This window comes from Veillonella ratti, from assembly GCF_003992115.1.
GTDB classification, from domain to species: domain Bacteria; phylum Bacillota; class Negativicutes; order Veillonellales; family Veillonellaceae; genus Veillonella_A; species Veillonella_A ratti.
In genome coordinates this window covers 57,672-115,342 of the sequence record NZ_RQUX01000004.1, presented here as the reverse complement: position 1 = coordinate 115,342, position 57,671 = coordinate 57,672, and the positions used below count along the sequence as shown (strand labels likewise).

53 protein-coding genes (2 of these 53 cut by a window edge) are annotated in these 57,671 nt (G+C 44.1%); 2 read left to right on the top strand and 51 right to left on the bottom strand.

Annotated features, from left to right (window positions below; translation table 11 throughout):
* The 12 genes from upp to nth form a co-directional block, all read right to left on the bottom strand.
* Nucleotides 1-272, bottom strand: the 5' portion of a protein-coding gene (gene upp / locus EO124_RS03025) for a uracil phosphoribosyltransferase (RefSeq protein WP_021841502.1). 355 nt of this gene lie to the left of the window's left edge; 272 of the gene's 627 nt are visible here — the first part of the coding sequence; it begins with the start codon at nt 270-272; the stop codon falls past the left edge of the window.
* A gap of 77 nt (nt 273-349) precedes the next feature.
* On the bottom strand, nt 350-1,591 hold the full coding sequence (gene glyA, locus EO124_RS03020) for a serine hydroxymethyltransferase (protein WP_127058273.1): 1,242 nt from the start codon (nt 1,589-1,591) through the stop codon (nt 350-352).
* A 68-nt stretch (nt 1,592-1,659) separates the two neighbouring features.
* On the bottom strand, nt 1,660-2,097 hold the full coding sequence (gene rpiB / locus EO124_RS03015) for a ribose 5-phosphate isomerase B (protein ID WP_127058272.1): 438 nt from the start codon (nt 2,095-2,097) through the stop codon (nt 1,660-1,662).
* A 198-nt stretch (nt 2,098-2,295) separates the two neighbouring features.
* Nucleotides 2,296-2,733: a low molecular weight protein arginine phosphatase gene (locus EO124_RS03010; RefSeq protein ID WP_127058271.1), complete on the bottom strand. Its 438-nt coding sequence runs from the start codon at nt 2,731-2,733 to the stop codon at nt 2,296-2,298.
* A 74-nt stretch (nt 2,734-2,807) separates the two neighbouring features.
* Nucleotides 2,808-3,893, bottom strand: coding sequence for an L-threonylcarbamoyladenylate synthase (locus tag EO124_RS03005; RefSeq protein ID WP_127058270.1), 1,086 nt, complete (start codon nt 3,891-3,893; stop codon nt 2,808-2,810).
* Nucleotides 3,877-4,770, bottom strand: coding sequence for a peptide chain release factor N(5)-glutamine methyltransferase (gene prmC, locus EO124_RS03000; protein ID WP_127058269.1), 894 nt, complete (start codon nt 4,768-4,770; stop codon nt 3,877-3,879). Before prmC ends, EO124_RS03005 begins: the two co-directional genes overlap by 17 nt.
* The gene (gene prfA, locus EO124_RS02995; protein ID WP_127058268.1) at nt 4,763-5,848 is read right to left on the bottom strand and encodes a peptide chain release factor 1; all 1,086 of its coding nucleotides are present in this window, start codon (nt 5,846-5,848) and stop codon (nt 4,763-4,765) included. Before prfA ends, prmC begins: the two co-directional genes overlap by 8 nt.
* A gap of 79 nt (nt 5,849-5,927) precedes the next feature.
* Nucleotides 5,928-6,758, bottom strand: a complete 831-nt coding sequence (locus EO124_RS02990; protein WP_438873612.1) for a DUF1385 domain-containing protein — start codon at nt 6,756-6,758, stop codon at nt 5,928-5,930.
* 132 nt (nt 6,759-6,890) lie between these two features.
* Nucleotides 6,891-7,088, bottom strand: a complete 198-nt coding sequence (gene rpmE / locus EO124_RS02985) for a 50S ribosomal protein L31 (protein ID WP_021841494.1) — start codon at nt 7,086-7,088, stop codon at nt 6,891-6,893.
* Nucleotides 7,089-7,176: 88 nt separating this feature from the next.
* The gene (locus EO124_RS02980; protein ID WP_021841493.1) at nt 7,177-7,482 is read right to left on the bottom strand and encodes a YdbC family protein; all 306 of its coding nucleotides are present in this window, start codon (nt 7,480-7,482) and stop codon (nt 7,177-7,179) included.
* A gap of 50 nt (nt 7,483-7,532) precedes the next feature.
* A complete protein-coding gene (locus EO124_RS02975) occupies nt 7,533-9,014 on the bottom strand; it encodes a hypothetical protein (RefSeq protein WP_127058266.1) in 1,482 nt (493 codons plus the stop codon).
* 1 nt (nt 9,015) lies between these two features.
* Nucleotides 9,016-9,654, bottom strand: a complete 639-nt coding sequence (nth, locus tag EO124_RS02970; protein ID WP_021841491.1) for an endonuclease III — start codon at nt 9,652-9,654, stop codon at nt 9,016-9,018.
* Between the two features lie 254 nt (nt 9,655-9,908).
* Here nth and EO124_RS02965 point away from each other — a divergent pair, with 254 nt between their 5' ends.
* Nucleotides 9,909-10,151 (top strand): DUF896 domain-containing protein, encoded by a 243-nt coding sequence (locus EO124_RS02965; protein WP_127058265.1) that lies wholly within the window; start codon nt 9,909-9,911, stop codon nt 10,149-10,151.
* Nucleotides 10,152-10,222: 71 nt separating this feature from the next.
* Here the strand turns inward: EO124_RS02965 and EO124_RS02960 are convergent, their stop codons facing one another.
* The 16 genes from EO124_RS02960 to mraZ form a co-directional block, all read right to left on the bottom strand.
* Nucleotides 10,223-11,467, bottom strand: coding sequence for a pyridoxal phosphate-dependent aminotransferase (locus EO124_RS02960; protein ID WP_438873611.1), 1,245 nt, complete (start codon nt 11,465-11,467; stop codon nt 10,223-10,225).
* Nucleotides 11,468-11,820: 353 nt separating this feature from the next.
* Complete coding sequence (locus EO124_RS02955; protein WP_021841488.1) at nt 11,821-12,399, bottom strand: putative outer membrane beta-barrel protein; 579 nt, start codon at nt 12,397-12,399, stop codon at nt 11,821-11,823.
* A gap of 43 nt (nt 12,400-12,442) precedes the next feature.
* Entirely contained in the window at nt 12,443-13,444 is a 1,002-nt protein-coding gene (gene ftsZ / locus EO124_RS02950; protein WP_021841487.1) for a cell division protein FtsZ, read from the bottom strand.
* Between the two features lie 144 nt (nt 13,445-13,588).
* Nucleotides 13,589-13,933, bottom strand: a complete 345-nt coding sequence (locus EO124_RS02945) for a small basic family protein (RefSeq protein ID WP_127058263.1) — start codon at nt 13,931-13,933, stop codon at nt 13,589-13,591.
* Nucleotides 13,933-14,628, bottom strand: coding sequence for a DUF881 domain-containing protein (locus EO124_RS02940; protein ID WP_127058262.1), 696 nt, complete (start codon nt 14,626-14,628; stop codon nt 13,933-13,935). The genes EO124_RS02945 and EO124_RS02940 overlap by 1 nt, the downstream gene beginning before the upstream one ends.
* A gap of 21 nt (nt 14,629-14,649) precedes the next feature.
* On the bottom strand, nt 14,650-15,621 hold the full coding sequence (locus EO124_RS02935; protein ID WP_127058261.1) for a cell division protein FtsQ/DivIB: 972 nt from the start codon (nt 15,619-15,621) through the stop codon (nt 14,650-14,652).
* A gap of 19 nt (nt 15,622-15,640) precedes the next feature.
* The gene (locus EO124_RS02930; RefSeq protein ID WP_127058260.1) at nt 15,641-16,573 is read right to left on the bottom strand and encodes a D-alanine--D-alanine ligase; all 933 of its coding nucleotides are present in this window, start codon (nt 16,571-16,573) and stop codon (nt 15,641-15,643) included.
* 2 nt (nt 16,574-16,575) lie between these two features.
* Nucleotides 16,576-17,949: a UDP-N-acetylmuramate--L-alanine ligase gene (gene murC / locus EO124_RS02925; RefSeq protein ID WP_127058259.1), complete on the bottom strand. Its 1,374-nt coding sequence runs from the start codon at nt 17,947-17,949 to the stop codon at nt 16,576-16,578.
* 21 nt (nt 17,950-17,970) lie between these two features.
* Nucleotides 17,971-19,077, bottom strand: a complete 1,107-nt coding sequence (gene murG, locus EO124_RS02920) for an undecaprenyldiphospho-muramoylpentapeptide beta-N-acetylglucosaminyltransferase (RefSeq protein ID WP_127058258.1) — start codon at nt 19,075-19,077, stop codon at nt 17,971-17,973.
* A 2-nt stretch (nt 19,078-19,079) separates the two neighbouring features.
* The gene (gene murD / locus EO124_RS02915) at nt 19,080-20,462 is read right to left on the bottom strand and encodes a UDP-N-acetylmuramoyl-L-alanine--D-glutamate ligase (RefSeq protein WP_127058257.1); all 1,383 of its coding nucleotides are present in this window, start codon (nt 20,460-20,462) and stop codon (nt 19,080-19,082) included.
* A 12-nt stretch (nt 20,463-20,474) separates the two neighbouring features.
* Nucleotides 20,475-21,437 carry a phospho-N-acetylmuramoyl-pentapeptide-transferase gene (gene mraY / locus EO124_RS02910; RefSeq protein WP_127058256.1) on the bottom strand — a complete coding sequence of 321 codons (963 nt, stop codon included), beginning with the start codon at nt 21,435-21,437 and terminating at the stop codon, nt 20,475-20,477.
* 285 nt (nt 21,438-21,722) lie between these two features.
* Nucleotides 21,723-23,099, bottom strand: coding sequence for a UDP-N-acetylmuramoyl-tripeptide--D-alanyl-D-alanine ligase (locus EO124_RS02905; RefSeq protein ID WP_127058255.1), 1,377 nt, complete (start codon nt 23,097-23,099; stop codon nt 21,723-21,725).
* A 2-nt stretch (nt 23,100-23,101) separates the two neighbouring features.
* Nucleotides 23,102-24,586: a UDP-N-acetylmuramoyl-L-alanyl-D-glutamate--2,6-diaminopimelate ligase gene (locus tag EO124_RS02900; protein WP_127058254.1), complete on the bottom strand. Its 1,485-nt coding sequence runs from the start codon at nt 24,584-24,586 to the stop codon at nt 23,102-23,104.
* A 62-nt stretch (nt 24,587-24,648) separates the two neighbouring features.
* Nucleotides 24,649-25,065 carry a septum formation initiator family protein gene (locus tag EO124_RS02895; RefSeq protein ID WP_021841476.1) on the bottom strand — a complete coding sequence of 139 codons (417 nt, stop codon included), beginning with the start codon at nt 25,063-25,065 and terminating at the stop codon, nt 24,649-24,651.
* Between the two features lie 19 nt (nt 25,066-25,084).
* Complete coding sequence (gene rsmH, locus EO124_RS02890) at nt 25,085-26,017, bottom strand: 16S rRNA (cytosine(1402)-N(4))-methyltransferase RsmH (RefSeq protein ID WP_021841475.1); 933 nt, start codon at nt 26,015-26,017, stop codon at nt 25,085-25,087.
* 154 nt (nt 26,018-26,171) lie between these two features.
* The gene (mraZ, locus tag EO124_RS02885) at nt 26,172-26,603 is read right to left on the bottom strand and encodes a division/cell wall cluster transcriptional repressor MraZ (protein WP_127058291.1); all 432 of its coding nucleotides are present in this window, start codon (nt 26,601-26,603) and stop codon (nt 26,172-26,174) included.
* Between the two features lie 770 nt (nt 26,604-27,373).
* On the opposite strand from mraZ, the gene EO124_RS02880 reads away from it, so the two are divergent.
* The gene (locus EO124_RS02880; protein ID WP_206512525.1) at nt 27,374-28,681 is read left to right on the top strand and encodes a threonine/serine exporter family protein; all 1,308 of its coding nucleotides are present in this window, start codon (nt 27,374-27,376) and stop codon (nt 28,679-28,681) included.
* Between the two features lie 378 nt (nt 28,682-29,059).
* Here EO124_RS02880 and trxA read toward each other — a convergent pair whose 3' ends face one another.
* The 23 genes from trxA to fabF all read right to left on the bottom strand — a co-directional run.
* Entirely contained in the window at nt 29,060-29,380 is a 321-nt protein-coding gene (gene trxA / locus EO124_RS02875) for a thioredoxin (RefSeq protein WP_127058252.1), read from the bottom strand.
* Between the two features lie 96 nt (nt 29,381-29,476).
* Entirely contained in the window at nt 29,477-29,848 is a 372-nt protein-coding gene (locus tag EO124_RS02870) for a CoA-binding protein (protein WP_127058251.1), read from the bottom strand.
* A gap of 26 nt (nt 29,849-29,874) precedes the next feature.
* Complete coding sequence (gene gluQRS, locus EO124_RS02865; protein ID WP_241230654.1) at nt 29,875-30,936, bottom strand: tRNA glutamyl-Q(34) synthetase GluQRS; 1,062 nt, start codon at nt 30,934-30,936, stop codon at nt 29,875-29,877.
* Nucleotides 30,933-32,903, bottom strand: coding sequence for an ABC-F family ATP-binding cassette domain-containing protein (locus tag EO124_RS02860; RefSeq protein WP_127058250.1), 1,971 nt, complete (start codon nt 32,901-32,903; stop codon nt 30,933-30,935). The genes gluQRS and EO124_RS02860 overlap by 4 nt, the downstream gene beginning before the upstream one ends.
* Nucleotides 32,904-32,942: 39 nt before the next feature.
* Nucleotides 32,943-34,133 (bottom strand): type II secretion system protein GspD, encoded by a 1,191-nt coding sequence (locus EO124_RS02855; protein WP_127058249.1) that lies wholly within the window; start codon nt 34,131-34,133, stop codon nt 32,943-32,945.
* 25 nt (nt 34,134-34,158) lie between these two features.
* Nucleotides 34,159-34,914, bottom strand: coding sequence for a hypothetical protein (locus EO124_RS02850; protein ID WP_127058248.1), 756 nt, complete (start codon nt 34,912-34,914; stop codon nt 34,159-34,161).
* A gap of 16 nt (nt 34,915-34,930) precedes the next feature.
* Entirely contained in the window at nt 34,931-35,917 is a 987-nt protein-coding gene (galE, locus tag EO124_RS02845) for a UDP-glucose 4-epimerase GalE (protein ID WP_127058247.1), read from the bottom strand.
* 94 nt (nt 35,918-36,011) lie between these two features.
* Nucleotides 36,012-37,451, bottom strand: coding sequence for a phosphoglucose isomerase-related protein (locus tag EO124_RS02840; RefSeq protein ID WP_127058246.1), 1,440 nt, complete (start codon nt 37,449-37,451; stop codon nt 36,012-36,014).
* Between the two features lie 223 nt (nt 37,452-37,674).
* The gene (locus EO124_RS02835; protein ID WP_127058245.1) at nt 37,675-38,415 is read right to left on the bottom strand and encodes a ribonuclease H1 domain-containing protein; all 741 of its coding nucleotides are present in this window, start codon (nt 38,413-38,415) and stop codon (nt 37,675-37,677) included.
* 29 nt (nt 38,416-38,444) lie between these two features.
* Nucleotides 38,445-38,933 (bottom strand): Cys-tRNA(Pro) deacylase, encoded by a 489-nt coding sequence (ybaK, locus tag EO124_RS02830; RefSeq protein WP_021841463.1) that lies wholly within the window; start codon nt 38,931-38,933, stop codon nt 38,445-38,447.
* Nucleotides 38,934-39,083: 150 nt separating this feature from the next.
* Entirely contained in the window at nt 39,084-40,082 is a 999-nt protein-coding gene (locus EO124_RS02825) for a nucleoid-associated protein (protein WP_127058244.1), read from the bottom strand.
* A gap of 105 nt (nt 40,083-40,187) precedes the next feature.
* The gene (locus EO124_RS02820; RefSeq protein ID WP_127058243.1) at nt 40,188-40,787 is read right to left on the bottom strand and encodes a rubredoxin-like domain-containing protein; all 600 of its coding nucleotides are present in this window, start codon (nt 40,785-40,787) and stop codon (nt 40,188-40,190) included.
* 87 nt (nt 40,788-40,874) lie between these two features.
* Complete coding sequence (locus tag EO124_RS02815; protein WP_127058242.1) at nt 40,875-41,795, bottom strand: NAD-dependent epimerase/dehydratase family protein; 921 nt, start codon at nt 41,793-41,795, stop codon at nt 40,875-40,877.
* A gap of 10 nt (nt 41,796-41,805) precedes the next feature.
* Complete coding sequence (brnQ, locus tag EO124_RS02810; RefSeq protein WP_127058241.1) at nt 41,806-43,149, bottom strand: branched-chain amino acid transport system II carrier protein; 1,344 nt, start codon at nt 43,147-43,149, stop codon at nt 41,806-41,808.
* Nucleotides 43,150-43,304: 155 nt separating this feature from the next.
* Nucleotides 43,305-45,140, bottom strand: coding sequence for an excinuclease ABC subunit UvrC (gene uvrC, locus EO124_RS02805; protein ID WP_127058240.1), 1,836 nt, complete (start codon nt 45,138-45,140; stop codon nt 43,305-43,307).
* Complete coding sequence (gene uvrA / locus EO124_RS02800) at nt 45,140-47,995, bottom strand: excinuclease ABC subunit UvrA (RefSeq protein ID WP_127058239.1); 2,856 nt, start codon at nt 47,993-47,995, stop codon at nt 45,140-45,142. The genes uvrC and uvrA overlap by 1 nt, the downstream gene beginning before the upstream one ends.
* 65 nt (nt 47,996-48,060) lie before the next feature.
* Nucleotides 48,061-50,286 carry an excinuclease ABC subunit UvrB gene (gene uvrB, locus EO124_RS02795; protein WP_127058238.1) on the bottom strand — a complete coding sequence of 742 codons (2,226 nt, stop codon included), beginning with the start codon at nt 50,284-50,286 and terminating at the stop codon, nt 48,061-48,063.
* A 1-nt stretch (nt 50,287) separates the two neighbouring features.
* Nucleotides 50,288-50,734 (bottom strand): hypothetical protein, encoded by a 447-nt coding sequence (locus EO124_RS02790; RefSeq protein ID WP_127058237.1) that lies wholly within the window; start codon nt 50,732-50,734, stop codon nt 50,288-50,290.
* The gene (gene ftsY / locus EO124_RS02785; protein WP_127058236.1) at nt 50,727-51,671 is read right to left on the bottom strand and encodes a signal recognition particle-docking protein FtsY; all 945 of its coding nucleotides are present in this window, start codon (nt 51,669-51,671) and stop codon (nt 50,727-50,729) included. The genes EO124_RS02790 and ftsY overlap by 8 nt, the downstream gene beginning before the upstream one ends.
* A complete protein-coding gene (gene smc / locus EO124_RS02780; protein ID WP_127058235.1) occupies nt 51,668-55,222 on the bottom strand; it encodes a chromosome segregation protein SMC in 3,555 nt (1,184 codons plus the stop codon). Before smc ends, ftsY begins: the two co-directional genes overlap by 4 nt.
* A gap of 60 nt (nt 55,223-55,282) precedes the next feature.
* Nucleotides 55,283-56,398: an elongator complex protein 3 gene (locus EO124_RS02775; protein WP_127058234.1), complete on the bottom strand. Its 1,116-nt coding sequence runs from the start codon at nt 56,396-56,398 to the stop codon at nt 55,283-55,285.
* A 103-nt stretch (nt 56,399-56,501) separates the two neighbouring features.
* Entirely contained in the window at nt 56,502-57,263 is a 762-nt protein-coding gene (gene rnc, locus EO124_RS02770; protein ID WP_021841452.1) for a ribonuclease III, read from the bottom strand.
* Nucleotides 57,264-57,671 carry the 3' portion of a beta-ketoacyl-ACP synthase II gene (fabF, locus tag EO124_RS02765; protein ID WP_127058233.1) on the bottom strand. The gene runs 837 nt beyond the window's last position, so only the last 408 of its 1,245 coding nucleotides appear in the window; its start codon lies off the right edge, out of view; it ends in the stop codon at nt 57,264-57,266.

The window sequence follows — 57,671 nt, the reverse complement described above, 5'->3', positions numbered from 1 at the left end:
ATTAATTCCAATAGACCGTTAACCATGCCGAGACCGGCACGCAAAATAGGGATAATACCTAATTTTTTACCGGCAATTTGTTTACCGATTGCTTTTACCAACGGAGTCTGTACTTCTACATCTTCCAACGGTAAGTCACGAGTAATTTCATACCCCATCAAAAGTGTAATTTCTTCCAATAATTCGCGAAAATCTTTAGAACCTGTTTCAACATTACGGATTAAGGTTACTTTATGTTGAATCAACGGATGAGTCATTACATTAACATTCATAAATACGGTGCCTCCTTAAGTCTTACTATTCTGTGCCTCAATAAGGCATGTTATGAAATCTCTCTCAAGCGGATATATTAAAGATTAGGATACATAGGATATTTTTCACAAAGAGCGGCTACACGTTTAGCTGCTTCTTCATGTTTAGCTTTATCTTCGGAGTTTTTAAGAACTAACGCAATGATGGACGCAATTTCTTCCATATCCGCTTCTTTTAAGCCACGAGTCGTCAAAGCCGGTGTACCGAGACGAATACCGCTGGTTACGAATGGACTTTCAGGATCAAACGGAATGGTGTTCTTATTGCAAGTAATGCCGACTTCATCAAGTAAGAATTCAGCAACTTTACCGGTCAAACCGCAGCTGCGTACGTCAACGAGCATTACATGCGTATCGGTACCGCCGGATACGATTTTAAAACCTTCTTTTTGAAGAGCTGCTGCCAACACTTTCGCATTGGTTACAACTTGCTGTGCATATTCTTTGAATTCAGGTTTTAAAGCTTCGCCGAAAGCAACCGCTTTTGCAGCGATTACATGCATCAAAGGACCACCTTGGATGCCAGGGAAAATTGCTTTATCAATCGCTTTAGCATATTGTTCTTTGCAAAGAATCATACCGCCGCGAGGTCCGCGTAAGGTTTTATGCGTAGTTGTAGTTACAACATCGGCATATTCTACTGGATTTGGATGCAAACCGGCTGCTACAAGACCTGCAAAGTGAGCCATATCTACCATAAAAATAGCGCCTACTTCATGAGCGATGTCGGCCATTTTTTTGAAATCAATAATGCGGGAATACGCACTGCCGCCGCCGATAATTAACTTAGGTTTGTTTTCTTCAGCGATTTTGCGCATTTCATCATAATCAATTTCCTGTGTTTCTGCATCAACGCCGTAAGGAATTACATTGAAGTATGTACCCGAAACGTTAACCGGCGAACCATGAGTCAAATGACCGCCATGGGATAAGTTCATACCCATGATAGTGTCGCCCGGTTTTAAAAGAGCAAAATAAACACCAAAGTTAGCTTGTGAGCCGGAATGAGGCTGTACATTAACATGTTCAGCGCCGAATAATTTCTTAGCTCGTTCAATCGCTAACGTTTCCACCATATCTACATATTCACAGCCACCATAATAGCGCTTTCCGGAATAACCTTCCGCGTATTTATTAGTCAATACACTGCCCTGTGCTTCCATAACCGCTTCGGATACGAAGTTTTCAGACGCAATCATTTCCAATTTATTACGTTGACGGCCTAACTCTAAATCAATCATATTTTTTAATTCCGGATCTTGACTCTTAAGAATGCTCATAGCATTACCTCCTACACACTCAAATCATAGTGCCTATGAAATACAAGCTGTCCCCCAAATTATCTGGACTAAGCCTCTAGTTCGGCTATTTTGGCGACGCGTCGTTCATGACGGCCCCCTTCGAATTCGGTAGCTAACCAAATTTTAACAATATCGCTAGCTAACCCGGGTCCGATAACACGTTCGCCCATCGTTAAGATATTGGCATTATTGTGTTCCCGTGAAGCGTGAGCTGAAAATGTATCGTGACAAAGTGCTGCACGAATACCGGCCACTTTATTGGCAGCAATGCCAATACCGATGCCGGTGCCGCAAATTAAAATGCCCCGATCATATTCTCCTGCTGCTACTGCTTTAGCCACAGGTTCGGCAATATCCGGGTAATCCACGGAATCTTCCGAATCGGTACCAAAGTCAGTATAGGCCACATTCAATTCATCAAGCAACGCTTTAATTGTCGCTTTTAAATGAACGCCGCCATGGTCAGCGCCAATGGCTACTTTCATCCTATCCCTCCTAATCGGTATCCATTAAATATAAACATCTCTACCCTATTTTACTATGTCATATAAAATCAAGCAATGACATTTGTACACAATATAGAGATATTATTAAAATTAACAACCAATCAAGATTCACTTACTGCTCTATAAAAGGACATTAACGTAGAGTCTTAAAAATTATTGCTGTTTAATATTCTTATCTTAATCCAGCTTTGCTAATGCTTTTGTCAAAAGATCTTTGATTTGTGCCGCACAAGCATCATATTCTTCCTGTGTGCCGCCAAACGGATCGGCTACGTCTTCATTCGTACCGGCCCATTCACCCAACGTTACAATTTTATCGCTCATTTCAGGGAATTGGCGCAATAATACTTTTTTATGATCCGCTGCCAAACCGACCACTAAATCAGCTGCATCTAAAAGCGCTTTATTAAGCGGCCGAGATAGATGTCCGGAAATATCGGCCACATCTTTAACCGCCTCAATAGCTTGCGGCGATACACGCCCACCCGGTGCCGTAAATAAGCCGGCTGACAAAGTCACTACATCTTTTTTAGCGTCCTCTGCCATGGCTTTTAGCATACCTTCTGCCATAGGGCTGCGGCAAGTATTGCCGGTGCAAACAAATAATATGTTCATAGTCTTACCTCTTTTCAATATCTATTGTATAGCCTGCCGATGTAAAAACGGCGGCCCCTATTTACAAGTACCCCTTACGGTTTACCCGTTACGTGTACGATTTTTTGACTGCTCGCCTTCGCCATGCGATTCATAATGGCACGGCCCAAGCCTTGCATAGGTACGCCGGTAGCAAAAATATGGGTTACGCCGGCCTTATTAAATGCCAATAATGAGGAATACAAATTATGAGCAAGCCCTTTATAATCCGCCGCATTACCATAAATTACATATTCAAACGGCACATCCGATGAAGATAAATAGATGTCAAGGAATTGTGCCACTTCATCACTCATGAGGAACCCGAACCGAAGCGGTTTGTCGTTATGCTCTTGCTTAATCGCTTCCATGGCATCAATCATAGCCTGACTGACGAGGCGCGGTGCCCCCACATAAGTAGTCATATCACCATCCGGGGCATAATGCGTATACTTCATACCCGGCGCTTTTGGTGCCACATCGGGCGCACTCAAAGCTTCGTCAAAAGTCACCGTACTCACTACCCGTTTTAACATGGCATCGGTAATGCCACCGGGCCGTAAAATAGTAACCGCATCGTCCCCGCATTCTACAATGGTCGACTCAACGCCCACATCACAAGGACCCGCATCGGCAATGGCTTCAATGCGACCTTTCATATCATGCAGTACCGCATCTGCCGTAGTCGGGCTGGGACGACCGGAAATATTGGCACTGGGCGCCGCCACCGGTACGCCGGCGGCTTTTAAAATAGCACGGCACACATCATGAGCAGGACAACGAATAGCTACACTATCTAAACCGCCCGTAGCACGCTTAGGTACCTTGTCGGATTTTGGCATAATGATCGTTAAAGGTCCCGGCCAGAAAGCATCCATGAGCTTTTGTGCCGTCGGTGGAATTGAAGCGACCAAGGGTTTTACCGCTTCCTGATCAGGTACATGTAAAATCAAAGGATTATCCGACGGACGTCCTTTAGCCTCATAGATTCGACTCATCGCCGCTTCGTCAAGACCGTTAGCACCCAGTCCGTATACAGTTTCCGTAGGGATTGCCACCAATTGACCGTCACGTAAACGTGCGCCCAATTCGGCAATGGCTGCATCATCCAAATGTTTATATACTTTAGTTTCTATGGCCATTATCATCACCTGTTTTCTGCCAACGTAAGGCCCGTACAATACCACCTAAATCTTTTTGGGCCGTCACATCACCATAAGCACCAACGGATTTTGCAAGCTCCGTTACCGCCTCCGCTTGGTCATACCCGATTTCAACCGCTAAATAACCGCCTGCTTTTAAATATTTAGGCGCCTCCGCCAATAAACGGCGATAGAAATCCAAGCCGTCGGCACCGCCATCTAAGGCAATTACCGGTTCATTTTGAACTTCCTGTTCTAAGGTCAAAATTTCCTCACTCGGAATATACGGCGGATTGGAGACGATTAAATCGAAAGCGTTTACATAGGCCGTGTCTGCTGCTAAGGCACTCAATAAGTCGGAGTAACATAATTTAGCTCGATCCGCGAGCTCCAACTGCTCCCGATTTTTCACAGCTACTGCCAATGCCTCTTTGCTGATATCAAGACCGAGCCCCGTAGCCTTAGGTAAATAGTGAAGCAAACTGTATAAAATAGTACCGGGACCGGTACACACGTCAAGAATGTACGGGGCACTTTCTTTGTCAAAAACGGTCAAAATATCTTCAACCAAGGTTTCCGTATCGGGACGCGGAATTAATACATCCTTATTCACAACAAACGGCAAACCCATAAATTCTTTTTTACCGATAATCGCAGCTACACTATAGCCTTTGGCGCGTTCAAGCACGAGCGGTCGATACGCGTCGAGCTCCTGTTTATTCAACGGTTCATCATAGTGTGTGTATAAGTAAATTCGATCTTTCCCCAATATATGAGAAAGCAGCACTTCCCCATCAAGGCGACTGCCGCCTTTGCCGAGAAAATACTGCTCTGTCCATTGGAGCAAGCGACCGATAGTCCACAGCTCCTTAGGCATTTTGATCGGCCTCCTGCATTTTTGCGGCCTGATCCGCTGCAATCAAAGCTTGAATCAGTTCGTCCAAATCGCCATTAAGTACGGCATCCAATTTATAGAGCGTTAAGTTAATGCGATGATCGGTCACACGACCCTGCGGATAGTTGTAAGTACGAATACGTTCACTGCGATCGCCCGTACCAACCTGACTCTTACGATCGGCTGCCACGCTGGCGGCCGCTTCCTGTTCGGCTTTATCTTGCAATTTAGCACGTAATACGCGCATTGCCTTATCTTTATTTTTTAACTGAGACCGTTCATCCTGACAAGCAACTACAATACCGGTCGGTTTATGCGTAATTCGCACGGCCGATTCAGTACGGTTAACGTGCTGACCGCCGGCACCGCTGGCACAATAGGTATCAATTTGAAGGTCTTTATCATTAATTTCAATATCTACATCTTCCGCTTCCGGCAATACGGCTACGGTAACGGTAGAGGTATGAATACGACCGGACGATTCAGTTTCCGGTACACGCTGTACACGATGCACACCACTTTCGAATTTCAATTTAGAATAAGCGCTGTTACCGTCAACGGAGAACACCACTTCTTTGAAGCCGCCCAATTCAGGTGCATTGGCATCAATGATTTCACAGCGCCAACCTTGCGCTTCCGCGTATTTGGTGTACATGCGGAATAAATCACCGGCAAATAAAGCCGCTTCATCACCGCCGGCACCGCCACGGATTTCCACGATAACATTCTTTTCATCATTAGGATCTTTTGGCAAAAGCAAAATATGGAGTTGTTCTTCCAACACTTCTTTACACTCTTTTAAGTCCTTCAATTCTTCCTGCGCCATTTCGCGGAATTCTTCGTCAAGACTTTTATCTTCTACTACTTCCAAGGCTTCATCAAGACCGGCGAGAACTTGTTTGTATTCTCTGAAAGTATTAACGGTTTCCGTAAGGGACGCGTGTTGACGTGTTAACTTCTGCCATTCCTGCTGACGGGCAATCACTTCAGGGTCACTGATGCGTTGCTCCAAATCCATAAATTTATCTTCAATAACTTGTAATTTATCTACTAAAACCATGAAACGGGTACCCCTTTCAAACTAATATTGACGACACTATAGAACTGCTGTAACAGATTTTAATACTCCGTCGGCACAGCTAAGATTCATAAGCGTCTTCTTCAGCAGGCCGTACCGATTCCAAAGCTCGAATAGCCACTTCAATCTGGTCGTCATCCGGTTCACGAGTCGTCATGTACTGCAACCACAAACCGGGCGTAATTAAGGCCTTAACAATGACACTTTCACTGCGTCCGGCCAAACGAATCATTTCATAGGCAATCCCGGCTACTACCGGCATCAAAAGAACGCGGGAAATAATGCGTTCCCATAAGCTTGGCCAACCTAAGAAAGCGAATACAAAAATACTCGTTACCATAACGATTAATAAAAAGTTAGTGCCGCAACGTGCATGTAAACGTGAGTGCTCACGCACATTTTCAACTGTCAACGGTACATCACTTTCATAGGTATGAATCGTTTTATGCTCCGCCCCGTGATATTGAAACACACGACGAATATCTTTGGCCTGCCCGATGGCCCATATATAAATCAAAAATAAAAGAAGGCGAATCGCCCCTTCTACCAAGTTTAATACAAAGTGATTGTCACCGATACCGGGAATCCATTTAGCCGCATACGTTGGCAATGCCAAAAATAAGGCAATTGCCATAACCGTTGAAAATACCATGGTAAGGGCAATCTCTTTATTTGACATGGTTTCCTCTTCTTCACCGGCTGCTTTAGCGGAAAAAGAAAGGGCACCCATACCGATAACTAAAGACTCATAAAGAGCCACACAACCTCGTAAAAGAGGTTTTTTCAAAATGGGATACTTATCGCTGATTGAAGTTGTCGGTTTCGTATCCACTACAATTTGGCCACCCGGTTCACGAACCGCCGTGGCTGTATATTTAGGGCCGCGCATCATAACACCTTCGATGACGGCTTGGCCTCCTACAAACTTTTTAACTCGCTTCGTTTCCAATGCGTCTCCTCTCTCAAACAAATATAGGCAGAGCCGAAGCTCTGCCGTATTATTTGTATAGCTAGACTACAGTAATTATTTACCGTAACGCTTGTTGAATTGTTCGATACGACCGCGAGCCTGAGCAGTACGTTGCTGTCCTGTGAAGAACGGATGGCATTTGGAACATACGTCTACGCGAAGATCGCTTTTAACGGAACCTGTTTTAAACGTATTGCCACAACCGCAAGTTACGGTAGCTTCACCATAATTAGGATGAATTCCTTGTTTCATTCTATACACCTCTTTCCACTGTCCAAAACTATGCTTATTGATTATATCATGGACAATCAGTTAATGCAACTCATTACTTAAATTTTGCTTATTCGTCAGCGGAGTCCTTTTCGGCCGCTTTTTCAGCTGCTTTGGCAGCTTGACGTTCTGCTACGGATTCTTCGTAAGCCGCTTCTAAATCCACTTCATTCAATAAATCGCGAAGCGCCACGATTTCTTCGAGCGATAAGGTAATCCCCTTAGTCATACCATTATATTCACTGTCCCAGGAACGAAGGTCGAATTTAGGATTATAACGCCCCCAACTGGTGCAAGTAAGTTGCTTTTTCCACCCATCTTTATTTTCAGATAAGGTGCCTAATACTTTATAGATTTCAAAATTTACAACTGCCATGTCTTACCTCCTTATCTAACTCTATACTTTATCCCACTTAGACTTTCTTGTCAATCACTCTCAGTTGGATTTGGTACAATTTCTTTGGCTATGGCTTCAATCTCTGCCTGCCAATCGGCATCAGCCTTAGCTAAGGCCGCTTTACGAGCCGCCCGGGCTTTTTCAAAACGAGTGGCCAATTCTGTCAACGGTTCTTCTTTAATAATTTGACGACGCACACTACCCATCAACTGCAATAAGGCTTCCGGCGTCAACACCATTTGAGCCAGCTTGGTTAAAACCTGTTCCCCCTGTAGACTGCGGAAATAGGTATACCAGATATAAGCAGCCTCCGGATTGGTAAACATCCAATACGCTGTATCCTCCTCGGCCACTTTGCTTTGTTCCATGAGTTCCGCATAAGAATCTTCGTCCAAGGTTTCACCTGCTTTGCGACCTTCGTGATCAACCAGTTTTAATTGAACCTCAGTACCCTGACGTTCTAATTCCAAGCGGGTCGCTTCAAAAGCATTAAATACTTTTTGTACATATAAAGGAACTTTAGGATCTTTGGACGTAAAACCGTCTTCACCCAATGTCGGTAATTGAGCTTTCATAGCCGGTTCTATACCGCATAGTGATAAGGCATACTGCACCATAGAGAAAGTATCCATAGAAGCCAAAACTTCATGAGGCAAAGCAATAAACGGTGTGGAACGCCATGTTTCCCCCATTACTTCACGAATCTCAAGGGCTACTTTTTTAACCGAACGATTCGTGTACACAAATTCATAAGTGCCCAGCGGTGCCCATTCACGAATTGATTCCAAACGTGGTTGCAACAACATATACTGAACGGCCATGCGATTCATACCCACTTGGTCCTGAATGGCACTAATCGGAATGAAGTAGTGGGCTGTACCCAGTTCTGTAATATTGCCTACCCGATTAGCCAATTCCTGCATAATTTCAACCGGTGCTCGGAACAAGCCGGTAGACGCCGCTACAATATGGTCAAAAATAACATCTTCCGGCCATTCATCAATAACCGGAGCCAACGGATAGAGCTGTTTAAATAAATTATAGCATGTTTCGGATGACGTATATAATAATAAACGCTCTGATGGAATAGCTTGCAAAATTTCTTCTGCCAAGGCGGCATATTCTTCAATATTGGCAAAGAGGATAATACCTTCCGAATTCTTGTGGAATTCAATAATGTCTTTAAACGGCAGGCGCCACTGTTCACCGGCCGCAATGCCTTCCACATAGCCCGTCTCCGTAATAAAGTCCATTACTTCTACGGCAAAAGAAGGGCCGTATACAGATTCAAAGGCTACTTGATCGTAAGGAAGTTCGCCAAAAACTTCAACTGTACTTTGCTGCGCCAATTCATATAATTTATCACCCGTAATCCCCCACTGGCGTACTTCGGGACTAGTCTGAAGTATTTGATCCAGTACGCGAAAACGCAATAATTCCGTTACCATTGCGCTACCGGTAACACCGATTGCTTTAAACTTCTTTATAAGTGATTGCATTGCTTCCTTCATATTATGCCTCCTTACCGGCTGACGGACACACATGAGCTAACGGACATTCGCCGCACAAAGGCTTTCTGGCCTTACAAACTTTACGACCATGCCAAATAATCCAATGATGGGCAGCACTCCATTTTTCCATCGGAATTGCTTTCTTGAGCTTTTCTTCTACCTCTTCCGGCGTTTTACCACGAGCCAACCCCAAACGATTAGACACCCTAAATACATGAGTATCTACGGCAATAGCCGGTGTATCAAATAATACCGACACCAACACATTGGCCGTTTTACGCCCTACGCCGGGCAATTCTACTAATTTGTCAAACTCATGGGGCACTTCACCGCCATAAGTATTAACCAAAATATCACAGGTTTTTATTAAATTTGCCGCTTTCGCCCGATAGAGACCGCAGTCGCGAATTAAAACTTCCAGCTTAGCCGTTCCCAACGCCAACATGTCGGCCGGATCACTGTAAGTCGGAAATAATCGAGCCGTAATAATATTAACTCGTTCATCCGTACATTGTGCGGACAACACGACGGCTACGAGCAATTCAAACGGGCTGTTATAATGCAAGGCAGGTTTCGCATCTTTATAGACGGTTTCCAAAATAGCTATTTGTTCTGCCTTAATAGCTTTCGTTACACGCATTCTGTCTTCTATGCTCCATTTATCTATCTTAGAATACTCATTCAAAATAATTTATAAATCTAAATAACATTACTTATTCAAAATAGTTTACCTTTATAAGATAACGTATCCATTCAAAATAATTTGTCATTCGACATCAATTATATCATTACTCATGATGTAACGGCAAACGGCTTGACTGAATATGCTATAATGAATATGAAAAGTTCGTATTGAGAATTTTATGAAAATAAATAATTTACATGGAGGATTTTATGGAAATAAATGACGTTTTAGCGCGCATCAACGAATTAGCCCATAAGAAAAAATCCGGTCAGGAATTAACAGAAGCCGAACTAGTAGAAAAAAAAGAATTATATCGCATCTACTTGGACTTCATTCGCGGCCAGGTTATATCTCAAATGGATCGTGTTTCATTCGTTGACGAAAAAGGTAATATTACCAGTGCCAAAGATATTGCGGCTGCCAAACAGGCTAAAAATACAAAATTAAGCTAATACACCAAAACATTAAACTAAGTAAAAAGAAAATCCGGTGATCACCCTGTGTTCACCGGATTTTTTACATTCTATAAATGACCTAAGCGGTGCATTACGTCATATACAATCTTCGCTAAGCCGCGCATTTGTTTTTTAGGAATGCTGCAAGCAGCAATACGAACGCCATGTTTCAAAGCAATAACATAAACATGTTCTTTAGTAAGTTCTTCCACAACTTCTTTAGCATGTTCGGTCGGAATGGTTAAGAAGAAACCACCGCAATATGGCAAGCATGGCAAGCCTAATTCTTTAGCTTCCTCAGTAAAAATGTGAGCACGTTCTTGAACTAGTTCACAGTATTCGGCACGTTCCGCTTCATGAGCAGCCAATTTAGCCGGATCCATAACAATATTGGCCATGGTGCGCATGGCAGGACGGCAAATATTAGACCAAGTAGCACGCGATGTTAACGCATTAATTTCCTTAAATTCAGCAGCAACCTCAGCATCGGCGGTAATACCAATCATAGCCCCTACACGCTGACCATACATGGTAAAACCTTTAGATAAGCTGTAACATGCTACTACCAAAATTTCTTTTGGCAATTGACTGAATTTTTTGAAGAAACGGCGAACGGTCTGCTTTTCACCGGAATAATCGATATAAGCTACGTCACAAGCGATGATAAATTTATTTTTACCATTGCCGATTAATTCTTTAGCAAATGCAATGACTTTATCCCAATCTTCATCGGTTAAGCTGAAACCGGTCGGGTTATTCCCCGGCGAGTTGAAGATAGTCACTACGTTTTCCTGTTTAGCCGCTACTTCCAATACTTTAGCCTTGAAGCCTTCGAAGTTAAACTTCAATTCCGCATCGAATAAAGGATAGGTTTCCAAGTGGCGATGATTGTCACCGCAAATTTGTTCATACGCGCCCCAATACCAATCGGCAGTCAAAACGATATCTTCAGGATTTGTATAATTGTGTACCAAGTGATGAATCCCACCTGTACCACCGGCCGTGGCCACCGCTTCTATTAAAGCATCCGGTCTGGATTCGCCAAAACATTCGCTTTTAGCGGCTTCCAAGAATTCAGGTAACCCTGCAATCGGTGCATATGCCACATATTCATTACGCGGCAAGTTTAAATATTCTTTTTCTACAGCTTTTAAAAAGACAATGTTACCTTCTTCGTCCATAATGGAGCCCAAGGTACCGTTAAGCACATTTTCTTTGCCATTAAGTTTTGCATCTTCCTGTGCGCGTGCATTCATGACAAAAATGTTATCTTTCGCTTTTTTTCCCCTTGCGTGTGTTGCTGCCATACTCATAGTCATAACCGACACCATCCCATCTGATATTAATCAATTCCTTACTTAATAATAGCGGAAAAAAAAGCCACTTACAAGAGCAAGACGTTGAAAAATGACAAAAATATGCTGTTTTTAGAAAAGAATATTGTATACAATATAGGCTATGCATAAATCATGTTTAAGAAGCAAGTTAGCGTGTACTTTAGTGCATAAGAAATCTATCTTTTTTATTTTTTTGCATACAAAAAACCGTGAATATTACCCAAAAGGATAAATATTCACGGTTTAAATTGCTTATAGCGTGTTCACGAAGTATGTGACACAAATTCTTTCTCTGTGTTTACATTACCTGTAAAACATCAGTGCCGAAATTAGAAGTTGTAACCGATACCGGCATGTAAGCCTTTAACAGAACCATCGCCATTGTCTACACTGTATTTATCATATTGATAATACAAGCTAAGATCAAATTCATTATTTAATGCATAAGTAGCACCTACTTGGTAAGTATTTTTAATGTCATTACCAAAGCCTACTTTGGCAAAACCTTGAAGGCGATCTGCCAATGGCATATGACCGATTACCCCAACTTGTAAACCGGTTTCGTTGTCACCACCGGCTTTAATATAAGTACCGCCAACATAACCATTAAAGTTAGGATGGAATTCATAAACAGCATTTAACTGATGATCTTTTACATCACTGCTCTGATCAAGATTTACTTTATTATAAGAATACTGCAAAGCCCATTTGTCAGTTAAACCAGTCTGTAAATTAACGCCGAAACCATCAGCATGACCGCTTTCACCGGTTACACTCTGGGAGAAGCTGTATTCAACACCAATCTTGCTGTCACCTTCGTTAATGTCTGTTACAGGCACAGCAGCTGCGAAGGCAGCACCTGTTAACATTGTAGCAGCTAAAGTAGCAACTAACACTTTCTTGTTCATAGAATTACCTCCTCTGTACACACATACACGCCTAACAATCAACTTAGCGTTTCATAAATGTAGGGATTTCAGGGCCTACACCGAATGGAGATTTAACAGCACCTGTTTTAGGTTGTGCGCCGAAGCCCGTAGCTACAACAGTAATCTGTACACGATCTCCTAAGTTTTCATCTATAACGGAACCGAAGATAATATTAGCTTCAGGATCCGCTGCTTCGGAAATGATTTCAGCTGCTTCGTTAATTTCGAACAAGCTCAAATCACCGCTACCGGTAATATTCAAGAGAATGCCTTTGGCACCTTCGATGGAAGTTTCCAACAATGGGCTGTTAATAGCCATTTTGGCAGCATCAACAGCGCGGTTTTCACCTTCGCCGATACCGATACCCATAAGAGCTTCGCCTTGGTTAGTCATGATAGTTTTAACGTCAGCGAAGTCAAGGTTAATAAGACCAGGTACGGTAATCAAATCGGAAATCCCCTTGATACCTTGACGAAGCACGTCATCAGCTGTACGGAAAGCTTCGTTCAAAGGAGTTTTCTTATCAACAACTTGTAATAATTTATCATTAGGAATTACGATAATGGTATCCACTTTGCTGGTGAGCATTTCAATACCTTTATCAGCCTGGTTTTTACGACGTTTACCTTCAAATGTGAACGGTTTAGTTACTACGCCAACAGTTAAGGCGCCCATTTCACGTGCACATTCAGCTACGATAGGAGCCGCACCGGTACCGGTACCGCCACCCATGCCTGCGGTTACAAAGACCATGTCGGAACCAGAAAGGGCTTTAGTAATTTCTTCACGACTTTCTTGGGCTGCTTCTTCGCCAACCTGCGGGTTAGCACCGGCGCCAAGACCTTTAGTCAATTTTTCACCTAATTGAATTTTTATATCTGCTTTAGAGTTATCCAAAGCTTGTGTTTCTGTATTAGCTACAAGGAAATCTACACCTTGAAGACCACTGTCAATCATACGATTTACGGCGTTACTTCCGCCGCCACCAACACCAATAACTTTAATATTTGCGAATTCCGACATTTACGTTCCTCCTCCTGTTGCCCGTAAAATTTATATGCCCTTTATTTCAAACAACATGATTATGTTCAATACTATTATAACTAGTTTCATTTCATTTTACACTATTTTTTTTATTTTTTCTACTCTTTTACAATAAAGTATACCTTATTTTGTGCGTCTTGACAAAAGCAAACGTCGAATGGCTGCGGTATTTTGAAATAAACGCAAACCAAAGCTGATGAGTGCTACATAATAAAGGTCAATGCCCACAAAATTTCCCAGGAATACCAAGAGTGCGGCCAATAGTGAATTGGAAAAGAACCCGGTCAGAAATATCGACAAATTAAATATTCGTTCCAAAGCGGCACGAGTGCCACCAAATACACTGTCTAAAGCGGCCAACAAAGCTACCGATGTATACTTGGCATACACCGGTGGGATTTCAAGCGGTGACATTACACCGATAATAATACCCACTACCAAGCCTCCGACGATAAATAAGTACATCATTATTTTTTATCGCCTCCTTGCTTGACTACCTTTAAATGGTCTTCTTTAAAAGTACCGTTAAAAGCAGGCACAATCATCTGATCCACTTCCTGAATCTTCAGCTCAATGCCCCAATACTTCAAAGACTCAACCACACCGCCACGCATGGTGAGCGCTGCGGATAAAGTCTTCGGGTCCCCGATGGCCTTAATTACAAAGGGAGGTCCAAACACTTTACCGTTAACCATGACCGTCGGTCCCGCACAGCGAACTTCCGATGTGCCGGTTAACCGTTGGTCGTTAACTGCAATGGCCTCTGCCCCGCCGGCTCGTAATTCATTTAGAACACGCAAAAGGTCTTCGTCATGAATTAAGTATAGGTTCGGGTTCTCATTGTCTTTTACCGGTATTTTACTGTCATTAATAGTGATTATCACACCGGGTCCGGTCACATCTGTAAGGCCGGCCCGTTGCTTCAATAAATTGATGTCGCTGACCACACTGGCCGACGCATCACCCTTTTGTATTTTTTCTAATTGTTGCCGCAGCTCATCACCTTCTTTTTCCGCCGCGGTCAGTTCACGTGCTAAATCTCCTGTTCGCTGCAAATGAATATTGCTTTCCGCTATGCTTTGCGTCATTTTATATTGACCAACCAACATAATCCCCAGCAACATGCTTACAGCCGCTATTGCCCAACGACCTTGCTTTAACATGCTTCCTCTTCCATTATTCCCTTAAGGCGTCTTAATAAACGGCGCCTTTACATTGACATCCAAATATTGTGCTGCCACACCTCGAGCCTTCACATCACGCAGCATATTTTCAGATAAAGGCCCTTTTTTATCCATATCCGATGTATCGCCTAAATGAAGTGGCAATCCATCTACCGTATAAGCAATTAACTGATTAACATCACCTACATTAATTTCGGCAATCTCCTTACGACCTTCATCACTTAATGAATTCAAATACGACAAAGCCCCTTTAATGACCGGCGTATCAATTGTATCACCTAATAATACATTGCCCAATTTGATACCGGAGATAATCGTAGCCGACGTATCTTCGATGGCCGGGCCAATATTAATAACTTGACCTTTCGCATCCAAGGTGGCAAAACCGAACTGCGTCGCCACTACCGCTGCCGGTCGACGTTCTGTTACATTCACTTGTAAAGTAAGCGGCAATACATACGTTACTTTAACTGAGTCTACCCGCAAATCATGCTGTAACCGTTCTTCTAACTGGCCGGCATTAATCTGCAACAAGTTAATCGGATAGCGTATATTACCGGCCGCCATCACATCTGATACAGTTACATTCTTACTACCCGTCACTGTTATTGTGCCAAACGGAATCGGCAAAATAAATAAAAGCAACCATAGTAACAATAAGCCCCCGCCGATTAAAACAACGCGACGACGCCATGCATGAGGATGTTTCGGTAGCTCCGGCGGTTCGCCACCATCGCGATAATACCCGTTTTCATCATTACCGTCCGGTGATGAATAGGCACCATCAAAATCATATAAAGGTCGATTCGCCCCACTGTGGTTCCTTGGCGAATGTACCGATTGTTGCTCCCCATGGTAATTCGGCGAAGAATAGCCCCCCGATGATTGTTCACCGGGCGGTCTGAATGTGGCCGTAGGATTTGGTTTTACCGCCTCCACCGGACCGGAATAGTGCCGATTATCTCTATTCATCTCAGTATCTCCAGTTTACTTAAAACTTACCTAAACCGGCGGTGAGCAGAATTTTTTCACATAAGGTAGGGAAATCCATCCCCATAGCTTTAGCGGATTTTGGTACCAAGGAGGTCGCCGTCATGCCCGGAATCGTATTATATTCCAACACAAACGCTTCCCCAGCCTTATTGGTCATGAAGTCGATGCGAATTACGCCGGAGCATTGCAATTCACGATATACAGTTTCACCGATAGCCTGTAATTTTTTAGTTAACACTTCATCAATCGGAGCCGGTACCAAATAATCGGTAGCGCCGGTCGTATATTTTGAAGTGTAATCATATTCACCGGAATGTGGTCTGATTTCGATAACCGGTAAGGCTTTGCCTTCCAATACGGGAACTGTAAATTCATGACCGTCCAAATACTGTTCTACCACCAAAATATTATCATATACGAGAGCTTCTTTTACACCTGCCGTAAGTTCGCTATCGTCGCGTACAATAGTTACGCCGATGCTGGAACCTTGGGTAGCCGGTTTCAAAACAACCGGTAATGTAAAATTAGCTTTAATATCTGCAACAATATCAACTTCATTTTGTGCTGCTGCATTATAAGATTTTGCCGTAGCCGTCGGAATGCCGGCGCCTACAAACACATCTTTACTGATTTTTTTATTCATGCCTACGGCTTGCGCCATAACGCCGGAACCGGTATACGGGATGCCGGCCATTTCAAGTAAGCCTTGAAGCGCCCCGTCTTCACCAAACTTACCGTGTAATGCATTGAATACGATTTCGCCGCCTAATGCTTTAATATCCGCTAATAATTGTTCCGGTACCAATTCCAAAGTTTGAGCATCATACCCTAAACTACATAACGCTTCCGCAATAGCTGCACCGGTTCGACGAGATACTTCTGCTTCTTTAGAAGGACCACCCATTAATACGATAATTTTTTTATTTTTCATGATTATTCCTCTTCCAATGCTGCCAATAATTTAGGTCCGTATTGACTAATGCTGCCGGCGCCCATAGTAATTACCAAATCATCAGGTTGTAAAATTTGTTTTACCGTTTGCGGCACATCATTTACATCCGCAATATAATGAACATCCTGACCGGTAGTAGCTTTCACCATATCCGGAATGGAATGGCCGTCAATACCGGCAATCGGATCTTCACCGGCACTGTAAATATCGGTGATAAATAATACGTCCGCATTCACAAAAGCTTTGCCGAATTCTTTTAACAATAAATTCGTACGGGTAAAACGATGTGGTTGGAATACACAAACTACGCGATGTGATTCCAAGGCTTTGGCCGCACTCAAAGTAGCTGCAATTTCTGTCGGATGATGTGCATAATCGTCAACTACCCAAACGCCCTTAACATGACCTTTCGTTTCAAAACGACGTTTAGCACCGGTAAATTTAGCTAATGCGGCCACAACTACGTCGGCCGGAATGCCGCAATCGGTAGCCATAACAAAAGCGCCCAAGGAATTTAACGCATTATGCGTACCCGGCACTTTAAGGCGAATAGTGGCAATCACTTCATCACCCTTCATGGCTTCATATACCAAAATGCTCTTTTCGTAATGAATATTACGCGCCCGGTAATCATTAGTTTCACCGAGACCGTAAGTAACAAATTGACGCTCTACACGAGGCATCACTTTCTGAATCGACGGATTATCGCCACAGACAACAGCTTTACCGTCCTTAGGTAATTTACCGACAAACTCACAGAAAGCATCCAGTAAATGTTCCATCGTACCGTAGTGATCCATATGGTCATTTTCAATATTGGTAATAACGATGGCCTTCGGATTCAATTTTAAAAACGAGCCGTCACTTTCATCGGCTTCGGCGATGCTGTATTCACCGCGGCCCCACTGACTGCTGCCTCCCAAATAATCGACTTCACCGCCGATAATAACCGTAGGATCGAGACCGGCTTCCACAAAAATCTGCCCCAACATAGAGGTAGTCGTGGTTTTGCCGTGCGCACCGGCAACGGCAATGCCCTTTGTTATATCCAACACGGCTTTAACGATATCGGAGCGATGTAAAATAGGGATCTGTAATTCGTGAGCCGCCATAAGTTCCGGATTATCGGCGTGAATAGCCGTAGAACGAACTACCGCATCAACCCCTTTTACATAGTCCGCATTGTGACCGATATGAATGGTAGCGCCCATTTTACGGAAACGCTCTGTCACGGCCGACTCCTGAATATCGGAACCGGATACTTCAAACCCCTGACTGATTAAAATGTTGGCAATGGCCCGCATACCTGAGCCGGCAATGCCGATAAGATGTATTTTATGAATACCATTTAACATGGTGCAATCTCTCCTTATTCTTTATTTTGCAATTTCCAGCGCTAATTGGGCTATATCGTGAGCCGCCGCCGGTTTACCCAACGACTTGGCTGCCGCCGACATATGCCCCAATTCATGCGGATTGTTCATGAAGAATTCGATTTCACCAATCAAATCTTTACCTTGTAACATTTTATCCACAATCATACGAGCCGCTCCGGCACTTACCAACGCCCGCGCATTATACGTTTGATGATCTTCCGCCGCATACGGGTACGGAATTAAAATTGACGGAATGCCTCGCACCGTAAGTTCCGCAAGGCCAACCGCGCCGGCACGAAATACGGCTAAATCGGCTGCCGCCAAGGCTTTCGGCATTTCATGCAAATACGGCAAAATTATTGATGAATCACTGTAGGCCTCGCCGTCTTTAATATGCAATGCTTCAAGGACCCGATCATACTCACCGGACCCGGTTACATGAATCAATTTAATGCCTTTACGGTTTTTAAAATACTCATGTACTTCAATCATGGCTGTATTAATACTACGTGCCCCGCGAGAGCCGCCGGCAATAAGTACGGCAAACTCATCATCTTTTAAGTTAAAAAACTCACGGCCTTCCTCTCTGGTATCAACCAATACTTCCGGTCGCACCGGATTACCGGTATAGACAAGCTGCTTCGCCTTAGGAAATGCTTTTTTCGCATCTTCAAAACCAACCGCTACTACATCGACAAAACGGCTCAGGATTTTATTCGTAATACCGCCTATGGTATTTTGTTCCTGAATAAGGGTCGGCACATTGCGAAGTGCGGCGGCCAACAAAATCGGACCGCACACATAACCGCCGGTACCGATTACGATATCCGGTTTAAACTCCGAAATAATACGCCCGGCCTGCCACAAAGAACTGAGCGTTTTGCCCAAGGTCACCAACGCATGCCATGACAAATTACGATTTAGACCTTCTACCGGTAATGTTTTAAAAGGAATTCCCTCTTTAGGCACCAAAGTAGCTTCGAGGCCTTTATCGGTCCCGATATATAAGAATTCAGCCTCCGTCATAGCGGCTATTTCTTTATAAATGGTAATGGCAGGATAAATGTGACCACCCGTGCCACCTCCTGAAATAATTATACGCTTCATGACTAAGACCCCTTCTTATTAGCCAACATATCAGCTAATGCCTGTACTTCATTTTTAAAATCATCGCCTCGTTCTTCAAAACAATGATACCAGTCAAAACTGGAACATGCAGGTGATAATAAAACCACATCACCCGGTTTCGCCAATTCATGACCTTTAGCTACCGCTTCGGCCATAGAACGGACGCGCACAATGTTTTCAACGCCGGCCGCTTTAGCGGCTTCTTCAAAACGCGCTGCCGCATCACCCATGAGAACCAAGGCTTTGGCATGGGTTTTAACCATAGCCATAAAATCGGTTAAATCCGTCATCTTATCATAGCCACCGGCCAACAAAACAACGGGTTCTTTAAACGATTCTAAGGCTTTAATGGCAGAATCTGTATTGGTTGCCTTCGAATCATTAAAATAAGTAGCTCCATCAATAACCGTAACCCGTTCCAAACGATGTTCCACAGCTTTAAAGTTAGCGATTACATCATGCAGTTGTGCTGCGGTAATACCTAAATCATACGCCAAAGCAATGACTGCCAAAATATTTTCAATATTATGGCGACCCGGCAAATGAATATCCGCCGTGCTGATAACAGCTTCCGCTTCATTATTACGAACGGCAAACAACTGATTATCCGCAAAATACGCTCCATCCGTCACACCATGTTCCTGACTGATGCAAAGTACTTTGCCCGGTACGCGCGGTACCATCCCCGCCACTAAGGGATCGTCCATATTGAGGACAGTTCGCTCCTTCGATGTTTGTTGCTTAAAAATATTCTCTTTAGCAGCCTGATAGGCTTCCATGGTTTTATGGCGCTGCAAGTGATCCGGCGTAATATTTAACATGATGGCACCCAACGGTTTAAATGTTTTTACCGTTTCCAATTGGTAGCTGGAAACTTCCGCCACCAAATAACCGTCAGCCGGAATTTCATAAGCGGCTTCACTCAATGAATCGCCAATATTACCGCCCACCATTACAGGTCGACCGGTTTGTTTCATAACTTCGCCCAATAAAGTGGTGGTCGTAGTTTTTCCATTGGTGCCGGTAACGGCAAGAATAGGTGCTTTGGAAATGTCGTAGGCCACTTCCACTTCACCTACAATATCCATGTCCCGTTTAGCCGCTTCCACTAAAATAGGAATGGTAAGGGCAATCCCCGGTGATACTACAATACGATCGATAGCCGCCAATAAATCATTATCCTGGCGGCCGGTAATAACGGTTACATGAGCCTCTTCCAATAGTGCCTTTTCAGCCGATGTAAACGCAATTTCTTTATAATCGTTTAAAGTAACGTCAGCCCCCATTAATCCCAACACATGAGCGGCACCGATGCCGCTCCGACCTGCGCCTAACACTAAAATTCGTTTACCCTTGTACTCCATGATTACGCCTACCTATCGCATTACATAAATTAACAAACCACATACGGCAAACAAGCAACTGCCAAGCCAGAAACGGCTTACCACTTTTTGCTCACTCCAACCGGACAATTCGAAATGATGATGAATCGGACTCATTTTGAAAACGCGTACACCACGTGTTTTAAAGGATACCACCTGAATAATAACGGACAATGCTTCCATTACGAAAATACCGCCGATAATGATGAGCAATAATTCCGTTTTAGTTAAAATAGCCATGCCCGCAAAGGCACCGCCCAATGCCAAGGAACCGGTATCACCCATGAATACCTTAGCCGGATTAGAGTTGAAATATAAGAACCCCAGTACGGCACCGCAAAGTGCAATACCGAAGAAGGACACACTCGGCTGTAACGCCAACATACCGATAACGGTGTAAGCAATAGCCGCAGCCGCCGACGTACCGGCTGCCAACCCGTCAAGACCGTCAGTCAAGTTAACGGCATTCGTAGTCCCCACGATAATGATAAATACCAATACATAGTACATCATGCCTAAATCGAAGGTAGTATTTACAAACGGAACCCAGACGGTGGTAGGAATTACCATCACTTCCGTTGCAATATAGCAGAATACGGCAGACATAATAATCTGACCCAATAATTTCTGTTTAGCCGTAAGACCTAAATTACGTTTTTTCACGGACTTAATGAAATCATCTAAGAAGCCCAGCAGGCCATGACCTAATGTCAAAAACAACAATACCCACGTAGCCATTTGAAACGGTGCGAATACAAGAACTGTTATCACCATCGCCAAAAGCATGAAAATGCCACCCATCGTCGGGGTGCCCGCCTTAGCTAAATGGGCTTGCGGCCCGTCTTCACGTATGCTTTGTTGTGCATGTAACTGCCGTAACAACGGTATTCCTATTTTTCCGAGTATTAACGTTATTACCAAGGAAGTAATAAACGCGAATAATAATTGCATGGTCATTCGAACTATCGCTCCTTACATTACGGCCTTTATGAAGCCGATTAACTCACTATTTTTACATGGTTTTACAGATGTTGTTATCTGCTTTAGCTTTATAGAAAAACAAAGCCGCTATCTATGGTAGTACATATAAGGCTGTAATGCAAATATAATTCTCGTTTTTTTGAAAAACTTCGGCTACAAACTACCACAACCGGACAAACGTCTTTACTGAGGTGCTTAACGGTCATTACCAAGGCACTTTACGGTCTTACTTTACGTTCTTCCTTATAATAATTCTTACTTTTATTGAAGTGCCTCACGGTCTTCAAATTCATTGACTACCCGTTCCATGCGAAGGCCACGGGAGCCTTTAACCAAAATAACATCACCTTTAGCACGCACATCGCAATATACATTAACCATATCTAAATGGCTATCGCAAATTTTAGCCACGCGAATGCCTGCCGCTTTCGCTTCACGAGCAATAAATTTTGCGGCCTCACCAAAAGTATATACTTGATCGTAACCTTCCGCCACCAGTAAACGACCGATTTCACGATGATGTTCTTCGGAAAACTCACCTAGCTCCAACATATCACCGAGCATGGCAATTTTTCGTTTACCGTCGAGCTGTCCCAAGGCTTTAATCGATTCCGCCATGGACATAGGATTGGCATTATAGGCGTCATTGAGTACAACAAAGTCACCAAAGGAAACAATTTCCTGGCGCATCGGCATACCTTTAAAAGAGCCCAAGGCCTTAGCAATTTTCTGTGAAGATACACCTAAGGAACGGCCTACCGCAATAGCGGCCAGCGCATCATATACATTATGTTCCCCAATCATCGGCAAGAATACATCAAATACTTCGTCAAAACTGCGGCAAGTAAATTTAATACCGTCTTTTTTATAGCGCAATTTAAAGCCTGAAATGGTAGCTTTTTCTTTGATGCCGTAATAGATGATTTTACCTTTCGTTAAATTTCCCATCTGACGAACAAATTCATCATCTTCATTTAAAATAGCTGTTCCGTCGGCAGGAATATGTTGAATCAATTCGCTCTTGGCTTTCGCTATGTTTTCACGGGAACCTAAGAGTTCAATATGACTATTCCCTACATTCGTAATCACGCCTACCGTCGGTTCGGCGATGCGAGCCAATTCATCAATTTGACCGAGCCCGCGCATCCCCATTTCCACCACACAGGCTTCATGGTCGGCGATAAGTTGTAACAATGTTTTTGGCAAACCGATTTCATTGTTAAAGTTCTTTTCTGTTTTTAGAACATTAAACTTACTGCCCAGTACAGCGGCAATCATTTCCTTCGTCGTAGTTTTACCGGATGAGCCGGTAACAGCAACTACGGGAATATCAAAACGACGACGATGATAATTAGCTAATTGCTGATACGCCAATAGCGGTGAAGCTACTTCAATGCAGATAAGATCTTTGGCAGTATGCCCCGGTTTTACCAAGGCACCGAGCGCTCCGTTAGCCCGGGCTTGCGGCAAAAAATCATGCCCGTCAAAAGTGTCACCCGTCAAAGCAACAAATAGCGAACCTTCTTCAATGGTACGTGTATCGGTGGATACATTAGTAAATACTGTTGTTTCACTTGCTTTCCCGTTGTAGGTACCGCCTGTTACGGTCAACACCTCCCGGAGCGTAAACTCTGCCATTTTTATCTCTCCTTTAATGCTTCGCGGGCTACTTCCCGATCGTCAAAATGAATCGTTTTATCTTTTAAAATCTGATAATCTTCATGGCCCTTGCCGGCGATGATTACCACATCACCTGCTTTGGCATCTTTGATAGCGGCATGAATGGCGCTGCAGCGATCCGTAATAACGGAATATACCGAACCTTCCCGCAAACCTTCTTTTACGCCCTCTGCCACTTGAGCCACTATTTTTTCAGGGTCTTCCGTGCGCGGATTATCGGAAGTTACGAAAATTTCATCACCATACTGCGCAGCAATGCGGCCCATAATCGGACGCTTCGTGGCATCACGGTCACCACCGCAACCAAATACTACGATAATGTGACGCTCCACAATTTTTTGAGCAGTTTGCAGGATGTTTTCCAATCCGTCCGGTGTATGCGCATAATCCACAACAACGGCGAACGGCTGACCTTCTTCTACCAACTCAAAACGTCCCGGTACGGCCGTGAAATCGCTCAATGCTTCAATAATGGCTTCCATCTTCACGCCTTCAAAGAGACAAGCACCAATAGCTGCCAAAGTATTATACACATTGAAAAGACCGGTAATACGCATGTGAATCGGATATTCTTTACCTTCATACACAATATCATAGGCGGACGTCTTAGCCGTTATGGTAAGGTTTTCACCTTCCAACGTCCCTTTCCCTTTAGTGCCGTAAGTAATGAGCGGCGCGGAGTTCTTTGCCATAACACGTTCACCGTAAGGATCGTCGATATTAATGACAGCTCCTTTATTTTGCTTATGTTGATTTGGCGCACTTACCTGTTCAAATAATTTACATTTGGCCGCCAGGTAATTTTCAAAGGTTTTATGGAAATCGAGATGGTCTTGTGTCAAATTTGTGAAAACAGCTGTATCATATTCCACGCCGGCTACTCGGTTGAGCGCCAAAGCGTGCGATGATACTTCCATAATACAATGGGTTACCCCTTCAGCCACCATTTGGCTTAAAATGTGTTGCAAGTCAACCACATCCGGTGTCGTATTGTGAATCGGATAGGTTTTATCCCCAATAACTACGTGAACCGTACCGATTATCCCCACTTTATACCCCTGAGCCCGCAAGATATGGCCGATAATATGGGTCGTTGTAGTTTTACCGTTTGTACCGGTTACCCCAATCATACGCATTTTACAACCGGGATAGTCATAAAAAAACGGTACACATTGCTGCATAGCGATTCGTGTATCGTCAACAGTCAGTACACTTACCGCAGCCGGCACATTAATCGGTTCTGACGCCAATATAGCTACCGCCCCGGCTTCAACGGCCTTTTGTACATAATCATGACCATTTACATGAGCACCGGTTAGACAGATAAATAAGCTGCCTTGTTTTACTTCTCGTGAATCCGCCGTAATATGGCTGATAACGGTATCGGTAGCTCCTTTGACGCTTACGCCGCTTATCACATTTATTAATTCTTGTACTGTTTTCACAATATTTCCTCCATCTCAAACAAGGAAAGCAGCTCACTTCCGGAGCTGCCTCATACCGTAGTTTAGTCCCTGATGCGTGCTGTTACTTTCACATCACGTTCTACAGTAGTACCTTTGCTGTTGTACACAAAAGCATCGGGCAAAACCATTCCCAATTTATCTTGCGCAATCTGTTGAATCCGTGTAGGGGACTTCAATTCCGCCACTTCCAGACTCAACTCTTCATTATCTCTGGTCAATTGAACAACTTGTTGTTGCATGCTTACCAATTCATAACCGGCACCGGCTTTCACCACACGGCCTCCCAAAACGGTAGCCCCTACAACGCCAACCATGGCTAATAACACTAAAATCTGTTTCAATTCCGGCGACGCGTTACTAAATACACCAACCTGCTTCGCTCGACGTGTTTTAGTTGGTATATATGGTCTCGCCGTCGGTTGTGCAACACGTACACCGACTGTCTTTCTCGCTAACATATAATCAACCCCCCGTTATCTATACCTTCTCGGCTACGCGTAACTTGGCGCTCCGTGCTCGCGGATTCGCTGTTACTTCCTCATTGCCGGGCTCAATCGCCTTATTTCTTGCTTTTACGACGGCCACATGATGGCAAACACAGACCGGCAGTTCCGGCGGACAAATACAACCGGTGCTCAATTCCTTAAAGGTCTGCTTCGTAATTCTATCTTCTAATGAGTGGAATGTAATAACGCCGATACGACCGCCCGGTTTTAATAAATCCACTGCATCTTTAAAACTGTCTTTTAAAATAGCCAACTCCTGATTCACTTCAATGCGAATCGCCTGAAATGTTCGTTTAGCCGGATGCGGACCTTCGCGGCGTGCTCCGGCGGGAATGGCCTGTTTGATAATCTTGGTTAATTCACCGGTGGTAGTAATCGGTTTCTCAGAACGAGCCGCTACTATGAATTGTGCAATTCGTTTCGCCCATCGTTCTTCCCCATAATCTTGAATGATTCGCACCAAGTCAGCTTCACTGTAGCCGTTGACTATATCCGCAGCCGTTAAGTTCCCCTGCCTATCCATGCGCATGTCCAAAGGACCGTCCTGCATATAGGAGAAACCTCGTTCGGCTGTATCCAGCTGATAGCTTGAAACGCCTAAATCAAAGATAAATCCGTCTACCTCCGTAATGCCGCGACTCGTAAGAGCCGTTTTCAAATCTTTAAAATTAGTGGGAATCGTCATAACTCGGCATTTTAAATCAGCCAGTCGTTCCGTCGCGGTCGCCAACGCTACTTCATCTTGATCGAGTCCGATGAGTAAGCCGTCAGCGGCCAATTGCTCGCCTAGCGCATGAGCATGACCGGCTCCGCCTAACGTGCAATCAACGTAAATCCCATGGGGATTTGTTAATACAGCGTTTACTGTTTCGTTAAGCAATACGCTTACATGATGAAATTCCATGGGGCCGCTCCTTTCCGACTTCTAAATTATGTCTTCACCCTTAATCAAACATTCACTATATCGCTATAGTATTGCATTACTTCGTAACAAATAACCAAAATAATTCCATTTTTACCATACAGCTTCAATATTCAATCTTAAATTGCAGCTTAAATTACAAGAAGAAGTCTTCCATGTTTTCTGATAATTGTTCCATATTATCATCCATGTCTTCCTGGTAGGCCAACCAATGTTCACGGTTCCATATTTCTACGTGATCCCCGATACCGAGTACCATTACTTCTTTTTGAAGTTTGGCGAATTCACGCAGTGTAGCCGGTACCAAAATACGACCTTGACGATCGAATTCCAACTCGGTGGCATTGGCAAAAAGTTGACGTTTAAGCCCACGAACACCGGCTTTGTTGTTTGGTTGCTTCATCATCTGCATGGCCTTGGCGGTAAATACTTCGGTCGTATAAATGGCGAGACAATTATCGTAGCTCTTGGACATAATACAGGTTTCGCCTAATTGTTCGCGCAATTTTGCGGGAATAATCAAGCGTCCCTTCGTATCAATGGTATGTGAATATTCACCCATGAACATCATTGTCTCACCTCCTTTTACACTTTCCCTATCATATCTACCACTATATGGTAAATTCTACCACATTCCCCCACTTAATAACAATAAAATCTGCAAATTTTAGCGAAATTTAGCAAAAAAATCTTTTAGTCAAACATTTAATCGTAAATTGGCGCCACTATAACGATTTTTTGTTCCCAATTTTAGTTAATATGTGCGAAGAAATAAGGATTTAATTTTTGAGCCCCTCCACTTCACACCACCACAAGTAAAAAATCATTAACAAACACCACTTTTTGACACCGATTATTTTCAAAACTTTCAGCACTTGCTAAAAATCCCCCACTTTTGGGATTCCAGGAGCCCCCACTTTTTGGGATACGGCAGCCTCCACTTTTTGGGATACAGCAGGGACCACTATCTGATCCTCTAAAATCCCCGTATTCGGCGCACCGACTCTTTTCGATGCGCCAACTCCTAAAATAAAAAGACTATAATTTTCAGTATTCCTTTACTTCATACGATTGCAATCTTTTTTCATCATTTATGATAATTATCTATATCAGTCAAAAATAATGCTTGCATCTGCTATACTATACATAGACAGATAAAAGGATTAAATTAAGCCCCTTACATGCTTACTAATAGAAAGGATTAATTCTATGAGCATAGAGAAAACACCTCATACGACTCACGGCTCACGCTCTCACGGAACTACACGGTCGCGCAGTCATCAACATCAAATAAAACATGATAAACACTGCTCCCGGGGTCCTTCGGAGTTCCAAATTATGTGCGAACCTTTTGTGGCCATTCACCGCAAAATGGAACTCCTCCTAGACTACGGCCAGTTGCTCATGCAAAACGGCGCTAACACCAATCACATTCAACGTGATATGATGCGCGCCGCCTCTTACATGGGCATTCCACCTCAATTTGTTCATATTCACATAACCTATATGACCTTAATGTTGAATATTAATGACGAAAAACACTCTTATACGGTTTTTCGCAAAACACCGTTACACGGCGTGAATATGACCATACTTTCAACACTTTCTAAATTAACCTGGAAGGCCATTGAAAATAATTACAGTCTCGATGAGTTCGAAGATCATTTGAAAACGATTAAGGCCGCACCGCCTAAATATCCGACGCCCCTACTCGGTGTGGCAGCGGGTCTTGCGTGCGGCGCTTTCAGCATTTTATTCGGTGCCACTTGGTTAGCCGCTTTAGTAACCGTCATCTGTGCGGTCATCGGTTTTATAACCCGCTACATTTGTCATCACTATCAAATCAACTTTTATTTTGGCATCGTAGCGGCCTCCTTTGCCGCCACTTTTACAGCCAATCTGATTAATACAACCTTTGACTCAGGCAGCATCGTGTATGCTATGGTCAGTTGTACCCTCTTTCTGATTCCCGGAGTTCCTCTGATTAACGCTGTAGACGATATGATTAATAACCATATTGTATCCGGCATGACCAGGGCCATGCATACGCTTTTAATCGTTAGCAGCATGTCCGTCGGGATTGCCATGGCTCTATATTTCGACCATGTCTCTACCTTTACCCACCTAAATATTACACCGGTTGTCGTGACACCGATTCAGGCCATCGCCGCTGCAATAGGTGCGGTAAGTTTTGCCACTATTTTTAATACACCTTATCGGCTACTTTGGGTAATCGCTATAGGCGGTACCATCAGCGTCATTACACGAAATATACTCATAGTTGATTTCGGTTTTACCATCGTTGGCGCCAGTTTTGTGGCATCGGCTATCATTGGTTTACTAGCCTTAAAAACATATAAATTGTTGCGTACGGCGCCTTTGATTTTATCTATTCCGTCCGTAATTCCACTGATTCCGGGCGTACTCTTGTATCGTTTCTTATTCGGCTTACTGACTATTAATTCCCTTACACCGGATAATCTGCTGTTCGCCTTGCGCAGCGGGATTACCGGGGTCTTCACAATAATTTGCATTGCCATCGGCGTAGCCATTGCCCATATTATTGCCAGAAGTTATTTGGATCGCAAAAAGGAGATTTCTTTGCACAAAGCGCTTCGCGAACGGCAGAAATCGCTCTCAGAATAAAAAGAGTTGCCCCGGTATTCTTTACCGGTAAAATGGCAATTTAAATTGCTGAGATATAAAAATATATCGCCTCCACAGGCTTGGTTTTTCTACGAAAAAAGACCCTATGGAGGCGATATATTTTTTATATAGAATCATCATACAGCAACAACAATAGTGCCATTTTACAGACTAATATCGTTACTGGGGCAATTCTTTTTATTTAGACGAACCGGTCTTGCCGGAACGAGAAGCGCCTTTGGAACAAAGAAATCGGGAGTGGAGGAATATGGGGGAATTATAAAAGTAAAGGACAGTGCTATTTTAGGTAAAAAAAGAGGGGTTCACGACGTGAACCCCTCTTTGGCATAGTTTGGATTACTATTTTTTGTTGTTAAATTATAACTGAGCTTCGATAGCTGCTTTCAATTCGTTCTGTGGAATGTAACCGATTTTGCGGTCTACTACTTCACCGTTTTTAATGATAGCGAATGTAGGCAATACTTCGATGCTGAATTCTTTAGCTAATTCTACTACTTCATCAATGTTAACTTTAGCGAATACAACTTTGTCGCCCAATTCTTCAGACAAAGCTTCGAAAATTGGCATCATGCGTACGCAGTAACCGCACCATGGAGCCCAGAAGTCCACGATTGCTACTTCTTTAGAAGTTACGGTATCTTTAAAGTTTGCTACTGTTAATTCTGTTACGTTTGCCATAGTTAAATAACCTCCTAAATCAACAAATTTACAAATTGTTGAAAATAAGTATCAATATATGTGTTAATTATATTAAACTACAAATTTAGTTGCCGGTCAAATCTGAACTAAAACACAGTCCTGAATGACTTCAAAACCAAGCTCATTAGCCTTAGCCACTACGGCTGGTTTATCTGCACCCGGTTGCAACCAAACTACCGAAATCCCCAACTTTTGGCAATCATCCAAAGCCTGTAAACCTACAGCCTCGGGAACAACAAAGTCCACTACTTCGGGAACTTCCGGTAAATCGTGAAGTGACGCATAACAAGTGGCGCCATCGATTTCATTTACATTAGGGTTCACCGGATATACTTTGTATCCGTGATCACGCAAACAAGCGTATATTTTATAGCCGAATTTTTCTTTACGGCTTGTTGCGCCCAGTACTGCCCAAACTTTTTTAGTCAGTGCTTCTTTTGGTGTCATCCTATCACCTCAACTCTCTATATTCATTATATCAAAACATCGAAATTTGTCAATTTAATTTGAGGTTTTTTTAGATAATTATTATCAAGACTACAATTCAACAAAGTTTCCCATGTGAGTCCTCCGAATTTGTCTGCTTGAGATGATGAAACTAGTCCTGCCGCCAATGCCAAATGCCCCAAAATCATAGATGCACTATAGCCGCTCATTCTCAATTCACGCAAGGTTATACTCTGCTGCCTTTTTGATAATCGATAGCCTTCCTCATCAACAATTAACGGCGCATGCGCATAGTGCGGTGCCTTGGCACCGAGGCACTCATAGAGCCACAATTGACCGGCCACAGCCGGTAATAAATCATAACCGCGCACAATATGGGTAATACCCATGGCTATATCATCCATAACAACAGCTAAATTATAAGCAAACATACCGTCAGCGCGACGAACAATAAAATCATCTTGCGCCGGAATAAGTTCTTCCCGCTGCGAACCTTGCCAAAAATCGGTAAATTCATACAAGCGTGTTTCTACCTTCATACGCCACGAAGGATTCTTCCGCTCACCTAAAGCCTGCCGTTCCCCCTCACTCAAGTTGCGGCAACGGCCATCATAATGAGCTATCCCTTCATGACCATGCGGAGCCGATGCAATACTTTGCAAACGCGCTCGATTACAGTAACAGGGATACACAAACCCGGATTCTTGCCATTTGGCAATCTGTGCCTCATAGAGAGGATACCGTTCGCTTTGCCAGTACGATTCATGGGGACCGCCTACGCGCGGGCCTTCATCCCAAGTCAGGCCAAACCATTCTAAATCATCCAGTAAATCTTCCCCATACTGTCTTTTGGCGCGCTGTATATCGATATCTTCCATGCGCAAAACAAAGGTACCATTTTGCTGTTTCACCTGTAGCCACGACAGCATGGCAATCCACAAATTACCTAAATGAAGATGCCCCGTGGGACTCGGTGCAAATCGCCCTTTCATAGGCCTAACCAGTGTATCACTCATAGGCCTAATAATCGTGCCATTTGCTGTATCAACATTACCGCCATTATCTGTGCCAATTACGATGTCACTCATTGTGCCAATTGCTCCCAAATTTCATAGAGTTCAGCCAATCTTTTATTGGTAGCTTCCATTTGAGCCGCCGTTTCTGCCATGGCTTCCGCGTCTTCCTGCAACGCCGGATTTTGTATTTGAACTTCGTACATTTTCAGCGTAGCTTCCAAACGGGCAATTTCGGTTTCCGTTTCTTCTAATTTTTTGGCTTGCATATAGGAGTTTAGTTTTTTATCTCCGGAACCTTCCGAACCACTTGTACTACCGGTATTTTTACCTTCATTCGAAACCGCCCTGTCAGTCGAGTTCGTATCGTCATTATTGCTGCCGTTGCGTTTATTACTACTCGAACGTTCTTTATTTGGACCACTTTGTTCAGCTTCCAAGGCGGCCAAATCCTGCTGCTCTTTGAGCTTCGCCTTATAGTAGCTGTAATTGCCAAGGTATTCTTCCACACCTTCCGGCTCTAACACCAAGGTCCGTTTGGCCACTTTATCCAAGAAATAACGGTCATGGGATACAACCAGTAATGTGCCGGTAAAGTTCATCAAAGCCTCTTCCACCACTTCACGCGTCGGAATATCTAAATGGTTGGTCGGTTCATCAAGAATTAAGAAATTATTGCCTTGTAAAAACAAGATCAACAAACTTAAGCGAGCCCGTTCACCACCGGACAAATCACGAATTTCCTTGAAAACGTCATCCCCTTGGAACAAAAACATGCCCAGTACATTACGGGCTTTTTCCTCACTATAGTTAAAATGACTCATGATTTCATCAATCGGCGTCCAAGCAGGATGCAATTCTTCGTGTTCCTGTGAAAAATACCCCACCGATACACGGCTGCCGATATCGATAAAACCCGCTTCCGGCGTCAATTCGCCGGTAATGGCTTTTAATAAAGTGGATTTTCCGGCGCCGTTCGGCCCGATTAAGGCCACCGCTTCACCGCGACGAATCATAAAGGACACATCTTCTACAATATCGCGCTCGCCGTAGGATAAGAATAACTCTTCCACCGTCAGCACTTTATCGGCACTGAATTCCGCTTTAGGAAATCTAAACTTCAATGTCTGCGAAGTTTCCGGCGCATCCAAACGCTCCAAACGATTCAGCTGCGACTGGCGGCCTCTGGCCATTTTAGATTTAATCCCGGCGCGGTACTTGTCGATATACTCTTCCGTTTTGCGAATATATTCCTGTTGCTTTTCATAGGCGTTTTGTTGCGCCTTATGTTGGGCTTCACGCTGCTCCACATAACGACTGTAATTGCCACGATAGCTGGTTGCCTTATGATGCTCCAATTCAACAATGCGCGTTGTTACACGATCAAGGAAATAACGGTCATGACTGATAATTAAGATACCGCCGCCGTAAGAGCTCAAATAATTTTCCAACCATTCCAACATATCCATATCCAAATGGTTAGTCGGTTCATCCAAAAATAAAAAATCTGGGCGCCGGACTAAAGCTTTTGCCAAATTAATACGTGTTTTTTGCCCACCGGAAAATTCAGACACAGATTTCGTTAAATCTTCATCGGAAAAGCCAAGGCCGTAGGCAATACGGCGACTTTGGGCCTCATAATCATAACCGCCGAGCCAGTCTAAACGGTCCTGAATGCGGGCGAGCTGTTTGAGCAAACTTTCATCATGAGGATTCGTTTCAAGCTTCGCCGATACTTCCTGTAATTGTTGTTCCCAATATTGCACATCCGCAAAAGCTTTTTGAATTTCGATAGCTAAACTATCGTCCCCTAAATTGATATCCTGCTGCAAATAACCGATTGTAGTAGCACTATCTTTGACAACCTGACCTTCATCATATTCTTCAATGCCCAACAGACATTTCATGAGCGTCGATTTGCCCGCCCCGTTAGGCCCTACCAAGCCGACACGCTCACCATGTTTTATTTCAAAGGATACTTTGTTAAACACTTGACGCACGCCAAATGATTTACTTAATCCTATTACGCGGATTTGTTCCATCCTCTAAGCCTCCGTTCAATCATATACTCTTCTATTATATCATAGAGCACTGTCCGTTGGCGCCTCCACAGTGTCAGCTTTTACAAAAATACACAATTCAACACTGTCCTTAGTCTTACGGGCATGTTGAAATAGTTTTCCCAATAAAGGAATATCGCCGAGGAGCGGAATTTTTGAAAACTGTTTCCCCTCTCGATTATCCATAAGTCCCCCGATGACGAGGATTTCACCGGGCTGTAAGTAAACCCTTGTATGCGCCTCGCGCGTAGTAATACGATAGGCTTTCAGTTCCGAAACCATGGCGGGACTGCTCACTTCCGCATGAATATCCGCTTCAATGCTGTTATCTTCCGTCACAAAGGGTGTGCACGTAAGACGAATCCCGGCCTCTTCATAGCGTGTGGTAGTCCGGCTTTCCGTACCGTCTTTTACCTCTTCAAGCACGGGAATCCGCTCCCCGATTAAAATCTTCGCTTCTTCACCATTCACCGCCATAATAGAAGGTCTCGCAATTAAGACTGTTTTATTATTTGTTTGCTGTGCACTCAATTCCGGTTTGAACCAAAATGTATAAGGCGTACCTTCCGGAGCTCGCCCAAATTGAATGCCCCCATAAGAGTTTGTATCATCCTTATTACGCCCGGTCAAACTCTGCCACGACCAATTTATGCCCGTTTCCTTTACAAAATTATGTTCAATGGCTACAACGGCTACTTCTAAGCGAATTTGTTTGGGACTTATATCCAGCATAGGTAAAATATCGTGAACCTGTCGTAACTGAGCCGCCGTGCCATAGACCATAACCTGATTACTTCCTTTTACCACCTTGATATTCTTCTCCGGCACAATGGCCGCCAAGGCATCACCTAAGGCCTTAGGCGAAATATGTCGAGGTGTTAAAACTTCGGCCACGCGCGCATCTTTATCTCCCATACCTTGACCATCCACAATCCAGAGCCCATCCGATTCATACAAACTGAAATGCTTTATCGACGCCAAGCGCTTTAATGCTGCAATACCACTCGTTTCATTAAGGCGTATCGATACGGTGCCTTGCAATGTTTCCGTACCGGTAATGGCAATCCCTTCACTGCGTGCAATGGACTGCACTAAACTGCTCAAATTGCTGTTGTTTACCGTCATAGACAAAGCGGCCACCGATTCGCCGCAAAGATGAAATTGCACGATAATAGCCAAAACTGTTAATACTCTTAATACCCTAACTAACATCTTATATTACTCCCTTACCCCAGACTTATTCCACATATAACCAACGGCTGCCGCCGGCGCCACTTATTAAAACAGCATGGTCCGCTATCTGTTTCACTGTCACGCCACGCGGTCCCTCGCCAACACCATAGCAACCTTCGTTGCCATCGTTTGTCAAAATCGCCATCGGCGTAGGTCCCGTGATAATACCGGTGACTTTTATATCAGTCATAGAATTTTGCCGATTACTATAGCTCCCCTTACTTTGCGTGCCTGATCTGCCGGTATAAGAACGCCCGCTGCGGCCATAATTATTACCACTATATTCGGCATAATTATTTGTGCGCCCGCCCCTATTAGAACCATTCACATATTGAGTATTGAGTGTATCAGTTTGACCATAACTATTGCCTATACCGGGCGTTCCCGGTCTTCCCTTTTGTGCGATTTGAGGCGCACCGGCTATGACTGTGCGATCCTCATTTAACAGCAAATGCGTGAACGGATCATCCATCGGATGCCCTCTTAAAACACCGGCTAAGCTAATTACTGGCGCTACAAATGTACCTTCGCTTTTACCCTTCCCAACAGCTCCGCCACGCCCCTCTTTAGCATCTAAACTTACAGTTTTAGAAGACGATTTTTTGGCCCCATTATCCGCCGCCAAATCACTTACCCTTGTCCATTGAGATGTATATAAACCATAGAGGCAAACGAGGCAAAATAAAAAGACCGCCCCGTACAAGAGGCGACCTTTCTTAATTAACAAATTTCGCAGTTCTTGTAGAGACAGTCTATTCATAATATCACAGTCCTTATTATTTTTTATAACCGTTTGGATGGTTTTTATGCCATTGCCAAGCATCACCGATAACCTGGGAGACTTCGCTGTGGGTCGGCTTCCAGCCTAAAACAGTTTGCGCTTTTTCAGAAGACGCAATCAAAGTGCCCGGATCGCCGGCACGACGTTCGCCGATAACAACCGGGAAGTCTACGCCGGTTACGGCTTTAGTAGCATCTACAATTTCTTTTACACTGAAACCATTACCCGTTCCCAAGTTAAAGTAATTAGATTCACCACCGTCACGCAAATATTCCATACTGAGAATATGGGCCGAAGCTAAATCGGTAACGTGGATATAATCGCGCACACAAGTGCCGTCAGCCGTATCATAATCAGTACCGAAAATTGAAATATTGGCGCGTTTACCTAAAGCAGCTTCTAAAATGAGTGGAATCAAATGTGTTTCCGGTGTATGATCTTCACCGATTTCACCGCTTTGGTCAGCACCCGCCGCATTAAAATAACGCAAAGCCACATAGCGCAGGCCGTAAATATCGCTATAATCGCGCAGCATTTGTTCAATCATGAGTTTAGTACGACCGTATACATTAGTCGGTGCTAAACGTGCATCTTCTTTAATCGGTACAACTTCAGGTTCGCCATAAACGGCGGCAGTAGAGGAGAATACGAAATATTTGACACCGGCTTTACGCACAGATTCAATGAGACGGAATGAGCCTACTACATTGTTTTCATAATAAATCATAGGGTCTTTCATGGATTCGCCAACTTGTGAATGAGCCGCAAAATGCATAACCCCTTCAATGCCTTTAGCCTTTAATACATCGGCTAAACCGGCATCGGCAATATCCATATTAATAAATTCAACGCCTTCCGGCAAAGATTCTACATGACCGCGTGATAAATTATCCAAAACAATTGGCGTATGACCTGCTTTTTGCAAAGCTCGCACAGTATGACTGCCGATATAGCCGGCCCCACCGGTAACCAAAATTTTCATAATAATCCTCCCTAAATCGAAACTGCCATTGCCTGCCGCAACCTTTACTTATGTCCGTGAACGGAAAAGGAACGGCAAAAGCTACATGACCTGATTATTTTTCCGCTTGATGAGCTGCCAATTTAGGCCCCAACAATTTTTTATACACTTCAACGCCCGGCTGATCAAACGCATCCACCCCGGCCAATTGACCTTCATAGAAGATAGCCCAGCAAAGCATAAACATAAATTCGCCTAAATGATATGGTGACAAAGTCGGCAATTCATAAGTTACATTGAAGCGCTTATCGCCTGTTAAAGCTTCACTGTTAGCTTCTAAAGCAGTATTTAAAATTACCCCTAAGTCCAAGCCACTGAATGCTTTAAGCGGTTTATATTCATCGTAAGTATGAGGCACAATCGCTTTTGTTTCCCAATCTTTTACTTTTACAAAAGACACGATTTTGTTCAAGCGGCCTTCTTGATGTTCCTGAGTCTGCGCATGCATATCGGTCGTTCCCACCGCAACTACCGGTGTGCGACCGTAACGACCGTCAGTTTTCGGCTGATGTTTGCCTAAGGATTCAGCTAAAAGTTGTACATACCATTCAGCTAAGGATTTTAAAGAATCGCCGTAAGGCATCATGATTTCAATAATACGGCCGTATTTTTCAGCCGCAATATATTTCAAAACTGCATTCAACAAAGCCGGATTCTTAAGCAAATCGCCACCTTGACAGGCTTCATCCATGCCTTTGGCCCCAGCTAAGAATTCACGAATATTGAAGCCTACCACGGCACCGATAATAAGACCTACTTCTGTAAATACAGAAAAACGTCCGCCCACCCCATCAGGCACGGCAAACGTCGGCCAGTTCTGCTGAACCGCCAATTTATGAAGCAACGTTTCTTTTTCATCGGTACGAGGATCCGTAACAGCTACAACTTCCACTTTAATACCGGCCGCTACCAACGCTTCTTGCACAACCATGAAATTAGACATCGGTTCAATGGTCGACCCGGACTTGGAAATTAAAATGAGCATTACCGTATAAGGAGATCCTTTATGGGCAGCACTACGTTTTAACGTTTCAATCAAATCATTAGTGCGATGAGGATCCACATTATTGCCACTGAAGTATAATTTTGGATAACCGTCACGTTCCGCTTCGGATTTTTGATTCCAAAATTCACCGCAATGAACATCAAAGAGCACTTTACCGCCTAAATAAGAACCGCCGATACCGAAACTTACTACGGCATCTACAGACTCTTTCGCATGTTGCCCCAAGTCTTCCAAACGTTTTAAAACTGTTTCGTTATTGAGATTTTTATCTTCAATATACGGCAATTGCGGGAATAATACAGCTTCCGGCTGACCGTCTTTCGACAAATGGCCTTCCACAACGCCTGTAGTCCGCACACGAACGGCTGCTTTTACGGCACTGGCAATAGAATCGAAATAAGTATGAACATCAGCTTCAGTTACACCCCAAGCTGAAAATAAATTAGTATAATCAAATGTAAAACCGGATGGTAAAATGATTTTTTTCATTGAAACTCCTCCTTTAAACCACTCTTCTTATTGTACCGTTCTATAAATTATGGCGCAATAGAAAAACTGAAGAGCATCATACATTTTATTCATAACTCAATCAACTTTAGCCCCATTCATACCTTAAGCAAATATAGCTTTTCAAAGTTAAAAGTCTAATACCTTTATCCTCTACCTTTACCTTAAGAATGCTGTATCCCGAACAATTTCATCTCAGTTGAACTTATAATTCGATTACCTTTTTCGTGCCTGCTTTAGCTAATTCATCGGCTTTTTCATTATAGGTTACACCCGTATGAGCAGCTACCTTATGAAATACTGTTTTAATAAGGCGACGGCTGTTTAACATAAACTCCGCATACTGCTGTGTCAGCGGATTATTCGCCTTCCAACGGCCCGTAGCCCACATTTCAATGCCCATATAATCATAGTAAATGTGAATTTCTTTAGCTTCCTTAGCTACAGCCCATTCAATGACATGCATGGCCCCTAAAAGTTCACCTGCTACATTCCAATAGGCCGTATATATTTCTTTATCGGTACCGTATGAAAACGTTTCTTCTTGCCCCTCATAGAAAATAACGCCGCCGGTGCCGACCACTTTATTTGTTTTGTCAAAACTGCCATCAATAAAGGCTACCGCGCTTTTTGCTCCCAAATCAGCAAAAATAGCATCCGCAGCATTGGCTTCCTGAGCCGATTTATTGCTTACGCCCGTACCGGTAGCTCTGCGACGACGCGGTGTACGGCGCTGACTGGCCTTGGCGGTAGCTAAATATTCTTCCATGGACATGCCTTTAATCGGAGCAATATCCTCCTCCATAAAAGCTTCCGCTTCCTGTTTTGACATAAAAGATTTGTAAATGGCACCACCATAGCCCTTTACTTGGCGTTCACAAGCCGCCCAAGAATCATAAATTCCCCGCACTCTCCCCTCTCTTACGGCATAATACTTTTTACCCATATAAGCTCCTTGTTCTAGAATAACTGCAATCAGTTCATCGTTAATGTTTCGAAATGAGCATTTACTACTGTCTGTAAATCGTTTGGATTAACTTTAATCTGCATGCCACGCAAACCGGCACTTACATAAATCTGATCAAAGGTTGCCATGGTCGCATCAAAATAGGTGGGAAACAATTTCTTCATTCCCACCGGCGAACAGCCGCCCCGCAAATAACCGGTAAGCCCCAATAAATCCTTCACGGCGATAAGCTCAACCGATTTATTGCCACTCACCCGTGCCGCCTGTTTTAAATCCAATTCAGCAGCAACGGGAATACAAAACACAACAGGCCCCGTCACATTGCCTTTCCCCACCAATGTTTTGAAAACCTGTGCTTCCGGTAAATGCAGTTCTTCTGCTACATGAACACCTGCACCGCGCCCTTCTTCCCATTCATAGGCCAATACTTCATAACCGATTTTATGCGTGTCCAACATGCGCATAGCATTTGTTTTTTTATGCTCTTTCTTACTCACGATCATCGTTCCTTTTTTATTTTACTACAGTTTCATTTAAAATATTACTACAAAACAGCTGAAAAACAGCTGAATATTTATGAAATTTTTCGTATTATTTATCAAATATAATTATGAATTATAATTATTTATTCAAAATTTTGCTTATTATTACTTGTTCAATATTTTATTAATGTTTTTCAGTTCTATACGCAAAGTTCCGTCAGGATTCGTCACAATTTCAATGAATTCACTGTTTTGCATGTATTCAACGGGAAAACTAATCTCAATTCCCGTGTCAGTTTTTATTTTATGCTTTTCCCCTACCTTGGCGGCAAATTCACGATTTACCGGCAAAGGTCGTAACATATCCTGCTCTGCCAATGCTTTTTTAGCTGCTTCTTTTTGTTGCGGCTGATTGGCAAATACCGTATCCACAATGGTTTCCGGATTCAACGTATCGGATACTTCCGCATTTTTGGAAATCATGGAGCGCACCTTAACCAGCTCTTCCACGCCATCGCCCTCATGCGCTTTAGCCACCTTATCCACGATGCGTCGCACTTTGGCCACCGTATCACGGGATGACGGATTCGTACCGATTTGCAAAACTTTATCCCCTAAAATATAAACAGCTTCACCGTCATATTCGCCTTTTGGTTCAAACAGACGCACCGAAAAATCCTCTAAATCAATAGCACAAAATGAGCGAAGCTTTTGGGTCGGACTCGGTAACACCGCTCGATTCGGAATCAACTCCGTAGTCAAAGTGCCGTCTTCTTCATTAAACAGTTGGTGCGTATAAGCATCATGAGCCTGACAAAGGAGAATGCATAAATAGCGATGATTTTCAGCCGCTTCACAGATAATCGTATCAATGATAACCGGATCCGTGGCCTGTTTCATATAATTGAACATCGTTTCGCCCAATTCCTTGCCTAAAGTGGTAATATCGGTAAGACCGTCGCGATATTGCACCAACATTTGACCTAATTTACTTGTTTCATTTAAATAGCCCGTTCTAAGTCCCGGATCTTTAATCCCCTTAGTTACATGAGCACTGACATAGTCCTGTAAGGCTTCCTCACCCATATTCAGTTCATTTTCCGAATAGACGGCTAAGGAAGAGGAAAAATCAAGAATTTGTAATACAGCCCGATTAATTTGCATATTTGCTCCTTAGTGGATAAAAAAGTGTCTTGCCTCGCATTTAACAACACGAAAACAAGACACTCCAACGATATTTAATGCATTTTACAATGCATATGATTAAGTTTAGCCTTGTACGTATGGTCCGAATAAACCGGCAAACAAGTGAGAACCTTTTTTGCCCAAAATAGCGGCACAAAGCGATGCTAAAGCACCTATGGCGGCAATAACCAGTGCATTGCCTGCGGTGACATTATACGAATATGCCACGTAGGCCTGTATCAGCGTCAGGGCGAAATACACTACGGATAAGTAGATTTTGAATTTTAAAACCGGTGCTGTTGTTGTTTTATAACGAAGTTTACCGCCGATATAACCGGAAATACCGCCAATTAATACCAATAAAGGCATTACGAGGCAAACTAGCATAGCGAAATCGAATAAACGATAGCCCAAGCTGTAAGGCACGAGTAAACCTAAAATAGGCAAGCCCACCGTTAAAGCGGAACCGGCAATCGGAAAATGAACCGCAATCGGATGCAAATGTAAATCCAATAAACGTTTACGGGTAGGATTCAATTTACGTGGTGTGTATTCAGCCCAAACGGTTTTAGGAAAACCACAAGCCGGGCATGGTTTATCCGCATTATCGGCCGTTTCGATATAGCCGCACACACGACAAATTATATACTGAATCTTTTTCTCTTCTTGTTTTTTTGTTTCCATGTCAATCTCCTCACAAGAACAACTACTTCTCTTCCCATTGTACCATAATCTCTATTTATTCGACTACAGTAAATCACTCATTAATAATTACTTTTTATTATGAAAGTATTCATAGGTCGTTGTCAAGCCTTTGTCTAATTTAACTGTAGCTGATAAACCTAATTCATTTATCATTTTTTTTGTACTTAATAACGAGTGTTTGATATCCCCTTGCCGTGCCTCTTCGTAGTGCACGTCGAATTCATGGTCCACAATTTTTTTAAATTGTGCCACCAATTCATTTAGCGAAGTACCTATCTCGGTACTCACATTGATAACCCCCACAAGGTCCGGTTTATGCAAAGCCGCCATATTAGCTGCCACTACATCGTCTACATAGACGAAATCGCGAGTTTGTTCACCGTCACCGAATATACTTATATCTTTATGAGCCTGTAAACGTTCACAGAAAATACTGATTACGCCGCCTTCACCGCCATTGCCCTGACGCGGACCGTATACATTGGCATAACGAAAACAGATGTAAGGTAAGCCGAACGCCTCATGATAAATGCGCAGATAACTTTCCGTCGTCAATTTAGTAAGCCCGTAAAACGAGGATGGCTGGCCCGTCATCATTTCCGTAAGCGGCAATATATCGAGATCGCCGTATACAGCGGCTGACGAAGGCATGATAATTTTTTTAACGCCCACGCTACGACAAGCATTAAGCACATTGATGAGCCCCAATAAGTTGACATCACAGTCAAATGCAGGATCTTTCATAGACTCGGGAACCATTGTCTGAGCGGCTTCATGAAATACATAATCCGGTTTAAACTCAGCCAATTTAGCGGTAAGTTCTTTATCGCGAATATCCATTTCCACAAAGTCAGCCTTAGGATTTACAAAGTCTCGACAACCGGTACTTAAATTATCTATAACCATTACCTTGTGCCCTTCATTAATGAGAGCATCTACAAGATGGGAGCCGATAAAACCGGCGCCGCCGGTCACGCAAATATTCATTACCCTAACCTCACTTAGTTTTTACAACTGCTATATAAATAAGTCCCAATACAAAGCCAATAGCGGACGGCACTACCCAGCCCATACCTAAATTAAAGAACGGCAACAGCTTATATACGCCTACAGCTTGCTGTACCCAAGCTGCCTGTCCTAAAAATTCAGGCAAAGTATTGAGCGCATCACCTATAGCCGCAATCAAGGCAAATACTGTAGTGATGAAATATACAGCCTGGCGACCGTTGAAAAGCGGCGCCAAGAATGTTAATAAAATAATAGTAATCGTCAACGGATACAATAACATCAAAATAGGAATCGCCAACGATATAATCTGAGTTAAGCCTACATTACCGATTAAAAAAGAAATAATAGCAAATGCATAGGCATATTTTTTATAACTGATGGAATTCGGGAATAAATCGACAAATGTTTCCGAACACGCACAAATAAGACCTACCGCTGTTTTCAAACAAGCCAAGGTTACGGTAATTGCCAATAATACGGCACCGATTGGTCCGAAATAATAATGGGCAATTTGTGCCAATGCAATACCGCCGTTAGCTGATAAGGCGAAAACGCCGAGGCTGGAGGCGCCCACGTAAGCTAAGAATGCATAGATAATAGCCATCAAGACTACCGTAACGATACCCGCTTTTACCATGCCTGCCGCAATATCCTTAGGCTCGGTAACGCCTACGCTCTGCATGGCGCGGACTACGATAATACCGAAGGCTAACGCCGCCAAAGCATCCATCGTATTGTAGCCTTCTGTAAAGCCTTTAAAGAAAGGCATAGTCACATAGTCACCGCTTATCGGTGCCGTTGCTACAGAACCCATCGGATTAATCAAGGCCACTACCAAGAGAATAGCTAAAAAGATTAAAAACAAAGGATTTAAAATCTTGCCGATGTAGGTCATTAACTTACCCGGGTTCATGGAGAAAAACAGTCCCAAAACGAAGAATACAAAGGTAAAGGCCCCTAAGGCTACCGTCTGCATATCATCACCGATATACGGTGCCAAACCGATTTGGTAAGAAACAGTAGCGGTACGCGGTAAGGCAAAAGCCGGCCCTATGGTTAAATATAAAAGAATAGTAAATAATTTCGCATAGGTCGGATGTACTCGCGATGCCAAATCAAATAAACCGTTACTCCGTGAAATACCGATGGCTACAACACCTAAGAACGGCAAGCCAATCGCCGTAATAAGAAAACCTACCGTAGCCGGCCACATGTCGGCCCCTGCTTCCTGCCCCATATGAACCGGGAAAATCAGATTCCCTGCACCGAAGAACATACCGAACAACATTGAGCCAATAACAATGGCTGAACTTAATGACAATTTTCCTTGCAAGATAGTACCCTCCTACCGAATGGCGGTTGCCATTACTCTACAAAATATAACACTACCGTAAAACCCAACATAAAGGATACACTGTCTAAAGCTAAGTAATGACAATGTATCCGATATGTTACTTACAATGTTACTTATAAAATCCGCTATGACTACTAGCGGTCTCCTTCAATGGTAGCACGCTTTTCATCTTTAGACAAACGGAAAAATCGATAGACTTCAGCCGCCGTTTTTTGATTCATTCCCGGCACGGCTGCCAATTCCTCTTCCGTAGCCGCCTTAATACCTTCTAAATTGCCAAAAGCCTGCCACAATGCTTTACGCCGTTTTGGTCCGATACCTTCAATATGGTCCAGAATCGACTCCAAATTGCGCTTGCCTCGTAATTTGCGATGATACGTAATGGCGAAGCGGTGGGCTTCGTCTCGAATTTGTTGCAATAACTGCAATTCCGGCGAATGATGAGATAATATGATACTTTCCGACTGACCTTCCACAAAAACTTCTTCAATTCGTTTAGCCAGCGAAATAACCGGCACATCCGTCACACCGACTGCTCTGATTAAAGGCAAAGCTGCGTTAAGCTGTCCCTTACCACCATCGATGATAATTAAATCAGGCATAGGCCAATCCGTTTCATTGCCGTAACGACGTTCCATAATTTCAGCCATGGATTTAAAGTCATCCGGTTTGCCCTGAACCGTCTTTAATTTAAAACGACGATATTCCTTCTTCGCCGGTTTACCGTCTTCAAACACAACCATGGAAGCCACCGTTTCACTGCCCTGCGTATGAGATATATCAAAGCATTCCATACGTTCCGGAAGTCTCGGTAAATCGAGGACTTCTGCCAATTTCTTAACCGCACCGCCGCTCTTATCCAAATCATATTGCCATTGACGACGACGCTCTTCAAGGAAGTTCTGAGCATTTTCCGCCGCCATCTTAATCAAACCATGCTTATAACCTCGTTGCGGCACCGAAACCTCAACATTTTGTCCCTTCATCTCGGTGAACCACTCCACAAAGAGTTCCCGTTCTTCCGTTTCATAAGGCAACAATACTTCTTTCGGCACAAATGTGGTGCCGCCATAATATTGTTTTATAAATTCCGTCATGACCGTAGCGGCGTCATCACCTTCATTTTTAATGAAAAAGTTTTCACGCCCCAGCATACGGCCGGAACGGATGAAAAAGACCTGCACACAGGCCATGAGGCCTTCCATGGCAATACCGACTACGTCAATATCACCACGTTGTGTTACCATGCGCTGTTTTTCACGAAGCTTTTCCAAGGCCTGCAATTGATCACGCAGTTGAGCCGCCTTTTCAAAATCAAGTTCTTCCGCCGCCGCTTCCATTTGCTGCTTTAATTCGCCTAAAAGAGGAATCGGCTTACCCTCCAATACCTGTACGATTTGATCGATATAGGAGCGGTATTTTTCCGGTGATACCAAGCCTTGGCAAGGAGCCTCACAATAACCCAAATGATACTGCAAGCATGGCCGCGGTACATTCATATTTGAACAAGTGCGCAAAGGGAAATGACGGCGGAACAATTTTAAAGTCTGATGTACGGCCGTCACATCCGTAAACGGTCCAAAATACTTGGCCCCGTCACGTACCATGCGACGCACCATGAGCACCCGCGGATACTCCTCCTGCACCGTCACCTTCACATAGGGATAGGTTTTATCATCGCGGAGCATAATATTATACTTCGGATGATGTTCTTTAATAAGCGTATTTTCCAAAATTAACGCTTCCATTTCCGTCTTGGTCTGAATGACCTCCACGTCAACGGCGCGACGCATCATGGCCGTTACCTTTGGAGCCCGATTGATATCATTGCGCACATAGGAACGGACGCGATTGCGCAGATTTATGGCTTTCCCCACATAAATGATACGTTTATATTGGTCCCGCCATAAATATACGCCCGGCGTGGTCGGCAAATGGCTGATTTTCTCCAACACTTCTTCCGTAACCATTACTTACCTGCTTTCTTAGCTTCATCCATAAATCGTTTTGTTTTTGCCAAAACAGGCCCCAAGAATTTGCCGGTATAACTGTCTTCCATTTTGGCGATTTGTTCCGGTGTGCCCGTACCGACAATGGTACCGCCCCGTACGCCCCCTTCAGGTCCTAAATCGATAATATGGTCCGCCGTTTTAATAACATCCAGATTATGTTCAATAACGACCACCGTATCACCGGCGTCAACCAATTTCTGCAACACATCGAGAAGCTTGCGAATATCTTCCGCATGCAAGCCCGTTGTCGGTTCGTCCAGGATATATAAAGTCTTGCCCGTACTGCGACGAGCCAATTCGGTAGCCAGTTTTACACGCTGTGCTTCACCGCCGGACAAGGTTGTCGCCGGCTGGCCCAAACGAATATAACCCAAACCTACCTGTTGTAATGTTTCAAGCTTACGATGGATCTTCGGAATGGATTTGAAAAACTCAACCGCCTCATCCACTACCATATCCAATACATCGGCAATGGATTTACCTTTATATTTAACTTCCAAAGTTTCCCGATTATAACGGGCCCCTTTGCAGACTTCACAAGGTACATACACATCCGGCAGGAAATGCATTTCAATTTTGATGATACCGTCACCGCGACAAGCTTCACAGCGACCGCCACGGACGTTAAAACTGAAACGTCCCTGTTTATAGCCGCGCATTTTAGCTTCCGGTGTTTGACTGTATAATTCACGAATAGAATCGAATACACCCGTATAAGTCGCCGGATTGGAACGTGGTGTACGTCCGATCGGGCTCTGGTCGATGTTAATGATTTTATCGATATTTTCAGTACCGCGAATCTCTTTATGAGCTCCAACCTTATGATACGAACGATAGAGATGGTTAGCCATGCCCTTATACAAAATCTCATTAATTAAGGTGGATTTACCGGAGCCGCTCACACCGGTTACAACGGTGAAAACACCGAGTGGGAATTTCACATTAATATTCTTTAAATTATTTTCAGTAGCGCCGCGAATTTCCAACACATTGCCGTTGGACTTGCGCCTGGTTTCCGGTAACGGTATAAATTTACGACCGCTCAAATATTGCCCCGTAATGGAGTTTTCATTGGCCATTACTTCCTGAGCCGTCCCTTGCGCAATAATTTCACCGCCGTGCTCGCCGGCGCCCGGTCCGATATCTACCAAATAGTCGGCCGCTAACATGGTATCTTCGTCATGCTCCACAACCAATAAGGTATTACCGAGGTCACGAAGACCTTTCAAAGTCCCGATTAAGCGATCATTATCGCGCTGATGGAGACCAATCGACGGTTCGTCGAGGATGTATAAAACGCCTACCAAACCGGAACCGATTTGGGTAGCCAAACGAATACGCTGGGCTTCACCACCCGACAAAGTACCGGCATTACGATTCATGGTGAGATAATCGAGGCCCACATTATTGAGGAACATGAGACGGGCTTTGATTTCTTTTAAAATCTGATTGCCGATAAACTGCTCACGCTCCGTAAGCGGTACGGTATCAAAGAAGTTCACCGCATCACTGATGGTGAGCTGCGTCACTTCGTTGATGTTTTTATCGCCTACGCGCACGGCTAAGGCTTCCGGTTTTAAACGGGCACCGCCGCAAGTTTTACATGGTTTGATGGACATGAATTCTTCAAAGGCTTCACGCATAGAATCGGTAGAAGCCTCGCTGTGACGACGTTTTACCATAGGCAAAATGCCTTCGTATTCCGTGTGGAACGTTTTTACTTCACCACGCATATTTTCATACTCGAAGGTAACTTTATCGGTGCTGCCGTTCATCACCATTTGTTGTAATTTCTTCGGTAGTTCATTATACGTAGCCGATAAATCATAGCCCTGAGCTTTCAATAAACCTTCCAATTGACGCATAAACCATGCATTCGGATTGGAACTTAAAGGCAATACGGCGCCGTCCGCAAAAGACACATCGCCATCCGGAATTACCCGTTCTTCGTCCACTTCCATTGTACTGCCGATACCCAAGCAGGCCGGACAAGCCCCGAACGGGCTGTTGAAGGAGAACATACGCGGCTCGATAGCCGGCAAGGAAATATGGCAGTCAGGACAGGCAAAATGCTGGCTGTACATATGCGACGGTCCATCCACTTCCTGCACAACCACAATACCTTCGCCCCATTTGGCTGCCGTTTCCATAGAGTCTGATAAACGGCTCTCAATGCCTTCTTTCACTACCAAACGGTCAATAACGATTTCTATATCATGCTTTTTAGTCTTCGCTAATTCAATATCTTCGTCCAAGGTGCGAATTTCACCATCTACGCGGACACGGGCAAACCCTTCTTTGCGAAGACGTTCCAATAATTGCTTGTGTTCCCCTTTCTTGCCGCGCAATATAGGCGCCATAATGAGCAATTTAGTGCGTTCCGGGAGACTCATTACGTCATCAGCCATCTGCTCGATAGATTGCTGCGTAATCGGCTTACCGCACTGCGGACAAAAGGCATGGCCCACACGGGCAAATAACAAGCGTAAATAGTCATATATTTCCGTCACCGTCCCCACCGTAGAGCGAGGGTTGCGACTGGTTGTTTTCTGATCGATGGAGATGGCCGGTGACAAACCTTCAATATAATCCACATCCGGTTTATCCATTTGGCCCAAAAATTGACGTGCATAGGCCGACAAGGATTCGACATAGCGTCGCTGCCCTTCCGCATAAATCGTATCGAAAGCGAGCGACGATTTACCGGAGCCACTGAGCCCGGTAATGACAATAAACTTGTCCCGTGGCAAAGCCACATCTATATTCTTAAGGTTATGCTGACGCGCCCCTTTTACTATAATTTGTTCTTTCACGATAACCTCCCGATTATCAAATTAACGGACAAATAGGCAAGACAGAATGCCTTGCCCATAAGTTCCTATTTTTTACGACGTACATCCTGTAAGTCAGACAATTGTTGTCTTAAAATACCGAGTTCATCACGAAGTTCGGCTGCTTTTTCAAATTCAAGCTGTTTAGCGGCCGCCTTCATGAGACGCGTAGTTTCTTCAATCTTGCTAAATACATCTTCCACGGTTAATTCCGGTGCCGCCTCATAAGTAGCGGTGCCATCAGCCACAGCTTGTAGCCCTTTAGCCTTGCCGGATGTTTTGGCGCCGCCTTTATTAGCCGCTTTAGCGCCCGCTTTGGCTGTGCGACCTTTTTTAGCGGAAGCAACAGCCGCTGCGCCGTCATCGTAGCCATCATTTTTACCGCGGCCGGCACGCTTAGTACTACCGGGTTTACTACCGGCCTCTTCTTCTTCCAATTTAGTTAATTCAATCAATTCTTTAACTTCTTTATGAATCGATTTCGGTGTAATATTGTGTTCCTTATTGTAGGCGTTCTGTACTTCACGACGGCGTTCCGTTTCAGTAATCGCCCTGTCCATAGAGCCCGTAATGCGATCCGCATACATAATAACGCGACCGTTTTCATTACGCGCCGCACGGCCGATAGTCTGAATCAAAGAGGTATCACTGCGGAGGAAGCCTTCCTTATCCGCATCAAGAATAGCCACCAACGAAACTTCCGGCATATCCAGACCTTCACGAAGTAAGTTAATACCCACCAACACATCAAAAACACCGGCCCGCAGGTCACGAATAATATCGGCACGCTCAATGGTGGCAATATCGGAATGTAAGTAGCGCACACGAATGCCCACTTCTTTGAGAAATTCCGTCAAATCTTCCGCCATTTTCTTCGTCAGTGTCGTTACGAGGACACGCTCGTTCTTAGCGGCCCGTACTTTAATTTCGCCTAACAAATCATCCATTTGCCCTTTAATGGGGCGCACCTCAATAAGCGGATCCAATAAACCGGTTGGACGAATAATCTGTTCCGCAATATTAGTCTGCACTTCCATTTCATACGGTCCCGGTGTAGCTGATACGTATACAATCTGATTAATTCGTTCTTGGAATTCTTCAAATTTTAACGGGCGGTTATCCAAAGCAGAAGGCAAACGGAAGCCATACTCGATTAAGTTTTCCTTACGAGCCCGGTCGCCATTATACATAGCCCGCAATTGTGGAATCGTTACATGAGATTCATCGATCAAAATCAAAAAATCATCCGGAAAATAATCAATCAACGTATACGGTGCTTCCCCCGGTTTACGATTGGACAACAACCTGGAATAGTTTTCGATGCCCGAGCAATAACCCATTTCCTGCATCATCTCAATATCGTAACGAGTTCGTTGCTCCAAGCGCTGTGCTTCGAGTAAACGGTCCCGTGATTTAAGAAATTCTAACTGTTCCGCCAATTCTGTTTCAATACGCTCAATGGCGATTTGCAATTTTTCACGGGTCGTAACATAGTGAGAGGCCGGATAAATGGCCACATGCTTGCGATCTGCAATTACTTCACCGGTCAATACATCCACTTCGGACAAACGGTCAATTTCATCGCCGAATAATTCAATGCGAACTACTCGTTCACTATTGGCTGCCGGAAATACTTCTATCGTATCGCCATGGACACGGAAAGTACCACGGGTAAAATTAATATCATTGCGACTGTATTGAATGTCCACCAATTTTTTTAAAATATCGTCACGACTTCGTTCTTGCCCCAAACGCAACGAAACAACCAAATCGCTGTAGTCTTCCGGGTCACCTAAACCGTAAATACAGCTTACGGAGGCCACAATAATTACATCGCGCCGCTCAAACAGACTCATCGTCGCGGAGTGGCGCAATTTATCGATTTCATCATTAATGGATGCATCTTTCTCAATGTATGTATCCGTCGATGCGATGTACGCTTCCGGCTGGTAAAAATCATAATAAGACACAAAATATTCCACCGCATTATTGGGAAAGAAGCTTTTAAACTCACTACACAATTGCGCCGCCAAAGTCTTATTGTGGGCAATCACCAACGTTGGTTTCTGCACCCCTTCAATCAGTTTAGCCATGGTATAGGTTTTACCGGTACCGGTGGCACCTAATAAAACCTGTGCCCAGTCGCCGTTATTAACGCCCTGCACCAAAGACTGAATAGCAGCCGGTTGGTCACCCATGGGCTCAAACGGGGCCTCCACTTTGAAGGGCGTCATATTGCTTTCGTAATTACGATGAATATGTGGATGTGCCATATTATTTACCTTCTTCACGCATGAGGCGTTCTGCTTCGGCCTGAGCCATAGCCGCTTCTTCCGCTCTCACCTGTTCAATATGAGCCTGCAAACGTTGCTTTTCCAATTCATTCATTTCCGTACGTTTACCGTCAGCTTCCTGAATTGGTGTATCCACACCTTCCAAAACTTCAATCAGTAAGGCTACGGCTTTTTTATCAAGCCCTTCTTTATTGGCAATCTCAGTTGGTAAAATCCACTCTTCCGGCGTAAAATGTTCGATGCGATCATTCAATTGATTCCAATTCTGAAGCATCAAGCGTGTCACCGGACGATACATTTCATTGCCAATGTAAGCCAATAAGTCGCCTAATGTATCCAGCGCTTCGGATGGTGCGCCGAAATGATTAGCTATATTTTCAGCCCGTGCATAAGCTACTAACTCAGCACGGCTCATTTGATTATTCATTCGTACTCATTCCTTTATCAAACAAGGCATTGGCAAATTCTTTCGCATTGAATGGCTTTAAGTCATCAATTTTTTCACCGATGCCAATCCAGCGAACGGGAACCCCCAGTTCTTCTTTAATCGAAATTACGACGCCCCCTTTGGCGGTGCCGTCTAATTTAGTCACAATAATACCGGTAATCGGTACAGCCTGACCGAATAATTTAGCTTGGCTAACCGCATTCTGACCGGTGGTACCGTCCAAAATCAATAGTGTTTGATGCGGCGCCCCCGGAACCTGACGGTCCGCTACGCGGCCGATTTTCTTTAATTCTTCCATTAAGTTGGTTTTTGTGTGCAAACGGCCGGCTGTATCAATAATCACAATATCTGCATTACGCGCTTTGGCCGATGCCAAGGCATCGTATACCACAGCGGCCGGATCGGCCCCTTCCTGATGTTTTACGATAGGCACGTCTGCCCGTTCCGCCCAAATAGTGAGCTGTTCGGAAGCGGCTGCACGGAATGTATCGGCTGCTGCCAACACAACCTTTTTGCCGGCTTCTTTATAATAATGAGCCAGTTTGGCAATCGTCGTCGTTTTACCTACCCCATTAACGCCGACTACCAAAATAACTTCCGGCGAATGCATTTCCAAGACTTCTTCCTGGTCTTCCAACAACTTCGTAATGTAAGCCTCGATATAATCCATAACCTCGTTGGTATGATTGATTTTACCTTCCGTAACACCGCGACGAATTTCTTTCATCAAAAGTTCCGTCGTCTTACTGCCCAGGTCGGCGGTAATCATGGCGACCTCCAAATCATCCAAGAAGTCGTCGTCAATCTTGGCATAGCCGATAATAACCGTTTCAATGGCTTCGGTAAACTTCTTTTTCGTATTTTCTAAGGCATCGCCGAAACCAAGAAATTTCTTGGTTTTATTCCAAAAACTCATTCCATATCCTCCTCTATTTCATCAAAGGCTACTGTTAACAATCGGGAAACACCTCGTTCCACCATGGTAACACCTTGTAATACCAAGGCCGCCTCCATAGTTCGTTTACGATGAGATACAACAATAAACTGCGTATCGTCACCCAATCGTTGTAAATAGCTGCCAAAACGTTCTACATTGGCTTCGTCCAGCGCCGCGTCCACTTCATCGAGCACACAGAACGGTGCCGGTCTGTAATCCAAGAAGGAGAACAGCAAGGCTATAACTGTAAGGGCTCGCTCACCACCGGACAACAGCGTTAACTGTTGACGTTTTTTACCGGGCGGTTGAATATAAAAATCAATGCCGCTGGTCAAAATATTATCCGGATCGGTGAGCACTATCTGAGCTGTACCGCCGCCGAACAACTTGCTGAACACGGCCTGAAAACGATCGCCCACCACTTCAAGAACTTCACCGAGCTGTAAGGCCATCGCTTTATCAATCTCTGCAATAACCGCTTCCAACTGAGCTTTAGCCTGTTCCAAATCGGATTGCTGCGTTTCATAAAAAGCCTGTTTCGTCTGCGCTGCTTCATATTCAGCTACCGCTTCCGGGTTAACCGCACCTAAGGCTTCCAGTTCAGCACTCAATTTACCTTCTTCGAGACGCCAATCCGCTACAGCCCCTTCCGGCTGTAAAGCCTGTGCTTCTTCCCGTGAAAAACCGAGTTCGCCGATTTTTTGTAAAGCCTGTTCACTATTCATTTCATATTTTGCCAACTGACCTTCCATCTGCACCAAACGCTGTTGAACCCTTTTTTGACGAGTGTCCAAAGTTTCGCGCTCCGTGGAATAATCAGCTAATGTTCGCTGCTGTTCACTATGTGATTCATACAATGCGTCTCGCTGCTCAGCTAACGCCGCCGTCGCCTTAGCTTGGGCTTCATAGGCATGCTCCAAATCACTCAATTTCTGTGGTAATTCAGTATTTGCCTGTTGTTCGCGAGCATCCAGCTGCATTTGTAACGGCTTCATACGCGCTACATTTTGCTCGATGGCGGTTTGCCAATCATTGATTTGCTGTTCACCGTAACTTTGTTGCTGCTTTAATTGTGCATAGTGCAAACGTGCATCTTGACGCACCTGACCGGCTTCGTCCTGTGCTTTTTGACAGCGCTCCAATTCAGCCAGTGTCACCGAACTACCGCCATCAGCCTGAATAGTTTCATTCAAAGTCTTAAGCGCACTTTCCGCTTGCGCCAATGTCATCGTAACACGAGCCTGTTCACCGGTCAAACGGTCCTGCTCCGCCAAATTATTTTGCAGCACCTGTTCCTTGCGCAACTTTCGTTCCTGCGTTGTTTTTAAAATGGATTCCGCCGTCAAAAGCAAGGTATGCTGCTCATCCCAACTATTTTGTTTCGCTGCCAACTGTTCGCTTAATTCTTCAAATTGTTTTTCATAGTCAGCGGCAGCTTGTTGTTTTTTAACTAACTCTGTTTGTAACGCCTGCAATTTGGTATTTAACAGGCCCATCTCTTCTTTTTGGGCCATAACGGAGGCTTTACGCCGTTTGGTCACACCACCGGCTAAAGAGCCGCCCGGTTGGAATTGTTCGCCTCCCAGCGTCACTAAGCGAAGCTGTTGCTTATATTTTTTCTGTAGTGCAATAGCCTGCTCCATAGTTTCCACTACGAGGGTGCGCCCCAATAAGTAGGTGAAAACACCACGATACGTTTCATCAAACGTAATACAATCTACGGCACGCCCCAACACGCCTAATTCATTGAGAGCCGGTGTATTAATGGCCTGACCGTGCACCGTTTCTAACGGTAAAAAGGTAACACGACCGCCTTGAGTCCGTTTTAAATAAGCAATACAATCAGCAGCAGCTCGCGATGTACGCGATACTACATGATTAATACTGCCGCCTAAGGCGATATCGAGAGCCGTAGCAAATTCCGGCTTTACCGTAAACAAATCACCAATAGCCCCCAGTAAGTCCTGCTGCCACGGCTCCTTCGCAGCCAGGGCGTTACGCGTACCGTCCGCATAACCTTCATGCTGTTCAGCCCACTGCGCCAAGAGTTGTAAACGTCCTTCCATGCGCTGTTCTTCACGGCGTCCGGTTTGAACGTCTCGTTCCAACTGTTGACGAAGTTTTCGTAATTCCCCTAATTTTTGTTGTTCTTGGTCCCGTTCGGCGCGATTAGCTTCCTGCTGCTTTTGCAAAGTCTGCTGCTTCACTAAAGCTTCCGCTTCTTCGGCTACCACCGTTTGTAATTCTTCCGTCAAAGTGGTTACCATTTCGCCTGTTTTAGTAAGTTCGCCGTTTAAAGTTTGTAATTCTACGCGGAATTTTTCCACTTGACCGACTAACTGTAATTGTTCATCATGGCGTGCGGCCACTGCTTTTTGCGCCGTTTGGAACTCGCCTTGAATGCGCTGCAATTCTTGACGAGCCGCTTCATAAGCCTGCTCAGCCGTCTGCAACGCCGCTTCTTTGGCCGTCAATTCACCGGCACCGTCGTCCAACAGTTTCTGATGGACCAACACTTTTTGCTTGTCACCGGCGATAGTCGCATCTATTTCATGAATACGATCACGCAATTCCTGCAGTTCTTTATCCGCATTGCGCAATTGCTCAGCCAGCACATTTTTCTCCCCTTCGAGCCGAGCCTCTTCTTTTTGAGCTTTCGCATATAATTCTTCTTGTTGCCGCAAAGCTTGCTGATGTTCCTCGGATTTTAACTTTAACTGCTGTTCCCGTGCACCTAAACCGGCCAGTTCCGTATTGATTTCGATTTCTTCCTGCTGTAACGCAATCTTTTCATTTTCCTGCTTCGTGAATAAACGATCTGCCACTTTATAATCGTGAAAAGCCAACGCTCCATCATAAAGGCGTTTCTTTTGACTTAATTCGGCATGAGCCTGTGTCTTGGCCGCCTTCTCACGGAGCGGTTCCATTTGCTCTTCCAAATTCGCCATCAAATCGGCCACCCGTTCCATGTTGCGGTCCGTCTGCCCCATGCGGCGCAATGACTCATCTTTATTCATTTTAAAACGGGAAATACCGGCCACTTCTTCAAAAATAAGGCGACGGTCTTCCGGTTTGCTGTTTAAAATAGCATCTACCCGATTCTGCCCGATAATGGCCATAGAATCGCGCCCTAAGCCAGTATCAGCCAGTAACGCCTGAATATCCTTCAAACGACAAGCTTTTTTATTGATAAAAAACTCACTTTCACCGCTACGGTAAATACGACGCGTCAAGGCAACTTCCGCTAAATCGGGATGTAAACGCTTGTCGCTGTTATCGAACACCAAGGTTACTTCCGCGGTGCTCATGGGACGACGTTTTTCCGTACCGGCAAAAATTATATCTTCCGCTTTTTGACCACGTAAATGGCGCACATTGGATTCGCCCAGCACCCAACGCATAGCATCGGTAATATTACTTTTACCGCTCCCGTTAGGACCTACGATAGCCGTCATGCCGGGGGAAAATTTTACAATTGTTTTGTCCGCAAAGGATTTAAATCCTTTTAACTCTAATCGTAAGAGTTGCATGCAAACCACCTTTCCGTGTGTCTTAAGTCACTTTTAATATATCTAATAACGTACCTTTTATTATATCACATTATACCTAAAATTATCGATAAAAAGTAGAACATTGTCCGAAAATTTGTTTGTTTTTATTTCGAACATAGCTTTCGCTTTTTTAGAGCCCTGTTCATACCATTGCCAAGTGCAATCTGCATAGCATTCTGCCAAATATTTCATATTCCGTTGCTTTTCGCCGCGCACTTTTGATGTAAGTTGACGCGGATACAGGACTGTCACCGAATGCATTGGTAGGCCCGCCGCGCTATGGGCCTGTAAGATTTTTAAAAATCGCTGTAACCATTGATAATTCGTCACCAGTTCCCCCATGGCCGGTTCGTAAGGACCACCTACTAAACCGATACCGGCATCCAATTCCGGCGTACTCTGCAGCCCCGTGCGAATCACCGTAATATGACGCTCTTCAAAATACTCTTTTAAAAAGGCACTATACGTTACCGCTTCCGCCACCGTTAGCGGCGTGTAGCGACCGGCTCTCACATCATCAGCCAGCTCCGTATCTTCAATGACGAGAACCGGATAAATGCGCACAAAATCAGGCATCAACTCAGCCACGGCTACCGCCGTATTCACTAACGTATGCCAGTTTTCACCGGGTAACCCCGGTAATAGCTGAATACCAACGGTAAAACCATGTTCTTGCAAGCGCTGAACGGCTCCCACAACCTCTGCCGACGAATGACCTCGTTTAGCTCTCGTTAAAATAGTGTCGTCCATGGACTGCACACCAATCTCAACGGTGGCCACACCATAGGCTTTTAATAGCGCTATCTCCGTCTCACCGAGCGCATCAGGCCGGGTAGAACAGCGTATGGCATCAATCTCCCCGTTTTGCAAGGCCTCATAGGCCGGTTCCAACAAAGAGCGTTGTAAGTCTTCCGGCAATGCGGAAAAACTACCGCCATAGAAGGCCACTTCCCAATATTTTTCATGCCGCTCGTTGCCGATATATTCGTCTATGGTAGCTTTCACATCAACCTGTGAAGCTCTTGCTCCTCCGGCGGCAATGCGATGCTGATTACAAAATACACATTGCTGCGGACAGCCTGCATGGGGTATGTAAAAAGGAATCAAACCGTGAGGCTTATCTTTAGCTATGCTGTTATTTTTGTGTTGGTTCATTTTTACCTACCTCATTTTTGTTAAAAATTTCTACCACTATACATTATATCAGAATATGAAAAAGGAGCGGATTAGCCGCTCCTCTATTTACCATATACCTGAATTAATCCTGCGTCAATCGACAAGCATTTTTGCCGATTAAGTAATCAAGTGTAACTTGAGCCGCATTTTGTTCAGCTTCTTTTTTACTTTTACCGGTACCGGAACCATAGGCCTTGCCTTCAATCCGCACTTCCATGCAGAAAATCTTATCATGGTCGGGTCCCGATTCACTGAGCAAGGTATAGACGATTTGTTTCTCGCCTTCCTGCTGCACATATTCTTGCAACATGGTCTTATAATCCTTGCCGAGCTTACCGTCTTTCGCTTTTTCCAAATATCCTTGCAAATGACTCAATACGAACTGTGCCGTTACTTCATAGGAAGTATTTACATATAAAGCACCGATAACGGCTTCAAAGGTGTCCGCCAAAATTGACGCCCGTTCCCGGCCGCCCGAAGTCGCTTCGCCTCGCCCAAGCAATAAATAATTACCAAAATGTAATTTGGAACTACAAGTAGCCAACGAGGTTTCGCAAACAGTAGCTGCCTTTATTTTTGTCAGTTCACCCTCAGTCATTTGAGGATATGTTTTAAACAGATACTCGCCGATGATTAAGTCTAAAACGGCATCGCCCAGAAATTCCAGACGTTCGTTGTGCTTAACGCGAGCTGCTCTATTTTCATTTGCATAAGACGTATGCGTAAACGCTCTGTCGAGCAAATTTATATCTGTCAAAGGGATACGCAAACGCGCCACAAGCTCTCGAAGCGCTGCTTCGCGAGCTTGGTGCGAGATTGTCTTATGAGTCTTACGGCCCTTCAATTAGTCCTCGTAACGACGAACGAGTAATGTTGCATTATGACCGCCAAAACCGAAGGAATTGGATAATGCGCAATTTACTTTCAATTCACGAGCCCCTTCTTTAACATAATCCAAATCGAGTTCAGGATCCGGATTTGTCAAATTGATGGTTGGGTGAATTTTACCGGTTTCAATCGCCATAGCCATAACGATGGCTTCAATAGCACCGGCTGCGCCCAATAAATGGCCTGTCATGGATTTAGTCGAGTTAACTGCTAAGGATTTAGCATGGTCACCGAACAATTCCTTAATAGCCATAGTTTCGTTTTTGTCATTAAGACCTGTGGAAGTACCATGAGCATTGATGTAGTTAATTTCACTAGGATCGATGCCTGCATCTTTAATGGCCAATTCCATACATTTACGAGC

Bases quoted from the DNA above. Each gene is read 5' to 3' on its own strand.
- rpiB (WP_127058272.1), bottom strand. From the start codon at position 2,097: ATGAAAGTAGCCATTGGCGCTGACCATGGCGGCGTTCATTTAAAAGCG.
- EO124_RS02870 (WP_127058251.1), bottom strand. From the start codon at position 29,848: ATGACACCAAAAGAAGCACTGACTAAAAAAGTTTGGGCAGTACTGGGC.
- EO124_RS02850 (WP_127058248.1), bottom strand. From the start codon at position 34,914: ATGAATAGACTGTCTCTACAAGAACTGCGAAATTTGTTAATTAAGAAA.
- EO124_RS02835 (WP_127058245.1), bottom strand. From the start codon at position 38,415: ATGGGTAAAAAGTATTATGCCGTAAGAGAGGGGAGAGTGCGGGGAATT.
- EO124_RS02790 (WP_127058237.1), bottom strand. From the start codon at position 50,734: ATGAATAATCAAATGAGCCGTGCTGAGTTAGTAGCTTATGCACGGGCT.
- EO124_RS02895 (WP_021841476.1), bottom strand. From the start codon at position 25,065: ATGTTAGCGAGAAAGACAGTCGGTGTACGTGTTGCACAACCGACGGCG.
- mraZ (WP_127058291.1), bottom strand. From the start codon at position 26,603: ATGTTCATGGGTGAATATTCACATACCATTGATACGAAGGGACGCTTG.
- murC (WP_127058259.1), bottom strand. From the start codon at position 17,949: ATGTTAAATGGTATTCATAAAATACATCTTATCGGCATTGCCGGCTCA.
- EO124_RS03010 (WP_127058271.1), bottom strand. From the start codon at position 2,733: ATGAACATATTATTTGTTTGCACCGGCAATACTTGCCGCAGCCCTATG.
- EO124_RS02820 (WP_127058243.1), bottom strand. From the start codon at position 40,787: ATGGAAACAAAAAAACAAGAAGAGAAAAAGATTCAGTATATAATTTGT.
- murD (WP_127058257.1), bottom strand. From the start codon at position 20,462: ATGGAGTACAAGGGTAAACGAATTTTAGTGTTAGGCGCAGGTCGGAGC.
- EO124_RS02945 (WP_127058263.1), bottom strand. From the start codon at position 13,933: ATGATGTACTTATTTATCGTCGGAGGCTTGGTAGTGGGTATTATTATC.
- uvrB (WP_127058238.1), bottom strand. From the start codon at position 50,286: ATGGCACATCCACATATTCATCGTAATTACGAAAGCAATATGACGCCC.
- prfA (WP_127058268.1), bottom strand. From the start codon at position 5,848: ATGGTTTTAGTAGATAAATTACAAGTTATTGAAGATAAATTTATGGAT.
- uvrC (WP_127058240.1), bottom strand. From the start codon at position 45,140: ATGGTTACGGAAGAAGTGTTGGAGAAAATCAGCCATTTGCCGACCACG.
- EO124_RS02775 (WP_127058234.1), bottom strand. From the start codon at position 56,398: ATGAACCAACACAAAAATAACAGCATAGCTAAAGATAAGCCTCACGGT.
- EO124_RS02815 (WP_127058242.1), bottom strand. From the start codon at position 41,795: ATGAATATTTGCGTGACCGGCGGCGCCGGTTTTATCGGCTCCCATCTT.
- EO124_RS02930 (WP_127058260.1), bottom strand. From the start codon at position 16,573: ATGAAAAATAAAAAAATTATCGTATTAATGGGTGGTCCTTCTAAAGAA.
- EO124_RS02880 (WP_206512525.1), top strand. From the start codon at position 27,374: ATGTGCGAACCTTTTGTGGCCATTCACCGCAAAATGGAACTCCTCCTA.
- ftsZ (WP_021841487.1), bottom strand. From the start codon at position 13,444: ATGTCGGAATTCGCAAATATTAAAGTTATTGGTGTTGGTGGCGGCGGA.
- trxA (WP_127058252.1), bottom strand. From the start codon at position 29,380: ATGGCAAACGTAACAGAATTAACAGTAGCAAACTTTAAAGATACCGTA.
- glyA (WP_127058273.1), bottom strand. From the start codon at position 1,591: ATGAGCATTCTTAAGAGTCAAGATCCGGAATTAAAAAATATGATTGAT.
- nth (WP_021841491.1), bottom strand. From the start codon at position 9,654: ATGCGTGTAACGAAAGCTATTAAGGCAGAACAAATAGCTATTTTGGAA.
- ftsY (WP_127058236.1), bottom strand. From the start codon at position 51,671: ATGAGTTTTTGGAATAAAACCAAGAAATTTCTTGGTTTCGGCGATGCC.
- EO124_RS03005 (WP_127058270.1), bottom strand. From the start codon at position 3,893: ATGGCCATAGAAACTAAAGTATATAAACATTTGGATGATGCAGCCATT.
- galE (WP_127058247.1), bottom strand. From the start codon at position 35,917: ATGAAAATTTTGGTTACCGGTGGGGCCGGCTATATCGGCAGTCATACT.
- EO124_RS02825 (WP_127058244.1), bottom strand. From the start codon at position 40,082: ATGCAAATTAATCGGGCTGTATTACAAATTCTTGATTTTTCCTCTTCC.
- gluQRS (WP_241230654.1), bottom strand. From the start codon at position 30,936: ATGAGTGACATCGTAATTGGCACAGATAATGGCGGTAATGTTGATACA.
- prmC (WP_127058269.1), bottom strand. From the start codon at position 4,770: ATGCCTAAGGAGCTGTGGACTATCGGTCGCTTGCTCCAATGGACAGAG.
- EO124_RS02965 (WP_127058265.1), top strand. From the start codon at position 9,909: ATGGAAATAAATGACGTTTTAGCGCGCATCAACGAATTAGCCCATAAG.
- EO124_RS02960 (WP_438873611.1), bottom strand. From the start codon at position 11,467: ATGAGTATGGCAGCAACACACGCAAGGGGAAAAAAAGCGAAAGATAAC.
- EO124_RS02840 (WP_127058246.1), bottom strand. From the start codon at position 37,451: ATGAAAAAAATCATTTTACCATCCGGTTTTACATTTGATTATACTAAT.
- smc (WP_127058235.1), bottom strand. From the start codon at position 55,222: ATGCAACTCTTACGATTAGAGTTAAAAGGATTTAAATCCTTTGCGGAC.
- EO124_RS02940 (WP_127058262.1), bottom strand. From the start codon at position 14,628: ATGTTAAAGCAAGGTCGTTGGGCAATAGCGGCTGTAAGCATGTTGCTG.
- EO124_RS02955 (WP_021841488.1), bottom strand. From the start codon at position 12,399: ATGAACAAGAAAGTGTTAGTTGCTACTTTAGCTGCTACAATGTTAACA.
- EO124_RS02980 (WP_021841493.1), bottom strand. From the start codon at position 7,482: ATGGCAGTTGTAAATTTTGAAATCTATAAAGTATTAGGCACCTTATCT.
- EO124_RS02855 (WP_127058249.1), bottom strand. From the start codon at position 34,133: ATGTTAGTTAGGGTATTAAGAGTATTAACAGTTTTGGCTATTATCGTG.
- murG (WP_127058258.1), bottom strand. From the start codon at position 19,077: ATGAAGCGTATAATTATTTCAGGAGGTGGCACGGGTGGTCACATTTAT.
- rpmE (WP_021841494.1), bottom strand. From the start codon at position 7,088: ATGAAACAAGGAATTCATCCTAATTATGGTGAAGCTACCGTAACTTGC.
- EO124_RS02990 (WP_438873612.1), bottom strand. From the start codon at position 6,758: ATGATGCGCGGCCCTAAATATACAGCCACGGCGGTTCGTGAACCGGGT.
- mraY (WP_127058256.1), bottom strand. From the start codon at position 21,437: ATGACCATGCAATTATTATTCGCGTTTATTACTTCCTTGGTAATAACG.
- EO124_RS02905 (WP_127058255.1), bottom strand. From the start codon at position 23,099: ATGGCAGAGTTTACGCTCCGGGAGGTGTTGACCGTAACAGGCGGTACC.
- EO124_RS02935 (WP_127058261.1), bottom strand. From the start codon at position 15,621: ATGAATAGAGATAATCGGCACTATTCCGGTCCGGTGGAGGCGGTAAAA.
- EO124_RS02975 (WP_127058266.1), bottom strand. From the start codon at position 9,014: ATGAAGGAAGCAATGCAATCACTTATAAAGAAGTTTAAAGCAATCGGT.
- EO124_RS02860 (WP_127058250.1), bottom strand. From the start codon at position 32,903: ATGGAACAAATCCGCGTAATAGGATTAAGTAAATCATTTGGCGTGCGT.
- rsmH (WP_021841475.1), bottom strand. From the start codon at position 26,017: ATGGAATTTCATCATGTAAGCGTATTGCTTAACGAAACAGTAAACGCT.